We start from the raw sequence: 57,671 nt of genomic DNA on the forward strand, positions 1-57,671 counted from the left end.
GCGGGCGCGTAGTTCGACCCGCCGGATTTTGCCCGAGATCGTCTTGGGCAGTTCCGGGAGGAATTCTATCTCGCGCGGATACTTGTATGGGGCTGTCACCCGTTTGCAGTGTTCCTGCAATTCATGGCGCATTTCGTCGCACGGGCGGTAATTCTTTCGTAAGACGACAAACGCTCGCACGATCGAACCGCGCATTTCATCCGGTCGAGCGACGACCGCCGCCTCAAGAACGGCGGGATGTTCGATGAGGGCGCTTTCCACTTCGAATGGTCCGATGCGATAGCCGGAGCTCTTGATTACATCATCGCTGCGCCCGACGAACCAGTAGCGACCATCGGCATCGCACACGGCCCGGTCGCTGGTGAGATACCAATCGCCCCGGAAACGCGCCGCGTTTTCATCGGGCCGCTGCCAGTATTCGCGGAATATTCCGACGGGCCGGTGCGGGGCCACGCGCACGGCGATCTCGCCTTCCTCGCCGGAAGGGACTGGGTGCAAATCCTCGTCGAGCAACGCTATTTCATAACCCGGCACCGGCCGGCCCATCGAACCCGGTTGCACTTCATCGCCGCGCGTGCGCAGGTTGGCGATGATGACGATCGTCTCCGTTTGGCCGTAACCTTCGTAGATGGTCAATCCGGTCGCGGCCTTCCAGGTATCGATGACTTCTGGATTCAGCGGTTCACCGGCGCTCACGCAGTGGCGGAGGCGCGGGAAGCGAAAAGCACCGAGGTCTTCACGCACGAGCAAGCGGAGCGCGGTGGGCGGCGCGCACCAGGTGGTGATGGGATAGCGGGCGAGCGTCTGCAACGCGGCGGTGGGATCGAACTTCCCTCGCGCATCGATGCTGAAGATGCACGACCCCATATGCCACGGCCCGAAAAGGCTCGACCATGCGGCCTTGGCCCAGCCGGTGTCGGCCATGTTCCAGTGGACATCTTGCGGTTGGCAACAGAGCCACTGTTCACCAGTGAGGCGATGGCCGAGGCCATAGCTCTCCTGGGTGTGCAGCACCATCTTCGGCGGACCGGTGGTGCCACTCGTAAAAAAGATCAGGCCCGGATCCGTGGCCAGCGTCGATTCGGGATAAAAGTCGGGCACCACCTTGTCCAGATCGCGTTCGACTTCTTCGACGAGGAGGGCGATGCCTTTGAAGGAGCCCATCTTGCCCGCGCCTTCCGCATCGGTGAGCACCGCCTTGATTCCCGCTGTCTCCACGCGATAGGCGATATCTTTTGAGGTTAGCAGGACCGTGCTCGGGATCGGCACTGCTCCGAGGCGGATGAGGCCGAGCATGCCGATCCACCACATCGGGATGCGCGGCAGCATCACGAGAACCCGATCGCCACGACGAATGCCGGCTTGGTGGAAGAGGTGGGTGGCGCGCCGGAACTGGTCGTTGAGCTCGGCAAAACTATATTTCCGTTCGCCTCCCGCATCATCCACACACCACAGCGCGATATCGTGCGGACGCAACTGCGCCCAACGCCTGACAACGTCGTGAGCGAAATTAAATGCGGGCTCAGCTTGCGCGCCCATATGGTGCAACCTAAGTTCGGAAGCGGATATTCGCAATGGACACTCTCGCACAACGTCTTGCGGAATACGCTGCGGGGCTGGAGTTTTCCCGGCTTCCGCCCGCGGTGGTGCACGAAGTCAAAAGACGCGTCATTGATTCGATCGGCTGCGCCTTGGGAGCTTGGGATGCGGAACCGTGCGTGATCGCACGCCGGGTAGTCTCACGATATGGCGCCGCGCGAGGAGCCGCATTGTGGGGCACAACCCATCGTGCTCCGCCCGATTGGGCAGCCTTCGCGAATGGTTGTCTCGTTCGCTATCTCGACTTTAACGATACCTATCTTTCCAAAGAGCCGGCGCATCCGAGTGATAACATTCCCCCCATGCTTGCGGTGGCCGAAGAGATCGGTGCAACCGGGCGGGATTTGATTGTGGCCATCGTGCTCGGCTACGAGATTCAGTGCCGTTTGTGCGACACGGCGAGTTTGCGCGCGCGTGGTTGGGATCATGTCACCTATGTCGCATTTTCCAGTGCGCTTGGGGCGGCGCGCCTTCTCCGCCTGGATACGGAAAAGACCCGGCAAGCGGTGAACATTGCTGGAGTGTCGGCGGGATCGCTGCGGCAATCGCGCGTCGGCGAACTCTCGCATTGGAAAGCGGCCACAGTGGCACACGCGGGCCGGCGGGGTGTTTTTGCCGCGCTGCTCGCGGGTGAGGGGATGACTGGCCCCGCGCCGATCTTCGAAGGGGCGATGGGGTTTGAAAAATTGGTGAGCCAAACGCCGTTGGAAGCAGTCGTTCTTGAACAAGGCGATTTCATGATCACCAAAACGAGCATCAAGGCCTGGCCCGCGGAATATCACAGCCAGAGCGCGATTACCGCGGCGCTGCGCTTGCGGCCGTCGATTGAGGATACCGAACAGATCGAATCCATCGTTGTCCAAAGTCACGACGCGGCGGTGGACATCATCGGCAGCGAACCGGAAAAATGGCGCCCTCAGTCGCGCGAGACGGCCGATCACAGCCTGCCTTATATCGTCGCTGCGGCGCTGGCCGATGGCGAGATTACCGATCGGCAATTCTCCTCCGCGCGGTTCAACGACCCGAAACTGATCGCCCTGGTCCAACGGGTGAAAATCGAACGCGATGTTGAACTCAGCCGGCGTTACCCGGAAGCGGTGGCCAATCACGTGATCGTACATCTGCGCGACGGCCGCGTGCTTCAGGAGCAAGTGGACTACGCCCTTGGGCACGCTCGCAATCCGCTCGACGATGCGCAACTGGAGGCAAAGTTTCATGCCTTGGCGGATCGCCGCCTCGGAGCGGAGCGCGCGTCGGCCGTGCTGCAAGTGGTGTGGAATCTCGATACGCTCGCCGACGTCCGAACCCTCGCCGAAACGCTCGTCCTGCCGTGAAACGACCTCGCAAAACGACCTCGCTTCGCCGGGCCATTCGTGCTGGCTGCGTTGCCATGCCCGGCGCTTTCAACGCCGCCACCGCGCGCCTCGTGGAGCGAGCGGGTTTTGAGGCGGTCTACGTCAGTGGAGCCGGCCTGGCGAATGCGACTGTCGGCGTGCCGGATATCGGACTCCTCAGCCTCGCCGAGGTTGCGCAACTTGCCGGATACATCGCCCGTGCGGTGCGCATCCCCGCGCTGGTCGACGCGGATACCGGCTTTGGTGGCCCGGCGAATACCGCGAAAGCGGTTCGAGCGTTTGAGCGTGCGGGACTTGCCGGCATGCACCTCGAGGATCAGGTGTTCCCGAAGCGCTGCGGTCACCTGGCGGGAAAGGAGGTCGTTTCCGGCGAGGAGATGACCGCGAAACTTCGGGCCGCGGTCGAGGCGCGAACCGATCCGGACTTTTTGATCATCGCACGGACGGATGCCCGTGCAGTGGAAGGATTCGACCAGGCCGTAAAACGCGCGAAAGGCTATCTCGATGCCGGCGCCGACGGTATTTTCCCCGAGGCGCTCGAAACGCCGCGTGAGTTTCGCGAGTTTGCCAAAAAAGTCCGGGCGCCGCTCATGGCCAACATCACGGAATTTGGGCGCAGCCCGTTGCTCAGCGTGCGGCAACTGGCGAAGATGGGATACCGCATGGTGCTCTTCCCGCTCACCGCCTTTCGCGTGTCGATGCAGGCTGCCGAGGAATGTCTGCGTGATCTCCGCCGTCGTGGCACGCAGCGTTCGTGGATCGACCGAATGCAGACCCGCGCGGAACTGTACGAATTACTTGGCTACGACCCGATTTCGGGCGACTTTTCCCGAGGAGACTAAACAATGAGCACGGAAGACAAACCTGCTTACAGTCCTGGTCTTGCAGGCGTCATTGCCGGCGAGTCCGCCATTTGCTGGGTTGATCCCAATGCCGGGCTGCTTTATCGCGGGTACGATATTCACGAGCTGGCGGTGAAATCGAGCTACGAGGATATTGTCTGGTTGCTGCTGCACGGCGAATTGCCGGATATGGCGCAACTGGGGAAGATGACCTGGGAGTTGTCCGAGGAGCGCACGCTGCCGGCCCCGGTGCTGGCCATGCTGCGCACTCTGCCTCACGACACCCATCCGATGGATGCCTTACGCACCGGAGTGTCGATGCTCGCGTCATTCGATCCCGAGTTGAACGACAACTCCCACGCCGCCAATCTGCGCAAAGCCATTCGCCTGATAGCCAAAGTATGCCAGCTCATCGCCGACGGCTGGCGCATCCGGCAGGGCGACGATCCGTGTGCCGCACCGCATGATTTGACGCATGCCGGCGCTTTCCTTTTCTCGCTCAACGGCGTGCTTCCGGAGGCGTGGCTGGTCGAAATGCTCGATACCGTGCTCGTGCTCTACGCTGACCACGAGTTCAACGCCTCCACCTTTTCCGCGCGTGTCACCGCCTCGACCCTGTCCGACATCTATTCCGCCGTGACTTCCGCTATCGGTACCCTCAAGGGACCGCTCCACGGTGGCGCCAATGAGGAAGCACTGGGCGTGCTGGAAGGCATCGGATCCGCCGACCGCGTCGAGTCATGGGTAAAGGAGCGTCTCGAACGGAAGGAGAAGATCATGGGCTTCGGCCACCGCGTCTATAAAACGGGCGACTCGCGGGTGCCGGTCATGCGAGAGCTGGCGCGCAACCTCGGGGAGCGCACGGGCAAAACGCATTGGGTGCCGATCTGCGAGAAGCTCGAGGAAGTCATGACGCGCGAAAAGAATCTCTGCGCCAACGTCGACCTCTACGCCGCCGTTGTCTTTCGGCTGATGGGATTCCCGGGCGCGCTGAATCCGGCGATTTTCGCGCTGTCCCGCGTCGCCGGCTGGTGCGCGCACGTCATCGAACAGCACGACCACAATCGTCTCATTCGGCCGCGCTCGCTCTATACCGGCCCCGTCGCGCGCAAAATCAAGGAGTGAGCGGTGCTCAATCCCGACGACGGTGTCTGCGCTGCAGACCGAGGAGCAGCCCCAGGCCACCGAGCAGCGAGACAAGGCTGCCGGGTTCGGGGATGACGCTGAAGGAGAGATCGTAGCTGTCGCCCACTTGCGTAATGTTGGCCTTCCAATTTGTCGTGTCGTAGCCGGTGATGCCGGCGAAGGCGAATCCCGTCGTGCTCACGTTTTGAAATACGACGTAGGTGCTCGAGTAGTCGATGGAGCCGTTGATGGCCAGGGTCACGTTGCCGGAGCCGGACAGCCAATCCGAGGCGGTGCCGCCAAAGATCACGCTGTCGGAACTTCCGGCGGAGGCGACGTCGAGCCGAAGGGTGGATCCGCTGTCGAAATTCAGTTTAGTGCCGGTGGCGAGGGTCAGGGTAATCGGTGCAATGTTAGTGTCACCGGGGGACAGGATACCGGCGACATCAATCGCATTGCCGGACGTGGCGCCGGTGGTGATGGAGCCGCCGCTGGCTCCCGAGGCGAGCGTCGCGCCGCTCGCAACATTCACGGCGGTAGTTCCGTTCAGGGATCCGCTCACGACGACTTCGCCGCGGCTGATCGTCGTCGCACCGGTGTAGGTGTTGACGTTGGAGAGGATTAGGGTGCCCGCGCCGCCTTTCACCAGCGCTCCGCCGGGGAGGCTGCTGCTAATGACCCCGCTGATGGTCGCGGTATTGGCACTTGCGGCATTCACATTAATCGTGCGCGTCGAGCCATTGAGGTCGATCGCATTCTGAAAATTCAACGTGTTATTGGCCGTACTCTCATTGAGCACCAGGCTTCCGGGATTGAAGTTCGCGCTGCCCCAGGTAAGCGCGGTCGGAGAACCGACTCCGCCGAGAGCGACAGTCACGGCGCCGCCGTTGGCACTGAATCCGCTCAGCCCGCCCGTGATTTGTACGTTGCCGCTAGCCGAGCCCAAGGTGCGGGTAAACGTGGCCGCGCTGGTTTCGAAAACGCCATTGTTCAACACCAGCAGGCTCGTGGTCGGCAGGCCGGTGCCGTCGACGGCGCGAAACACGCCTCCGTCGATTGCCGTGTTACCGGTATAGGGATTCGCGGCTGTAAAAACCAGGGTCCCCGGGCCGTCCTTGGTCACGGCCATGTTGTTGGTGCTGACGCCCACGGTTGCTGAAATGGTCAATGTTCCAGTCCCGAACTGATGGATAATCTCTTCGCGTCCACCCGAGGCAGTAATGCCGACCAGTCCGTTTTGAATCGTGAAGTCGTTGGCGCCCGTGACCAACAACGCTCCACCCAAGGCCGTCGTGGTGTTCCCGTTGAGATCCAGGACACCCGACCCAGCACTCGTATCGAGTTGAAGCGAGACCATCCGATGATTTCCGTTGGTCAGCGTCAGCGTATTGCCCGAATAGCCCGCATCACCCACCTTGGTCACAAAGTTCGATGACGATCCGTCGCTCGTGGTCTGGAGTGTGCCTGCGGCCGTGTAGCGCACGACGTTGTTGTTTACGACTGTGGGCGAGGCCGGTCCCGCCGCTATCCGTCACGGTCGCATAGGTGATAATACCGCTGGTCACCGTCTGACTGGCGGCAGAGGCAATCGGTTGCGAAGTCAGCGTCGTATTGGGGGACGATAGGTCAATATTCAACGTGCTGCCCGTGGCGCGGGTCCACGTATTTCCGAGGGTCAAAGTCATACCGCCACTTCCCCCGGTGGAACTCAACTTAATCGCGCCATTGGTATTCGTAACCAGGGTCAGATTTCCCATCGTCTGCGTACTCGTGACATTGTTCGTGCCATTGATCTGCAATGCACCGCCGGCGAGAGTGGGAATACTCGTGGACACAAAAGAGCCGCCCGCATTCATGTCGAGCGTAAGCGTGCCGCCGTTGACGGTCGTGGCGCCGGTATAGGTTTGAGGGCCAGTCAGAGTGAGCCCGCCGGGACCGTTTTTGGTGAGCGCCTGGTTGGTGGCCACCGTGCCTGTGTCGCCGGCCATGGTCAGATTCGCCGCCGCATTTGTGACGTCGATGATCGCGTTGGTGTTTACGCTGAGCGTGAAGGCGCGATCCGTGCTGACGGTCGTGCCGGTATATTGCAGCGTGGGGTTGAAGCCACTCAACGAGGTAAAAATGAGATTCGTCGCCGCATTGCTGGATGCGCCAATGCTACTGTTGGATCCTCCGTTCGCCAGCGTGCTCACGCGAAGGGTGTTACCTTTGATCGTCGTCGTGCCGGTGTAGGAATTGTTGGGATTCGAGAGCGTTGTGATGCCACCAGCGGCACTACCGATGATCAAGCTGCCCGCTGTTCCGGGGCCGCCGCTGGCGTTGGCGATAACGCCGCTGATGATCGTGTTGCCGGCACCGGCAATAGTCCAGGTTCTACCGATGGCAGTTGATTCGGATAAATAAACATTGCCTGCCAGGGTCAAGGTGCCACCGGTAATGCTGCTGTTCAGCTGGCGATTGCCCAGATCGATCGTCCAGCTTCCGTTGAAGGTAATGCTGTTTGTCCCACTCACCGTCGCAGTCCCTTGGTTGTCAACGTTGTTGGAAAGAACCAGATTTGCCACCCCCGACTGGAGGACGCCGCCGTAAAAATCAAACTGCCCTCCCGCCAAACCACCGTTATTGGAATTATTCAGAATGACGGTCTCGCCGTTATTATTCATCCTCGTTATTCCCGTGGCACTGCTGTTGGTGCCGGAGAATACCACGGTGGTTGCGGCATTAATTAGAGTGGTTCCGCTGTAGTTGTTTGCTCCACTCAATGTCCACGCTCCGGCAGACGCCGAAATGGTCAGCGACAGCGCTCCCGCGCCATCCAGGAGGTTCCCGGAAATCGTATTCGACCCGGTGCCTGCGCCATTGAGGGTCAACGTGCCAGTCACCGCCTGAGTGATGTTGCCACCAAAAGCGAGCGAATCGCCTGCGCCAGTCACGGCGTTGGTGAATGTGTAAGCGCCTTCGAGCGTCAGGGGCGCATTGATCGTCTCGGTCAAGCCCGTGGTCGTCATGGTACTCAGGATCTGGATCGAACCACCACTGGTCAACGTGAGCGCATTGCCGCTTGGGCTGCCGATAAAGAACGCGCCGGCGCTGGTGTCAAAGGTGATACCCTTGATGTTGCGGGTCGGATCAATCACCAGCGCATTGGTCAAAGAGTCCCCCGCGCCCACAATCGGAGCGACGTTGAATGTCGCGATATCGGCATTGTTCGTTGTGCCAAGAGCTCCCGGCGCAATATTGCCGCCCCAGTTCGATGGATCACTCCAATTGGCGCTTGTTCCCGTGCTGCTGTAGGTTTCGCTGGCAGCGTACGTTGCAGGCAATGCGAGAAGGGCGGTGATCGAGCCGGCGAGGACGAGATGAACCGGAGTGCGGCGCAGGATGCTGGAGAGGATCGGACGAAGGGCTTTCATGGGGCAAATGTCTGGCGGGGGCGCGCGCAGGCGGGCGCTGAAATATGGGTGGCAGCTTATTCGTGTAATCACTCCTCTCGCTATTGTCCGAACGGCCAATAGCTGCGAAGCTGGGATACTGCTCTGTTGGCTGCACAATGACCCCGCGCAATTCCATCCGCCTCCTTTTGGTAGACGACCATTTCGTGGTGCGCTCCGGGTTGGCGATGCTGCTCGCCCAGCAGGACGACTTCGCGGTGGTCGCGGAAGCCGACGACGCCGAGCAGGCGGTGGCTCATTACCGTCAGCACCGGCCCGACGTTACGCTCATGGACGTGCGCATGCCCGGAGCCAGTGGCATAGAGGCCCTGCAGCGCATTCGCGGAGAATTTCCCGATGCCCGGGTGATCATGCTCACCACCTATGATCTCGATGAGGACGTCTTCCGCGCTCTAGAAGCCGGCGCCGTCGGGTATCTGCTGAAATCAGTGCGGCATGCCGAGCTTTTCGCCGCGGTGCGCAAGGTGCATGCGGGGGAACGTTGTGTGCCGCAATCGTTGGAAACGCGCTGCAAAAACGGAGCGCTGCGTTCCCGGTTGTCCCCGCGTGAAGTGGAGACACTCGATTTGCTGGCCCGCGGATTTTCCAACCGGGAAATCGGTTCCGCGCTGGGCGTGACTGAACGCACGGCCAAGGCGCACGTGCAGGCGATCCTCGTTAAGTTGGAAGCGGCCGATCGCGCGGAGGCGGTCGACGCCGCCTACAAGCGCGGACTGCTGCGCGCGGATTACAAATAATCGGCTGGGAATCTTAGAGACTGTGAAATAAAGCGGCAGTGAGGTCTCAGGCCCGCGAATCACACAGATGACGCCAATGAAAAACGCTCCATTCGTGTCATTCGCGTGATTCGCGGGCACTTTTTCACAGTCTCTTAGGCGTCTGCCACCACCGAATCCGCGATCTCGATCGGGACTGTCACTGAGATGCGGGTGCCTTTGCCGGGGGCGCTGGAGACTTCGAAAATGCCGCCGAGTCGTTTCACGCGCTCACGCATGCCCTGAATGCCGAAGTGGCCTTCGCGCGGCGTGGCCATCTGCGCGGTATCGAATCCGCGGCCATCGTCTTCCACCGTGAGACGCAAGGTGTCTCCGGCGAAAACCAATCGCAAAAAGATGGAACGCGGTTCGCCGTGCTTGAGCGCGTTGGTCATGGCTTCCTGGGCGAGGAGCAATAGGTTTCCAGCGATGAGATCGGGCAGATCCTGCGAGGTGCCATCGGTTTCGACGGCGACGATGAGATTGCTCTGCCCGGAAAGACGGTCGGCGCTGGCTTGCAGCGCTTCGGCCAGGGTGTGACCCTCGAGCGCATCGGCGCGAAGATTCCACACCGAGCGCCGCACATCCTCGCGCACGCCGGAGAGGAGATGACGCACCCGCTCCAGGTTCTCCGAGTTGTCCTGCGCCTTGGTGTGCTGCACCACCATGGTTTCCACGCGAAAAGCGATGCCGGTTAATCCTTGCTCGAGCGTGTCGTGCAAGTCTGCGGCCAGTCGCTGGCGTTCGCGCAGGGTGGCCTCGAATTCGACCGCCGCTTCGCGCCGCGCGCGCATCTCGTCCGCGAGTTGCACGCTGCGCTGCTCCACCTTGCGACGCAGCAGCCAGTTCCATCCGAGAGTGATCGCCAGCACGGCGACGATCCCGCCGAGCAGCAGCCAGAGGCGCTGCGCCGTCCACCAAGGGGCGGCCTCGATCACGGTGACATCGGCGGGCGTGGGAATGAGAAAATTGAAATTCACCGGGCGCGGGTGCTCCAAAGCCGGCCAGCTCGAAGCGAGATCCACGCGGATGATCCCCACGACGCGGAGAATGCTTCCCGGCTCGAAACGAGTGAGCACGTCCGGCGGTGTGGTGCGGCTGAAGGAAACCGCCACCAATCGATTCTCGCTGCTGAGCAACAGTCGCGGTGTTTCTTTGTCGCCCGTATCGATTTTCTCCAGGCGACCCTCCATCGTGGCCAGCAGGCCGTCCACATCCGTGGCGTCGGTCACACTTCGGCCTTCCACGGATCTGCCCAGGACGAGTCGCCGATCCACGGGAATGGGCGCAGGTAGCGTTGCCGTACCGACCTTCCGCACCACGGCCGAATGAATCATTCCGAAATGCTCTTTCATTTGCACGAATCCGGCGACGTCCACGCGGTCGCCCGGGGTGAGCGGTGTGCGGTCGTTGGTCTCCACGAATACCCCGCGGCCGCCGTCCTGAATGAAAAAGGATAGTCCCGGTCCCGGACCGGGCCACACGAGGGTGACCGTGCCGGTGCAGCGACGGCGATGCAGGGTCGAGCCTTCGCGGGAAAACGGCTGGATTTCGGAAAGCTTCAGCGCGGGCACCGAAAACGGGTCTTCCGGTCCGTGATCGATGACGTGAATATCGTCGAGGTTCTCGACATTGACGCGCGCGCCGACCAACTCACCGCGGCTGTTCCAGTTGACAAACATCACGCCGGTGGCTTCGACCTCCGCGTCCGACAGACGGGCGAGGTCGGCTGAAGAATCCAGTCGATTGATGAGCACGCGGACGCGTCCGCCGTGTGACACCAACTCGCACCAGGCTCTTTGCGATTCGGTGGGCGTTTCTTCGGTGAATTGTACGACACCGCGCACGCGCACGCGCTGGCAATCCCACTTGCCGTCCAGCAATTCGGAAATGGGCAGCGGAGTCGCTTCCGGCAGAGGCGCCTTGTCGACGATCCGGATGTGCCGAGGATAGACGACCGGCGCATAGTCGCCGGCGCCGGTGACGCCATCCATCTCGATGACACTGCCCGGAGGGAGCGATCCCGGCCATGACCAACCGGACGGGATGAGTCCTTTCGCCCGCGCAAACTCTCCGCGCTCGACATAAGTTCCCTCACCGCCGGTTTGAACTACGAACGCCGTGTTTTCTTTCGGATAACTAAACGTCACCACGCCACGGATCTGCACCGGCAGACGCTGAGCGGCGACGTCTCGAGGGAGGCTGCGAATGGCCGCGCAATCCAGCAGCGGCACTTCCTGGGCACTGACGCAGCAGGCGGCGGCGAGCGTGAGCACGAGCCACAGCTTGAATGAATGGGGGATCACGATGAAGACAATGCGCGACGGAACGGACTCTCGCAAGAGGCAGGGCAATAGGGCGTAGCATCCATTCCAGAAACCGGGGTGCTACAGGCCGGGACGGAAGAATTTCAAAGCGCCATTCACCGGGTCGATGGCGATGGTGGTAAAATCGGTGGGCGGTTGGGTGAGGCCATCTCCCAGAACTTCATCGTGCACCGTCAGAAACCACGTGTTTGTCGGGAGGAGATCCGTGGAGCCGTCGGGACGGAAGCGAATCGTCGCGTATTGGTAATTGGTCCCGGTGCGCGGCAGTGGGGTGGTGCCGTTGACGATGGTGCGCTTCGACGAATCGAGGAGGGAAGACAACGTCGGCGAGGCATCGACGATCATCGTGTTTGGCAATAACTGGACCCGATCCACCGGCGAGGTCACCCGGGAATTGATGACCTCCATGATTTGCACGGCACGATAACTCGTCGTGGAGTTTGGAATCTCGGGATCGGAAAATTTATAGAAACGCACCTCGACGAGGCGATTGCGACCGATCGCCGTCTGGCGCGCGATGGCGAGTTGGTCGCCAATGATCTGCGTCGCCTGGGTGAGCCTCGAGCCGCGGCTGACATTGACGACCGCAGGTACGGCGAATGCCGCGATGATCCCGATGATGAAGACCACCACGAGCAGTTCGATCAGGCTGAAACCGCGTTGTGTTGGGCGAGTCATGGATTAAACCGCCGCGTGCCGGTGATGCGGAATTTGTAGTATTGGTCGATGTTCAGCGCGGAATTGGAAGGATCCTGCACGGTCAATCGGGCAAAGTCGGGCAGGGAAGGATCGTTCGGATCGATGTAACGTTCCAGCGTGGTGCTGCCCCGGTATTCACCGAGGATGGCGTCGGTTTGGCCGGCCGTGGGTCCATTGGGGTCGACAAAGACTCCCGCCGCGGCATGGGAGGACGATTGTTGCAACGCCTGGACATAGACGTGAACGGTGTAGGTGTTCGATTTGGTGGTCAGCCGTGGATAAAGATCCACGTAAGGCTTCTCGCGCAAGTTATCGCCGGTGAGCTTATTGCTGTTCCAGAAGCTGGTCATGCTGGACTGGCTTTGGCCGTGCGGGATGAGGTTCAACTCACAAATCTCCGTGGCCGATTTGTAGATATCGCTATTGGAGAACTTCGTGTCGCAGGCCTGCAACGTAGTTGGGATGTCGATCGTCTGCCGGCGGTCAGGCATGCTCGGCGTGATCTGGGAGCCGTGGTCGCGTGCGCTGGGTTTGTAGGTGCCGGCGTCGCTGGTGGGGATGGCCAGGAACTTGGTCGATTTCATCACCGCGTTCAGTCCCGTCTGGCGCTTGATGTAGGTAAAGGGAAGGATCTGGTAGTTGAGATTGATCTTACCCGCCGTGGAAAAAGGCTGGCTGATCGCATAAGGCTCGACCACCGGCATCCAGAACAAGTCTGCGATGAGATGATCCTTGGGCGAGGCATTGCCTGGGTGAGTTGTGTCCTCAGGTGTTGGATGGAAGAGCAGAGTCTGCCAGGGCAGGTCCCGCTGCACGCCGGTGGGGATCGACCCGAACATCAGCGGCGATGGGGCCTGCCGATCCGGCGAGAAATAAGGGGCGCCGGGTGGGGCGCCGTCAAAGATGCTGCCCAGAAGATAAGGGTACCGTGTAATGGTCTGATCCAGGGTGTGACAGATCAACCGTGCATCGCCCTCATCCGGCTTGTTCATGTAAGCGCCGTCCGGCATATTTCCAATACCGGAATCCCAATCGCCGGGGCCGCCGTCCTTTCGGGTGACACCATTGGTCACGCGGCTGGGAACGTAGGGCGGATTCAGAGTGTTTGCCCTCCAACCGGCGCCGGTCAGGTATTGGTAGCTACCGAGGGGGGCTAAATTACCTAACGACCCTCCAGTATAGAAGTTCTGAAAGCTGCTGCGGACACCAGAGGTGATGAGCCCATGGGCAAACTGGGTGGGTTTATTGACGGGATCAGCAGCGATGTAATTGTTGTGGGCTCGATAACGCGAACTCGGGACTACCTGTAAAGGAGCGATCATCCGGTAATCGCCCGCCGTGGAGTCTGCGCCGGGCAACGGATCGGCGTTGTTACCCGCGCCCCCCGGTTGTAGGCCGACCACGGTATCGTTAGCGGTGATGAGGACGGATTTGATTCCGTTACCCGTGCCGCCGGCGACTTGCAAGGGAGAACCGGTCATCCGGGCCGCGTTAAAATCATAGGTAGCGGAGCCGCTGGTCGTCGCGTTGGGCATAAAAAAAGTGCCCTGCGGGAAGTTGAGGGTAATCTTCTGCACTACCACCGACGGGGTGGAGTCGCCGGGGATCGGTTGGGTGGAGATGACGATGGTGACGTCTCCGTGCTCAGCTCTCGACGGATCCGACGAAAAGACAAACGAACGCGCGCCGGTGACTTTGGTGGGGGGAGTAAAAGTGACGTCGGTGCTTGAGAAAAAGGGGTAATTTCCCGGGGTGCTACCGCCGGAAGTGAACAGCCCCTTGATACTGGAATCATAGGGCCACCCCGAAGCAAAGAGATGCCCCCCCAAGGCGTAAAGACCTTCGGCTGGACCTTCCACGCCGCCAAGGCCCCGCCCTTCCTGTGTTTGAAAGTCACTGAGTTGAATGAAGTTCGTGCCGCTCGCCGGCAGGTTGAGCGGCTGGAAGGTTCCGCCGGGGGTAGGTTGGACCACAAACTGGTCCAGGCCGGTGACGGAGAATTTCAAGCTCGACCGCATGCCCGCCATTCCTTGCATGGGAGACGCAAACTGCAGGAGAAGCATTGCGCGGAATTTATCGGTCAGACCCGCACTCGTCTTGTGCGTGCCGTAAAAGAGCAGGTCTGCCTCCACGACAGTAAGACAGCGCCCGACTCCCATCGTCGGACCGATTTTGATCGGGACGACTTCGCCGGCTCCCATTGGGAAAAGGTCCGGCACGTCGTTGCTCATCGAAAAGGGGGCGGTCGGATCGAGCCGCGGATCGCTCGGCGGGACGGTGACTTCGTAGAGCGGAGTGAATGGCACCGCATCCGTGGCGGAATTGGCTGGAGTGCTCGTTTCGCTGTCGGCGAGATTGATGCAGCGAATGTAATCGAAGATGAGGGTGAGAATCTGGTCGCGCTCTGCGGTGGAGTATTTCGAGGCGAAATTGCCGCCAAAACCGGGAATGCTTTTCGACGTCAACGCCTGTAGATATTGATACAAAGTCTGATTGCGCGGGATCTTGTCGTAATCGTCGGTATCGCTGCGCGCGTTCATCCGCGTGAAGTAGTAACCCTGTCCGCCGATGGTGCCGCAAAACTGGGCGAGTTTGTCGTAGGCGGTGAGATTTTTTCCGGCGGTGGGATCCCATGTCGGCCAGATGGAGATGCGCGGCGTATTGAATAGTGTGACCTCCGGCGCATTGCTACCGGCGGTGAGAAAGAATTTGGTCTTCTCCAGGACGTTCTTCGTGATCACGGTCGGAATCGTGGAAGATCCACTGGTCGTGGGATTGGTCACCCGCGAGTCGCCAGCGAGTTGCGGCGCAAACATGAGTTCATCGACCGAAGCATAGAGACGGTCGGTATCCGGGACCAGCGGAGTGAACCCAGTTACTCCCGGCGGAGTGGATAAGACCGTTCCCGAGTTGGACCCTCCCTGGGCGACTTTCGGCGCGATCGCGTAATAGGGAGCGAATTGATTCACATTCGATTTGGTGACGAGGGTGGGAATCGTCAGGCCGAAGTTGCCAAAGATCGGGCTGAGGCTGGTCGTGGCCGGATGGCCGGGATAACGCTGGAATTCCTTTTGCGACGGCTGACAGATGGCCAGGCCAGGGGTGAAGCTGCTCTGCGCTCCCACCCAGGAATCACTGCCGAGGACGCCGTAATCCGCTGCCGAGAAGACGTGTGGCACGTCCCAATAGACACCCTCGGACGCCGTGTTGATGTTCACTTTCGAGGTATCGTCATCCGTCCAGAAGGCCATGCGGCCGGTCACGGGATTATCCTTGGTCACGCCGGGGATGGTGACAACGCCATTCTTGGCGCCGGTGGGGCTCACGATCTGGCCATTGTGCAAGACGTACAGCCACTTCACCGGCATCGGCGCAGGATTCGCCGTGGCATTGGCAGAGGCTTGCGTCGGGTCGTAGGTGGGATCGGTGGGCAGGGTGTTCAGACCCGTCGTCGGATCCGTGAAACCGGGCCGGCTCGTCAGCGAGAATCCATCGACGAGGCCCTCGGCATTAGGATCCATGATCGGATACACCGCCGAATAGGTATCGGGTTTGTTCGGATCCGGTTTGATCTTGCCGTTCGGGTCGGGGACGAGGACGGGAGCATTGAGATCCGTGTAGAGGCCGACGTTAGTGGCGTTGTCCCAGTCCGATGCCGGGCTATCGGTGCTGATACTAAATCCGTTGCCGCTGCTGACCATCTGGTCCGAGGAGTAGAGCTTGAAGTAGTTCTGCGGATTGCCTTGCGAATCGTAGGTCCGAATCATTCCCGGCTGCGAGGCCCACGCCAGGTTCGAGGTGTTGGCGTTCGAGCCTTTGGTGGCATCGACGATCTGCGCCATCACCACATTGACGGCCGATTGCGCGAGTTGTTGTGTGTTCGCTGCATCCGCATTGGTCCTGGCGAAGCGATGTTCCGAGGAGATGCCGATGAAAAACGCGACAATGATTCCGGAGATGAGAACCAAAAAGGCGAGGACGATGATGAGCGCGATAGCCCGCTGGGAGGATGATCGGGAAATCATAGAGTTACTTTCTGCTCCATTTGGCACCGCGCAGGCTGACGTTGGCGGTGAAGATGCGGTAGTTGATCTTGTGTTTGATGAGATAGGATTCCAGAGACGCATCGGAAGACGCCGTCGGGTCCTTTCTCAAGTCGGCTTCGAATTGGCTGGCCTTGACGAAAAGCCCCTCGAGTTCTGCCGTGAGGGCATTGACATCGTTTCCCGACATGCGCACAGCCGAGGCTTCGTCGATCGCCACCAAACTGACTTGCACGACCGGTGGCAGTTGGTTTTTGGGATTCAGCTCGGGATCCGCGCTCGGGTTCAAGGCCGTTGTATCGACCGTCGAATCGTAGTCGTAAGTCGGCGCGAGCTTGATGCCGGTGGGATCCTCCGCCGTCGAAAGTTTCGGCAACAAGACCATGGCGATGATATTCTCGGCGAGAACATGCGTGGGCGGGTTCGTGACGCTCAAGCCCGTCCAGGAACCACTCATGTCCGGTGTAATTGGGATTGCCGGAGGTTTCGAGTAAATCGTCAGCCGGTTCGAAGGCTGCATGTATTCCATCAGACGCCAGCGATTGCGCAGTGAAATCCGAGCGGCTTGCGGAGGCAGCGGATGGGCCAATGGCTGGAGAAAGGGAGGGATGGTGTCCTCGTTGTACTCGATGTAGTAACCCCACGTGTTCAGCAGATTTTCCAAGCCGCTGAAGTTAACCGTGTCATCCACATAGCCGGCGGGCGCTTGAAAGAAAATGGAGTGAGTGGGGCGAAGCGGATTGCTGCTGGCGAAGAGCGTCTCCGCTTTGCCGGCAATGAAGCGGAGGTCGGATTGACGGACATATTTGTCGGGCGTTCCGGTGCTCATGCCATTCGGGTAATGGTAGTCCCAGGAGGTATTGAGCGTGGCCTGGCTGAGCCGGCGGGTGATGGTTTCGAAGGCGCTGGTCGCGCTCCGGAATTGCTCGATCTTGCTCGACGTGTATTTCCAGCTGGAAGCCGTCGCGCTGGTCATCGATGCAAGGATGATCGCCAGCAAGCCGATGAGGACGACCGACAGCATCAGCTCGACGAGGGTGAAGCCTCGATGAACAGAACGGTGCGTCATGGCGTTATGATCTACTGATTTTTCGCGATCACCGCCGAATACACCGAATAGGAATTCGGGCTGGTGGTCTCGAATGGCGAAGCCCGATGCGCCGGGTTATTCGCGAACTTCACGATGACGGTGGCGAGGCTCGTGGAACTCGGGGTGCTGGTGTTAGGCAGCGGCGTGGGGGCGGTTACCGAAATCTCGGCCGTGTAGACGGAATTGTCCAACGAACTGACCTCGTTGCCCTGGTCATCGAAATAGCGATCGAAGGTGGGCGTGGCGACCAGCGTCGTGTAATCGGTCTGCTGGGCCTCGTTGATGATCCGGTGGACGATTTGCGAGCCGATCGTCGTGTCCATCGTTTGCCGGAAAGTGGTTAGGCCGACCGGCAGAAGAGCGAACAAAGAGACAAAGGCGAAGCTGACAATCCCGATGGCCAGGACGAGCTCGACGAGCGAGAAGCCCGAGCGGTGCGAGGCGCCGGAACGCCGGAGCGACATTCCGTGAGAAGGATTCGGGCGATGAAGGCGGCAGAACATTGGGGAACGGGGCTTTGAGTGAATGCATCAACATCGCGCAGGGAGTTCCCATCCGCCAATTGGCCGAACGGCCAATAGCCCCAAAAGAGGCGCCCTGCTCTCTTAGCCAACCGTGGGCGCCCGGAATCCGGAACACCTTTGGCCCCCGAGAAGATATGAAATTCCCCACCTCCCTGCGCCCCCGCCCGCTTCGCTCCTCGATCAGTCTTTGTGTGATCGGCTTGATGGGACTGGCCATCGACAGCCACCTCTCGGCCGACGTCACAATGCCCGCCATTTTCGGCGATCACATGGTGCTCCAGCGCGACATCACTGCGAACGTCTGGGGCTGGGCCACACCGGGTGAAGCCGTCACCGTGACTGCCGGGCAGGATCACGCCACTGCCACCGCCGGAAAAGACGGCAAATGGATGGTCAAACTGGCCAAACTCGCGGCGTCCTCGAAGCCGATCGAGATCACCGTCGCCGGGAAAAACCGCATCATCATCCACGACGTCCTCGTTGGCGACGTCTGGATCTGCTCGGGCCAATCCAATATGGAACTCGGCTCCAAGGCGGTGATGTCGACAGATGAGTTCAACAAGGCCGGCAATCCGCAGATTCGACTTTTTTCCGTGCCGAAATACATCGCGCCTGCACCGGCCAGGGACATCACCACCGCGCCGCAGGGCTTCCCGCTCCTCGGTACCTGGCAGGTGTGCACGCCGGATACACTTTCCAAGACCGGCGAATGGTCCGGCTTCCCTGCAGTGGGGTATTACTTTGGTAGCGAGATCCAGAAATACACGCAGCAACCGGTGGGCTTGATCGGCACCTGCTGGGGCGGCACGCGCATCAACTGCTGGACCAGTCTGCAAACGCTGCAATCCGTTCCGGCCATGGCCAGTATGGCGGCCGGCGCGGCGAAATTCCGCGATCAATACAAGGAACTCGAGGACCACTATCTGAATGTCGAGGTGCCGAAGTGGAAGGCCGACGTGGAGAAGTGGCAGCAGGACAACAAAGCGGTCATCGATAAATACAACGAAGATTACAAGGCGTGGGAGGAAGCGAACAAGGCGGCCAAAGCCGAGCGAAAACCCGGCCCGCCCCGGCCCCGGGCGCCCATTGGACCAAAGGAACCCCGCGACCCCGTTCACAACAACCAGACTTCGGCCGCACTGTTCAACGGGATGATCGCCCCGCTCATTCCTTTCGGCATCAAGGGCGCCGTTTGGTATCAGGGCGAATCCAACGCCGATAACCCCGCTTTCTACAAGATCGCTCTGCCCGCGCTGATCAATGACTGGCGCACGCAATGGGGGCAGGGAAATTTCCCCTTCATGATCGTGCAGCTTCCGAATTTTGGTAATCCGAAGCCGGAGCCCAGCGAGAGCTACTGGGCCGGCACGCGCGAAGCGCAGGCCAATGCGCTGACGGTGACCGACACGGGCCTCGCCGTGACGATCGACCTCGCCGCCGGAGGCAACCTCCATCCGGGCGATAAATTGGACGTCGGCTATCGCCTCGCCCTGGCCGCCGAACGTGTGGCCTACGGCCAGCAGAACGTCGTCTCCTCTGGGCCGGTCTATAAGAGCTTCAAGGTGGAAGGAAACAAGGTTCGCATCACCTTTGATAACCTCGGGGGCGGATTGGTCCTCGGAAATCCGCCGGAACACTTCTTCACCAATCAGCGGAAGACCGCGCCGGCGGTTCCTTCGGAGCTGAAGGGATTTGCCATCGCCGGGGCCGATCACAAGTTCGTCTGGGCGAATGCGACCATCGATGGCAACAGCGTGGTGGTCTCGAGCGACAGCGTCGCCAATCCCGTGGCGGTCCGCTACGCGTGGGCGGATAATCCAGTATGTGATCTCTACAACAAGGAAGGCCTGCCGGCGATGCCGTTCCGGACGGACGATTTCCCGCCGGGGAAGTAAGCCGTTCGGCAGAGCCGAACGATTAGTTGCAGGTTTCTAAATCAGCAGCGGGGGTCTATGATCGCCGCTATCTTTTTGGTACGGCATTTAGAAAGAAATAGGCGCTTCCCCCCGCGTGTCATTCTGAGCGGAGTGCCCCGGGTGGTGAGGTGGCGGGGCACGCAGTCGAAGAACCCCGTCGCTTTACCAGAGATCATCGCTGGTTGTTCCGCCGGGTTCTTCGACTGCGTTCCGGTCGTTACACTCCCTCCACTCCGCTCAAGAATGACACGCGGGAAGGGCGGATTATTTTTTTAAAAGATTCTTGGAAAGGCGATTGGACACATCATGATGCATAGTTTGGGAAAGCGTAAGGCAAGAGCGCGAAGCGCTCCAAAAATTAATGTCATCCAGCGGAGTGCCCCGGTGGGCGAAGGTGGGCGGGGTATGCAGTCGAAGGATCTTCAAATATCCGCGGGCGAAGGTGGTGCGAATAAAGGCGCGTGGTCACGCGCATGGTAGTGGAAGCTCCGCACCGCCGTTGCCCACGGAAGCGTGAGGTCCTTCGACTCCGCCCCATGCTTCCACGCTCCGCTCAGGATGACGGGATTTTTTCGAGCGCTTCGCGCATCTCTGCCCAGCGCTCACTCACAGCGTGTTAGTTACCTCACAAATCCCCAATCCGTCAAAATGCGCCCACCGAATTGCCGGCCGCCGCCGCCCCAGTTCGGTGAAAACCCGTAAGCTCCGGCTTGCAGATCGCCCGCTTCCTGCGTCCAAAAAGTGCGACCGCGTCCGCCGGAATCATTCACCGCGAAGGCGAAATTCGTGCGGTAAGTCTCTCCGTGATGCAGCCCTTGCAATTTCGTCCCGAGTCCGCTGAGGCACGACCACGGGATGGCCAGTTCATAAAAGAAAACCTTGGTGTTCTCATCGTAACGCACGACGACTTGTCCCTCAGTACCGCTCTTCGGCGCGGCCTGCATCGCTCCCAGCGGCGGCGTGGTTTGCGCGTTCGTCGGGTAGTAGGATTGATAGTTCGTCCCCGGCGCCTTCAGACGGTCCAATTCGGAAACGCCGTTGCCGATCTGCGCGGCGGAAAATTCGTAGTCGATGTCCGAGCCGAGCGCTTTCTCGTAGAGCGGATTCCCGCGCACCAAGTCATCGGGATTGCGGTCGAGGCAATGGAAGGCGAGCTGCAGGCAGTCATGCATGTAGGGCATGTTTTTCGTCGAAGAGATGTCGCCATTGTAGGGTTCCGCGCGGTCGAGCTTGGCGTCCGGAATCTGCGCGGCGACGTAGAAGTTCTGCGCGTCCCACTTGGTCCACACGCGATAGATCGCCGTTCCTCCGGCAATTTTTGCGCGAGGAGGTCCGCGGCCTTGTCGGGATTCAACGCGATCTCGCGCCAGTCCTTGCCACCACGTGCGACCATGGTGACCGGAATCGCGTCCTTCCAATCGGAGAGGTCGCCATCGATCTTCGGCGTGCCATACGTCGCGCACGCCACCTGCACCACCTGGTCGCCGTCCTGCGTAATGCCCCCAGCCGTCGCGTGAAACTGCACGCGGTAACGATTAATTTCATTCGACGTGGCAGAGGTGACCGGAAATTCCACGAAGCGAATCTCGCCGGGTTTCATGTCCTTCAGATCCGCTGTCGAAGTGGTCAGGGTAATCTCCTTCGGCGCCGTGATTTCGAGGTGAGCATCCGTGGCGCGCGGCAAAAGGTTTTCCACTTTGACGCGCAATTTCGGATGCGTGCCGAGCGGCGCATCGAAGCTACGCGGATTCACCAGCAGCGCCGGCAGCCCCTCGAACTTCGCTTTCGTGAGCGTCTCGCGCACTTTCTCCACCGGCAGTTTGCTCACGAGGTAACGCGCTTCCCAAGTCTGCATCGGCATGCGCAATTGATCGGCCTCCTTTTGACCGATCTTGCGACCGAGAAAGTCATAGGCGTCGAAATCGGCCGCGGGCAGTCGCATTACGCTTTGCTGGCGTTCGGATTCATCGGCCGTCGCGGGCGTAAACTCACCCAAAGGGCGCCGCTCCGGAATGACCACGACAATGCTCGTTCCGTCCTTTTTGACGAAGTGCAGGGCCCAGCCCGATTTGCTGCTGGCGTAGATGTCACCCAGCAATTTGGCGTCCTCGAGGAAATGGGTCATCGTGCTGAAAGCCACCAGTGCCGGCCGCGGCGCGGGCACACCAGCCTCATCGTCCCACAGATTGTGTTCTCCGCCCGAGAATTTGCTCGGTCCGTATTGGCTGGTGAAGAAGAACGGGCGAATCGGCGTATCGCCGGCGCCGAGCTTGCTGAGCAGATACAGCGGCGCCACGGTACGGGCGACCATCATATCTTCATCGAAGCGGGGCAGGGGCGCGAACATGTAGGCCGCGGTGCCGAGCTCCGGTTGCCCAGATGCCGCCACCTTCACCGTGAGAGTATTTCTTCAGGAGTTGTGATTCGACCGCCGAGAACGACGGATGATTCATGTCCGGCTTGCCGTAAGGATGGCTCGAGACGCCGTCCACATAGCCGGCATTTTTGCTGCCTTGAGCGAAGACGACATCGCGCTGATACGAGGTCGAACCGCCACCTATCAATTTCACATCCGGCATCTCCCGGTTTCACGCGATCCCAGATCATGCGCGACATGTCGCGGTAATCCTGTGCCGTGCCGGTCCGCCACGTCCAGCCGCCGACCCACGGCTCGTTCCAGATCTCCCAGTATTTCACCTCATCGTGCAACGGCTTGATGAGATGATAGACCATGTCGGTTTGGACCTGCATGTCGTCCGGGCGATTGCGGTGCCAGCCGCCCTTGCCGCCGCCGAGGCAGTTCCAGGGCAGATTGTAATTCACATAGCCGAGGCAGAGCACGCCGTGATCTTTCCACTGGTGAATGATGTCGCGCACGACGCCGATCTCCTTGTCGTTCCAATAGCGAATCGTGTCCTCCGGTTTGCGGACGAAGGGATCGCCGCTCTTCTGCATGACATCGGCGGGATTGGTGTGCGGAATGCCGCGGCGCCATTTCACGCCGATCAATTCCGCCACCTGCATGTCCTCCGGCTTCTCGCCGATGCCGAGGCCAAACATGCTGTCGGGCCGCGGTCCCTTGGCCGCAGCGCGGATTACGCCGAACGAACTGTGAATGTGCGCTGTCTGGCCACCGGCTTCGACCGCGACCCGCAATTCAAACCAGCCACAGCGCGGCGCCCTGAAAGGGTAGGGCACTTCGAGTTTCGCCCCCGGTTCGAGTCGGACGGTCTTGCGCTCGAGTTGCGCGACCGTCCCGTGATCGTCCACCAACTCGCCAGTGATGACACAATCGGATGGACCACTGACTTTGCTATGCAGCGTGAGCGTGAAGGGAATATCCTTCGCCTTGGGGCCGAGATAATCCTCCTCGGGAAACAAGCCGCCCACGACCGGCGAAACCAATTTTTCTGCCGCCACCGGTTCCTGCGTGGCGGAGGTTTCCTTGGGCTGGGGTTCTGCACTGATCACGCTGCCACCACACAACAGAGCCGCGGTGAGGAACGTCGGGACGGATAACTTTCGATTCATAATAAAGGCGAGATCATTGCAATTGGAGTGTGCCCCAGTCATCCGTGGGGCGGGCTTCGGTGGGGACGTCGCTGACCATGCCGCTGACGCCGCTGTGCCAGTACTCACGGATGGCGGTTTTGTGTCCGGTCGGATCGGAATAGAATGCCCCGAGTTCGAAAGGCACGGACAGGCCGGGTTTCGGATCGATGCCCAGTAAGTCCCACGGCAGCGTGAGTTGGACGTTGTAACTGTCTTTGGTCCGTCGCACGCCCACCGGAATCGACAGCTTCTCGACGAGCGGTACGCGGGTTTCCGCGACGCCGGACTTATAGGTCACACCCTGCGAACTATCCGCGGCATCATAGCGCAACCGCACCACTACCGGTTGACCGGCATTCATGGTGATGACAAAGCGGCAACGCCCCAACGTCGGGGATTTAATCTGCAGATCGGCGGCATCGCCGGTGGTAAAGGCCAGCGTCCAGTCGGGTTCGTTGTTGATGAAAGGCGAATCGTCCCCGGTGACCGACCATTTCAAGTGCAGCCCGCGTTTGTCCCACGCCGGCCAGACGGTGGCGCTGGCAAATTGTGCGGGCTCGCCGCGGAAAGCGTCGGTCTTGGGTATGACGCTGGGCGCGATCAACGGCCCGGGCTTGGGGTGATCGCCGGTCGACGCGATTTGGGCCGCCGCCGCGCCGGGATCCAAACGTCCGCCTTTGCCGAAAAGGCCCACGCCGGCAACCAGCTTCAAGGTGCCGCCGGAGAAGCGCTGCACGGAATTCAGGCCCGTGAGTTCGACCACAGCCGAACGTCCCATCCCGAGCAGATAGTAGTGTCCTTTCTCGAATCCCTGGCCGGTCGCTTCCGCGCGGGCGAAGTGACCGTTGAAGCATTCTTCGCCGACCGTGTATCTGTCCAATTCCATCCCGGCTTTCGCCTCGGGAATGGTATCCCAGTTGTCGCCAAACGCGTAGGGACGGAACATGGTGGCGATGAATAGGCCATCGTTGCGGGTCAGGAAATAACTCATTCCATCCACACTATGCAGCATGTAGACCGGACCGAGATCGCCGGGACCCTGGGCCACGCCCTGCATGGAATTGATGCGAAAAACATGGCCGGGATAGGTCACCGCGCGTTTCGCGGGGCCGAGCTCGCGCAGTCCTTTGGGATTGATCGGATAAGACCAAAGTAACTTGCCCTGCGCCGAATGCAGCGCACCGAAGGACAACATCGAGCCATCGTCGCCGACTTGATCGACGTTGAAGCTATCGTCCGTAACCTTGGTCAAGTTATCCCACTTATAAACGGGCGCGCCGATGGCGTTGAAGCCACTGCGCTGCAAGCGATAGACGCCGCCACCATGTTCCTTGCGGACGGGCATGTAGGCGTTGAGTTGATGATCCAGCGTCACGGTTTCCGCATCGGGGATTTCGTGAAACTGGATTTCATCGGTCTGCACGCGGCCGTCGCCGTTCGCGTCGGTCCAGAGGAAACCGCTGATTTCCTTCGGCCACGGATTCGCAATCCAGATGCCGGAGTTGCGCGGGTGGATCGAGTGCGGCACGTCCGAAGCATCGGTCGCGATGTGCATCTGCGCGGCGTATTTCGGCCAGGCGGGCAATTTTCGCGCGGCTTCGAGAATGACCGGCGGCATCCATTGTTCCTCGCGCCGGCATTCGAGTTCGCGATTGCGCATCCACGTACGCAGATTTCCGATCGCCGCTTCCGGGACAAATTTGTCGTCTTTATATTCGCCGATCATTACCGGCCCGGTGCCGTTGAATTGCTCGGGTTCCCAATGCGCCTGGGCGCCGTGGCCGTAGCCGCCCTGGCAGGCAGTGAAGCGGCGTCCGTCGAGCGGGAAGACCACACCCGGCGTGCCCATGAAAGGAAGATCCGGTTGATAGGCGTGCTCTTTCCACGAATCGTAAGCGCGCCATGGCAGATCGGTCGCCTGGTAACTCCCGTTGGTGAGATTGACGTCGAAGATGACGCCGTAGTTGGTGTCGATCACCCGCCACGGTTGGGTGGGATCGATCATCGCCGCGCCGCCGCCATACATCGCGGGGCCGAGGAATTGTTGCGTCAGCTTGGGGGCGGTAGCGGCGAGGTCGTTGGGAATTTCCCACACACTGACGCGTTTCGGTGAAGTGGTGAATTCGGTGACCCACAATCGGCCGCGGGCATCCACGGCGATTCCTCCCGGCTGCCAAAATGAATTGGGATCGATGTGTCCCGGTTGCCGGCCGCCTTTGAGTCCAATGGCGCGCAACTGTCGGCCTTTCGCGTCGAAGATTTTGATCTGCTGCGATGACTCACCGTTCAGTCGCAGCGCGCGCCACGGCATTTGGCCATCGGACGTGAAGCGGTGCATCCCGGTGTTGCCCTGATCGGAAACGTAGATACGACCCTTGGCATCGGTGGCGATGGCGTAGGGCGCGGAGAGTCCGTCGCTGACGAGTGGCTTGGTTTCGCCAGTGCTGGTGTCGAGCACGGCAATGGAATTCTCCAGCGCTGCGACACAACGGCCATCGGGCAGCCAGGCGACACCCCAGGGCCGGACCGGCAGGACGCGCTGCAGTTTGAGTTTCTCTCCCGATTTGCCGAGGGAGAAAACATACGTCCGTGGAATCTTTCCAAATAAGTCGACCACGTATAACTCTCCGTTAGTGCCGTCCGCACCTTGATGTCCGCCGATCACCCGCAAGCCGGGCGCAAAGGTGCAAGGCGGACGGGGCTCCGTGTTAGTCTGGTCGCTCGGCAGATCCGTTTTTTCCATGACCAGCCAGCTCTTGCCCGTGACGGGGTCGACTTCCCAAACGGCATTCTGCTCCAGATAGCTGTTGGCGAAGACGCGTTCGCCGACGACGGCCAGCGCTTCGGCTCCGGCCCACGCGCGTTTGGCCAGCCAGCGCACGCCCCATTGCTTGTGTCCATCGAGATCGCTGCTGACCAGGCCATGACCATCTTCCGCTTCATTGGAACCGAGCAGGACCCGGTCGCCCACGGCCGCGACCGCGGTCGCGCTGCTATGATCGGCGAGCCAGCCGCCGGTGCTGCCGTAGAGCCACGGCGGATTTCCGTATTGGAACGACCCACGATAGAGCGCGTGCATCGCGTCGCGATGCAAGCCCAGCCAGCGGTAATCTCCTGGGGGAACAGGATTTCCATCGTCATCGCGACCGTCCCACTCCACGGCGTGCTCGCCCTTGGTGAAATGCAGATCGCCGAAGAGGTTGCGCACGCGCCTCCCGTTCGCATCATCGATCGCGACCGTCGCCCAGCCGTCGTGCGGCATGGTGAAGACGATCGCATTTTCCTTTTCCCCGCGGGCGCGATGGACGCCGCCGAGCAGTAGAAGGAGAGCGACGAGGGGCGAGCGATAATTCATACAGGTTGAAACCGCCAATGTGCCTCGAATATCAGGCGGCAACGACCGGCAGGAAAGGGGATGCATAGGTTATTCTGCGGAGCTGGGATGACCATTGTCCGAATGGCCAATAGCGCGAGAGGTGTCATTTTCGCGATGCGGGTTCGAAGTGTTGTCAAAAACGACTCTCCCGAAGGAAGTGAAACGCATCCGACAAAGGTGGTTTTACACCCGGCACGTAATAATACGGAGTTACCAGAGGATAGGATACGTCAGATTACGCATCGTAACTCAACTTATGCAGACTTTGAGTAACCGATGCGGCGGTGTCGCTTTGTGAAAATACGCATTTTTGCAGGAAACTATCTTCCATTGGGGTGGCCTGTCGTGGTTTCCTCTGCACCCATGATGTGGCGTGCTTTTTATTCTGCAGATCGTCGGCGGTCGATTGTTCTCCCGGCCTTACGTAGCAAAGTCTCGAAGCCGATTTTTTCCGGATTGACACTTTTTGCTTTCGGCGTGGCTTTCGGCGCTCCGCAGCACGCGCTGCGCGCGGAAGTGAGCAAGCCTTTGGATAAGCAGGTGGAGATTCAGTCGCCGGATAGCGATGCGGAGCGCGCAGGCCGTGTCACTTTCGGTCTCGAATTCTACGAGCATCAAATCGACGAATCACTCGACACCCTCGTTCCGCTGGCCACGCCGCAAAATGGAGTTCTCTATTTCAATCCCAAGCTCTCGCTGAGCGATCGGCTCAACCCCAGCGTGTCCATAGGGTTCGGTTATCGGCATCTTTTGAAGGCCCGCAGATCATCCTCGGGGGAAACATCTTTACGATCCGACTACACGAACTTCGATCATCACGTGAACCAATTCGGCGTCGGCGCCGAAGTGATGAGCCGATGGGTGGACTTCCGCGCGAACTATTATCTGCCGGAGCAGAATCGCCGGCGCATCAATACGAACCAGACGACCAGCCTCTCGCAAAAGGTCACTTCCTCGAGTCAGCCGCTCGGTCCCGTTACGACTTCCGATACGCTCGGCTTCGCCGGGCACAACGTGGTCGAAACGATCAACGGCATGAACGAGACGTTGAATACTTTCCACGTCACCAATTCGCAGACCACGCATTTCTGGGAACAGTACGAGGGCGCGATGCGCGGTGTCGATTCCGAGTTGGGTTTCCTCATTCCGGGCCTCGATAAGTACGCCGAGACACGAATCTTCGGCGGCTATTACTATTACGAAAATCCTTTCGGGAAAAACCTCTCCGGTTTCAAGGGACGCTTGGAGGTGCGTGCATTGCCCGCCATCACCCTCGATGCCGCGTATTATCAGAACAAGGAAATCGTCGGCTCGAATTGGTACTATGGCATCCGGGTCAGCACGCCCTTCGATATTGGCAATATCGCGCACGGCAAAAATCCGTTTGCTGGCTTCACCGAGGGCTTCAAGCCGCAGCACGCCAGCGACGCGGAGCGCTTTGCCGATCGCTTGACGGAAAACGTCATCCGCAATCCGCACGTCGCCACGGCGCAATCGAAATTCATCGAGGTCGGGCAGAAGACGGTGGCTATCGATCCACCGGCATCCGTCGTCACCGGCACGCCCTTTACCAAAACGATCGTGCTTACGCTGGATGGCACGCCGATCACTGTCACCCACGTCGACAGCGCGGCCGCGGTGGCGGGCGATGGCACCGTCGAGCATCCCTACATGACGCTCACGCTGGCGGATTCCGATGCCGTCAAGCGGGCCATCGTTCTACTCCACGCCGCCAGCACGTTCAACAGCCAGAGCATCACGCTCGCCGCGAATCAGCAACTCCTCGGCGATTCGAAGAACGTCACCAATTCCATCAAGACCGATCAGCTCGGAACGATCAAGCTGCCGCACATCGGCAATAGCGCCGTCCTGCCGACGATCACCAATCCCGGCGGCACGATCGTCACCGTCGCGACCAATAACACCATCTCCGGCCTGAACCTGACCAACGCGGCTCGCGGTGTGGCCGCGCCCTCCGGGACGACGAACCTGCTCGTGCAGAATTCCACGATCAGCAACATGACGATCGCGGGCCTGGGACTCGACACAGTACCCTCGACGAAGACGACGATCGCGAACATCACTTTCACCGGCAACAATCAGGACGTCGCGATCAACGGTTCGGATACCACCATCGCCAACGTGACGAGCAGCGGTGCGACACATGGCTCGATCGATTTGATCAGCCCCTCCGGTACGACCACGCTGAGCAGTGTGACCGTCACCGGCGCGTCGGATTTCGCCCTGCGCTCGACGAATGCGGCCGTGGGTTCCACGCATAATTTCGCGAGCTTCACCGCCACGGGCGGAGCGGCGGGTGTGGACATCGAAGGCGGTGCGGGCACCTTCAATTTCGATTCCGCCTCGGCGCTCACCAGCACCGGCGGCGCGAGCCTGCTCATCAATGGCGGCTCGTCGAACGTCAACTTCGGCGGCAATATTACCCAGGCCATGAACGCCCCGGCAGTCGCGGTCCTCGGTGGACATACCGGCACGGTGCAATTCTCGGGCGGCACGGTGGCGGCGAGCGCCGGCCCCGGCTTGCAGTTCGACAATGCGAACGGCACTTACCAATTCCTCGGTACGACCAACCTCACCGGCGGCGCCGATCTGCAGATCCTCGACAACAGCGCCGGCGCGTTCACCTTTGGCACCCACGCCTCGATCGTCAATGGCAGCGGACAGGACATTCTCGTCGATAGCAGTACCGCGAGTCTGACCTATTCGGGGAGCGCCAGCACAAATTCCGGTGCGTTGCTCCAGGTCAACAATCACACGACCGGCACCCTGCAATTCGACACCGGCACGCTGAGCGCCACCGCCGGCAGCAGCGGCCTGCAATTCAACAACGCCGACGGCACTTACAGGTTCCTCGGCACGACGACGCTGAACGGCTCCACCGCCGGCGTGAGCCTGACGAATGGTTCCGACGGAACCTTTGCTTTCGATACCGCCACGACGATCACGAATCCCATCGGCAATGCCTTCTTCGTCGATGGCGGCACGTCGAATATCACCTATTCGGGCAACATCACCGCGAATGCGGGCTTCGCTCTCCTGGTGCAAAACCACAGCACGGGCACGATCAACTTCAACACGGGGAACATCAACCAGACCGCGGGGATCGGCGTGCAATTCCTGAACGACACCGGCACCTACAATCTCGCCGATACGCGGGTGAGCAACTCCGTCGGGACGCCGCTTCAGGTAATTAACTCAGCTGCCGGCACGTTCAATTTCGGCACCGTGAAGCTCGTGGATTCGGCCGGTACGGCGGTGCTGCTGAACAATGGCGGCACCGTGAATCTGTTCGCAGGCACCATCGATGGCGCGGGCGGCAATGGCATCCTCTCGATCAATACCACGCTCACCGCTACGGGCCTGACCCTCGGCGGTGATCACAGCAGGACGATCTCCGGCATCGGCGTGCAGGAGATCAACAATGACGGCATCACGCGCCTCGTGACGATCAGCAATGACAACATCCGTTCCAACGGTCCCGGCATCCTGACCACCGATGGCGGCAATGGCAAACTCACGCTGGTGCTGGATGGCAATACCATCGAGACGTTGGCGGGCGGGGCCCCGGCGATGAGCATCACCGGCAGTACGCTGAATTCGACCATCGTGAAATCGATGAACGGCGGCACCGTCGTGGCCAATGGCACAGGCGGTGGCGTCGTCTTCAATCAGGTGACCTTCGATGCCTCCGGCAGCGCTCTCAGCGGCACCCAGGTCAATGCCGGGACGTGGAATATCGGGCAGGGGACTGGTGCAAACCAGCGCGTGCTCAACGACGGCCTGGATCTGAAGGGAACGACTGGCCTCCTGAATTTCGGCACCCTGAATATCGACAACAACGCGGGCACCGGCCTGCTCGTCGATACCAAGACGCTCGGCACGACCTTCACCCTCAGCGGCGGTGGCAGCGGCACCATCGATACCACGGGCGGCACCGCGGTGAACCTCGATCCGCTGACCACGAATTTCACCCTGGGCAGTGTCACTTCCACGAATAGCCCCGGCGCCGGCGTCATTGTGAATGGTCTCACTTCGGGCAGCACGTTGACCTTCGGTTCGACCCACGTGGTCAACAGCGCTGGGAGCGGCATCGTTGTGCAGAATTCGAATGGCGCGAACATCAACTTCGGTACCACCACCGTCAATAATCCGGGCGACAGCGGAATCGACCTGAGCGGCGCGGGCGGTGCGAATGTGACTTTTGGCACCACGCTCATCGTGAATCCGGGCGCCAGTGGCATCAATATGAGCGGCGCCACGGGCACGTTCGTTTTCGGTGACACCACGATCAATGGCACCGCCGCCGGTCAGACGGCGTTCAACCTGAACGGCGGCAATGCCGACGTCACCGCCCTGAGCTTGAATATCAATGGCGGCGGCATCGGCATCGATCTGCGCAATACGATCAATGGCCGCACCGTCTCCGTCACCAATGGGGGCACGATCCAAAACGTCGGCGTTGGTGTGCAACTCGGCGGTGGCACGACGGGTGACTTTACCCAGACGGCCGACGCCTTCTTCACCTTCGACGTCACGGGTGGCCACAACAGCACGATCAGCGGCACCGTAGCCATCGAGGCTCGCGGCCTCGTCAGCACGGCGAGCAACGTGGAAGGCACCTACGACTTCCGCAACGTGACGAACATCCTCGGCGCGGAAAATTTCGAGCCCACCATCGGCACGCCGTTCTTCGTGGCAGCCTCGGCGCATGGCACTGGTGATGGAAGTACGCCGAACAACGCGGCTGCTTACACGGCCATTTCCGGAACGCCGGCGGGCACCTTCATCATCTTGGTGAACGACGGCAACACGATCAATCTCGGTGCGAGCACTATCACCCTGCAGAACAACGATCACGTCGATACCTTCGGCAATGGCCGCACCTTCTCGGCGGGCTCGGCGCCGCTCAATATCCTCCTGCCGGGTGTGGCGCAATTTACCGATCCATTCGGCCATGGGGCCGCAACGATCACCGGCACTGGCACCCTCTTCGCTGCGGCGAATGGCGACCTGCTGCAGGACTTCACCATGACCCTCGGCGGCGGAACCGCGATTTCCGCCTCGGGAATCAATGGTTTGGACGTGACGAACCTCACGATCAACGGTACCGGCAGCGTCTTCAGTCTGACCAACGATACCGGTAGCATCGATCTGACCGGTAACTCGGTTCACGTCTCGGGCGGTCAGTTGCTCAATGTCAGCGGAGGCAATGCGAATATTACGCTGGCGGCGACTCTTTCCCTGCCCGGAGGCACCGGCAGCATCACGGAAAGCGGGGGCGGTGGCGTGAGTGTGACCGGGACCACCGGGGGAAGCGTCACGATCACCGGAGTCACCGTGACCGGGGCAACCTCCACTCCGCTGGTCTTCGATAACAACAAGGCGACCTTCAATATCACCAATTCGACTTTTGCCGCGAGCTCCGGGGTCACGCTTCTCAGTGTCGATACGACGGTCGGCGGCAGCACGACGACACTGGCGTTCAACAATACGAACGTGCTCACGCAGAGTTCCGGCACCATCGCCAACATCGGCGCCGGCGCGCGCAACATCGACCTCAGCGCGCAGAACTTCACCAACAGCGGCACCACCGCGGCGAATGTGATCAACGTCACCGGCCAGACCGGTGGTGCGATCAGCTTCGGCAATGTCGGTATCACTGGTTACAACAACGCGGCCGGCACGGCGGTGAACCTGCAGGGCACCGGTGGCACGGTCAGCTTCGGCGATCTCGATGTCGCCACCGCGGCGGGCGCGGGCGTGAATGTCGGCGCGGTCACTTTCGCCCCGGGCGCTACTCCGACCATCAGCACCGCGGGCGGTCCGGCTCTGGTCATGAATGGCACGACGATCAGCGGCGGTGCGGCCACCTTCACTAGTGTCACGGCCAGCAACGCCGGCGCGGGCAATGCCGCCATCAGCCTGACGAATGTCATCGGCTCGACGACCTTCTCGACGGTGAACCTCAGCGGCACGGCGGCCAATGGTCTGAACTTGAATAACGCCGGTACGGTGGCTGTGCTCGGTGGCACGATCAATGGAACGAGTGGCGACGCGATCAGCAGCACCAACACTGCACTCACCGCCACCGGCCTCACCATTGGTGCCTCCGCTGCTCCCCTCGGCAATGGCATCACCATCGTCAACAGCGACGGCATCGCACGGTTGGTCACGTTGAGCAACGATACCATCACCGCGCGTGGCGACGCCATTCACACCACCGACGGCGGCCACGCCGGCGAGCTCTCGCTGGTGCTCGATAACAATACCTTGCAAACGCTCAACGGCGGCACGTTGTCCTTGAGCGTTACCGGCTCGGCGTTGAATTCGACGACGATCAACTCGCTCAACGGCGGCACGGTCATCGGCAATGGCGTGAGTGGGGGATTACTCTTCAATCAGGTGACCTTCAATGCCGTCACCGGCGGTCCGGCCCAGCAGGTCAATGCCGGCAACTGGAACATCGGCCAGGGAATAGCGGCGAACCAGCGGGTGAACGGCAATGGCCTGGACTTCGAAGGACCGACCGGCAATCTCGCTTTCGGCACACTCACTATCTTCAACAACGCCGGCACTGGCTTGATCGTGAACACGAAAGCGCTGGGCACGACCTTCAGCCTCAGCAATACCGGGGGGGCCATCGACACCTCGAACGGCACGGCGATGAACCTCGATCCGCTGACCGCGAACCTGACCTTCAGCGGTGTCAAGTCGGTCAATTCGCCGACGAGCGGCGTCATCCTCAATACCGTCGGCGGTTCCGTTGCTCTTGGCAATGTCACGGTCACGGGAGCAACGAATGTCGGCCTGTCGGTCACCAATTCCAACGCGGCCGTCACGACCGGCACGCTGACCGTCACCAATGCCGCCACCGGCCTGCAGTTTGGCGATAACACTGGCGGCAGCTTCACTGCCAGCGGCCTGACGAACCTCACCGGCATTACCGGCACGGGCATCAATGCCAATGGCGCGACCGGCACGTATCAGTTTGCGGACCTGGACATCAACTTCATCGGTGCGAGCCGCGGCCTCGACCTGCGCAATTCCAACGTGCAGTTTAGCACGGCCAACCTCTCGATCACCGGCGATGGCACGGCGGGTAGCATCGGCCTCGACCTTAGCGGTTCGACGAACCCGAACGGCGTCAACGCCGCCACGCCAAACCTCCTGCTCGCCACCGGCGTGGGCCAGAAAGCGACGATCAGCAATGTGGCCACCGGCGTCCTGCTCGGCGACGCCGCGAATGGCTCCGCAGGCGCTTACCTGAAGTTCGGCAACCAGACGCCGACCAGCTCCGGCGGCAGCGGCAGCAGCATCTCGGTTATCGCCGGCGGCACGACGATCGACACCACGAACCTCATCAGCACCAGCGGCTTCGTCCAGGGCCGTTACGAGTTCACCGGCGTCGCCTTCACCGGCAATGCCAGCTTCCAGCACTCGCCAAATTTCTTCTTCGTCGCGGCGAACGCCACCGGCAACCACGACGGCAGCACGGTCAACGATCGCGCCGACGCCGCCACGCTCATTACGGACCTCAATGGAAACCTGCTGACCAACAAGACCATCGTCCTCATCAACGACGGCAACGTCATCAGCCTCGGCAACAACACGGCCACGCTCGACGCGCTGACGAACATCGACGGCTTCGGCAACGGCAACAGCGTCACCGCCTTCAGCATCCCGGCCAACGTCATCGTCGATGCCTTCACCGGCACCGTCAGCGATCCGACGGGCAATGGCGCGGCCACCATCACGGCCAATGCGGGCAATAACGTGATCACCCTCACGGGCACGCACTCGATCGAGAACATCAACATCACCGGGGGCAACTTCCTCATTGGCGGCACGACCACCGGCCTCACCGTCCAGGGCGTCCACCTCACCAATGGCGGCGTCGGCGCGATCAGCCTCACCAATTCGAGCGGCGTCGTAAACATCACGAACAACACGATCAGCCAGGGTGGCGGCAGCCTCCTCACGGTGAATGGCGGCACCGCCGGCATCACCCTCTCCGCCGGCACCGGCACCATTGCGAATACCAACGGCAGCGGTATCAGCATCAAGAACACAACGGGCGGCAGTGTGACTCTCGATCACCTGAGCGTCACCAGCGCGAACGCGACTCCGCTGACCTTCGACCACAACCAGGCGACCTTCAACATCACGAACTCGACCTTCTCGGTGGGCAGCCCGAACGTCACACTGCTCAACGTGGACGCCACCGGCGCGAGCACCACCTCGCTCGTCTTTGACGGGTCCAACACGCTCGCCAATTTTAACGGTGCAATCGCGATCATCGGCGCCGGCGCGCGCAATATCGACCTCAGCGCGCAGGGCTTCTCCATCGGCGGCTCCACTGCGGCGAATGTGATTAGCGTCACCGGCCAGACCGGCGGCACCATCAGCTTCGGCAATATCAACATCACCGGTTACAACAACGCAGCCGGCACGGCGGTGAATCTCCAGGGCACCAATGGCGCGGTGAACTTTACCACTCTCTCCGTGACGACGAGTTCGGGCGCCGGCGTGAATACCGGGGCCATTACCTTCGGGACGGGCACGGGCGTGAATATCAGCTCGACCGGCGGACCGGCGCTGACCATGAACGGCACCACCGTCACCGGCTCCGGCTTCGGCACGGTCAGTGCGACGAACACCGGCGCGGGCAACTCGGGCATCAGCATCACCAACGTCGCCAGCGCGTTCACGATCGGCTCGGTCGCGATCAGCAATACGGGCGCTGCGGGGATCGTCTTGAGCGGCGATGCGTCCGTCACCATTACCGGCGGCACGATCAATGGCACCACGGGGAACGGCATCACCATCACGAACTCAGGCTTCGCCCTGCAGAACCTCAACATCGGCGGCACGGCGACCATCGCCGGCGACGGCATCCACATCACCGAGACGGATGCGACCAATCGTTCCGGGCTGACGATTACCGGTGTCACCATCGGTGGTATCAGCGCCGCGAACAAAGGCATCTCCTTCGCCAACTCGGGCGCCGGCAACGACGCCCTCGATATCGAGAGCAGCAATATCACCGCACCGGGCAATTCGCTCGATGTCATTAAATCCGGCGCCGGCAACCTGAACATGGCTGCGGTCAGCGACACCCTCGCCTCCACCGCGGGGGCCGGCATGAACGTGGACGGCAGTGCGGGCGCCGGCGTGCTTGCCGTGACGACTCTGCAAAACATCACGGTCACCCAGGCGCAAGCGGGTGGCATGCTCTTCCATGGTGTCACCTTCGATGCCGACACCACGGTCGCCGGTATCCAGACCGTCAGCGGCGGCACCACCGCCATCGGCAATCCGGGCTCGCCCAGCGCCATCCATGGTGATGGCCTGCGGCTGGATGGGGTGCTGGGCTCGATCGCCTTCACCTCGCTCAATATCGGCAACAACATCGGTACCGGCCTCTACATCCGCGATGCCGCGGGCAAGGCCGGCAGCTTCAGCTTCAGCAACGGCGGGGGCGTGATCTTCACGACCAGCGGCTCAGCGATGGACGTCGACCCGGTCACCTTCAACGCGACCTTCAGCGCCGTCACTTCGACCGGCTCCACGGGCAACGGCATCACCCTGAATACCGTCGCCGGCACGTCGAACCTCGGCACGGTCACCATCCAGAATGCGGCCAGCACCGGCTTCAGCCTGGTCGGCTCCAGCGCCAACGTCACGCTCGGCTCGTTGACCGTCACCGGCACGCCGAATGGCCTGAATCTCGGCAACAACACCGGCACATTCGAAGTCACGGGCAATACCAGTTTGACCGCTACCACCGCGGGCATCCTGGCGACAAACGCTACTGGTACTTACAAGTTCGACGGCACGACGACCATCACCGCACCCACCGGTATTTCGGCCAATGGCGCGACCGGTTCGTGGACTTTCACCGGCAACACCACAATCAACTTCACCGGGGCCAATCGCGGCCTCGACCTGCGCAATACCCAATTCACCGTCTTCCAGACGGGCACCATTGCCATCACCGGCGACGGCACGGTCGGCGGCATCGGCCTCGACCTGAGCGGCTCGAAGTACACCACCGGCGCACAGCCGGTCACTGCGCCGGCCAATATCACGCTGGCCCACGCCAGCGGAAAGACCGCCTCCATTGGCAACGTTGGGACCGGCATCCTGTTGGGCAACACCACCGACGGTTCGGCTGGAGCGTATCTGCAATACGGCAACCAGACGCCGCTCACCTCGAGCGGCAGCGGCAGCAACATCGCGGTCATCAGCGGCGGAGTCACTCTCGACACTACGCACCTCACCAGCACTACCGGCTTCCAGCAGGGCCGTTACGAATTCACCGGTGTAACCTTCACCGGTAGCGCGAGCTTCCAGGCCTCGCCGAACTTCTTCTTCGTCGCCGCCGGCACCACCGGCACCGGGGACGGCAGCTCGGTCAACAACCGGGCCAGCGCCGCCACGCTCCTCACCGACCTCGGCACGAATGCCCTGGCCAACAAGACCATCGTCCTCATCAATGATGGCAACGTGATCAGCCTCGGCAACAACACCGCCCAGCTCGATGCCGGCACGAATATCAATGGCTTCGGCAACGGCAATACTTTCACGGCGTTCACCGTCCCGGTGAACGTCATCACCGACGCTATCAACGGCACGGTCAGCGACCCGACCGGAAACGGCGCGGCTACGCTCACTGCTAATGCGGGCAACAATGTCGTCACGCTCACCGGCACGCATTCCATCCAGAACGTCAATCTCTCAGGGGGCAATTTCCTCGTCGCCGGCAGTGGTTTCACCGGCTTGACCGTGCAAGGCGTCGGTCTCAGCGGCGCGGGCACCGGAGTGTTCAGCTTCACGAACCCGACTGGGACGATCAACATCACCAACAACACCATCAACCAGTCCGGCGGCAGCCTGCTCGTGCTCAATGGCGGCTCGGCCAATATTACCTTCACCGCCGGCACGGGCAGCATCTCGAATACGGGTGGCAGCGGCATCAATATCAAGAACACCACCGGCGGCATCGTCACGCTCATCGGTCTGAGTGTCACCGGGGCGACGGCGACCCCGCTGACCTTCGACCACAACCAGGCGGCCTTTGCGATTGTGAACTCCGCGTTCGGTGTCACCGCCGGCACTACCCTGCTCGACGTCGACAACGGCACCGGTGGCAGTACCAACGCACTCGTCTTCGGCGCGACCGATACCCTGACCCAGACCTCCGGCGAGATCGCGATCATCGGCACCGGTGCGCGCGACATCGCCCTCAGCGCGCAGAACTTCACCAACAGCGGCACCACCGCGGCCAACGTGATCAACGTCACCGGCCAGACCGGCGGCACGATCGCTTTCGGCACGGTCAATATCACCGGTTACAACAACGCCGCCGGCACCGCCGTCAATTTGCAGGGCACCGCTGGCACCGACTCATTCGTCAATCTGACGGTTGCCACGACCGCGGGAGCGGGTGTCAACACCGGTGCGATCACCTTTGCCCCGGGTTCCAGCCCGAGCATCAGCACGACCGGCGGCCCGGCCCTGGTCATGAACGGCACGACGATCAGCGGCGGTGCGGCCACCTTCAGTAGCGTCAGCGCGAGCAATGCGGGCGCCGCGAATGCCGCCATCAATCTGACGAATGTGATTGGCTCGACGACCTTCTCTACGGTGAATCTCAGCGGCACGGAAACCAATGGCATCAAGCTCAGTGGCGATGGCGCGATCTCCGTCCTCGGGGGCACGATCAACGGCGGGAGCAGCGATGCGATCACCAGCACGAACACGGCGCTCACCGTCACCGGCGTAACGATTGGTGGCACTGCCGCGCCGGCGGGCAATGGCATCACCATCGTCAACAACGACGGCACCGCGCGGGTCGTGACCTTGAGCAACGACACCATCACGGCGGTGGGCAACGGCATCGCCACCACCGATGGAGCTCATGCCAAGGAACTGACCCTGGTGCTCGATGGCGACACCTTGCAGACCACCACTTTGGGCAAGTTCGCCCTCAGCGTGACCGGCTCGGTTCTCAACTCGACGATCGTCAAGTCGATGAATGGCGGCGCGGTCATCGGCGGGGCTAACACCGGCGGGGTGCTATTCAACCAGGTCACCTTCGACGCCTCCGGCGCGACGCTCTCCGGCACTCAGGTCAACGCCGGTACCTGGAACATCGGTCAGAGCACGAGTGTCCGCGTCCAAGGCAACGCCCTCGACTTCGAAGGCCCGACTGGCAACCTCACCTTCACCGCGCTCAATATCTTCAATAACAACGGCACCGGTCTGCTGGTGAACACGAAGGCGCTGGGCACGACCTTCACCCTGGGCAGCGCGAGCACCGCGGTCGATACGACGAGCGGTACGGCAATGAACCTCGATCCGCTGACGGCCAACCTGACCTTCTCCAGCGTCAAATCCACTGGCGCGGTGAATGGCGTGGTGCTCAACACGGTCGGCGGCACGGTCGCCTTGGGCGCGGTCAATGTCAGCACTGCCAGCGGCATCGGCCTGGAGATGATCAACTCCAGCGCCGCGGTCACTGCGTCGAGCGTGACCGTCAATGGCGCGGCCACCGGCCTGCAGTTCGGGACCAACACCGGCAGCTTCACGGTCAGCGGGACGACCAGCCTCACGGGTATCACCGGCACGGGTATCAACGCCAACAGCGCCAACGGCACCTATTCCTTCCAAGGAACTACGACCATCACCTTCAGCGGAGCGGGCCGCGGCATCGACTTGCAGAACTCGAAAGTCACGCAATTCAGCACGGGCAATCTGACCCTGACGGGTGATGGCGCTACCGCAGGCAGCATCGGTATTGACCTGAGCGGCTCGCAATATTCTGGTCCCCAGCCGGTCGGCACTACCTCCCCGAACGTCAGCCTTGCCACCGGTGCGGGTCAGACGGCGGCGATCAGTGGCGTCTCCACCGGCATTGCATTGGGCAACGCGGCGAATGGCTCCGCGGGTGCTTATCTGCGCTACGGCAACCAGACACCGGGCAATTCCGGCAGCAGCATCGCCGTGAATAGCGGTGGCACGACGATCGATACCAGCCACCTCACGAGCGTCAATCCCTCCCAGCAGGGCCGTTACGAATTCACTGGCGTCACCTTCACTGGCAAGTCGACGTTTGAGGCACCCAATCCCAATTTCATCTTCGTCGGCTCGGTTGCGGCCGGCGCGGCCAACGGCGCCGATCCGAACGATCGCATCAGCCTGACGACGTTCATGACGAACGACAACGCCGCATTCCTCGCGGGCAAGACGGTCATCTTTGTCAACGACAACGGCGGCGCCGGTCTCACCCTCACCAGCACTCTTAATCTCGGCGCGGGCACGACCATCGAGAGCTTTGGCAATGGGGCTTCGGTCATCGTTCCCGCTGGCGTGCAACCGGTCAACGTCATCGGCGACAACTTCCACCTTAGTGGCGGCACGTTCTCCGATCCGACGAATGGAGCGGCGACTTTGAAAGCGGCCGCCGGGGTCAACCTCATCACTTTGGACAATGGAGACACGGTGCAGAACATCAATCTGACCACTGGCAACAACCAGATCATCGGTACGAACACCGCCGGCTTCACCATGGCGGGGGTGAACCTGACCAACGCGGGTGCTTCGGCGATCAGCCTTACCACGCCGAGCGGCACGATTACGATGACCGGGGGCAGCATCAGCGGCGCGGCCGGTCCGTCGTTCTTCGTCAGCGGCGGCAATGCGGTGATCAGCTACAACAGCACGATTACGAACACCGCCGGCCACTCGGTGCAAGTGCAGGGCATCACCGGCGGTTCGGTCACGCTCTCCGGCGCCATCACCGACACGGGTACGGGCATCCTGGTGCAGAACAATACGGGTGGCACCATCACCTTCTCGGGCGCCAGCGACTCGATTCATACCGGCGCAAATCAGGCCGTGACGTTGAGCACCAATACCGGAGCGAAGATCGACTTCACCGGCGGCGGGCTGTCGATCCAGACCACCACAGCAACGGGCTTCGGCGCCAGCGGCGGCGGCACGGTAGGGATGAGCGGCGCGGGCAATACGATTACCTCGACGACTGGCACCGCGCTGAGCCTCAACGGCGTGACCACCGACACCGGCGGCTTCATCCTGCAAAGCGTCTCGGCCAACGGCGCCGTCAACGGTATCGCCCTCAACAATCTCACCGGCGCCGCGTTCGACAGCGTATCCGTCTCCGGCGGCACTATCCAGAACACCACCGGGACGGCTGTCTCGCTGACCAACCTTGGCTCGCTCAACGGCGGTGTAATCCTCAACAATCTCACCCTCAGCGGCGCCAGCGGTATCGTGGGTACGAACTTCGGCACCCTGGCCACGGCCAACGATTCGGTCAGCGCGACGGCGGGCGCCGGCCTCAGCCTCACCACGGGAATCATTGTGACGAACAGTTCGTTCAGCACCCTGTCTTCGACTGGCGGCACCAATGGCGTCCTGCTCAGTGGCGTGAGTGGCAGCCTTACGGCCAGTGCGGGCACGATCACCAACGAAAGCGGCGCCGCTTGGTCTGTGGTGGGCGGCACGGTCAGTGCAACCTATTCGGGCGGTATCACCCAGGCAAACAATGCCGCGCTCGTCAGCATCACCGGTGGCCATGCCAGCGGCACGATCACCTTCCAGACGGGCACACTCAGTGCCACCAGTGGCACTGGCTTGGTCTTCGACAACGCCGACGGTGCCTACAACTTCAATGGCACCACCACGCTGAACGGCGGCAATGCAGCCATCACCATTCAGAATGGTTCGAGCGGCACGTTCACCTTTAGCGCTGCTACGAGCATCGGTGCGACGACCAGCCCCGCCGCCGTGGCCTTCAACGAGGTGAACAGTTCGGCGAATGTGACCTACCACGGGTCCATCAATCAGAACAACGGCTTCAGCGCGGTGGCAGTCAGCGGAGAAACGGCCGGAACGACCGCCTTCACCGGAGCCATCACCGCCTCGACCGGTGCCGCTACCGCGATCAATCTGACGAGCAACACTGGGGCCACGATCAACTTCACCGGCGGCGGGCTTTCGATCCAGACCACCACAGCCACGGGCTTCGGCGCCAGTGGCGGCGGCACGGTCGGGGTGACCGGCACGGGCAATACGATCAACGCGACCAGCGGAACTGGTCTCGACGTCGCGAACACGACCATTGGGGCGAGTGGGCTCACCTTCCGGTCGATCAGTTCCGGGGCCGGTGCCAATGACGGTATCATTCTCGACACCACCGGGACCAGTGGCGGTCTCACGGTCACCGGCACTGGCACCGCCAATTCCGGCGGTGTCATCACGGGTAAAACCGGTGCGGATGGCAGCACGACCACCGGCATCGGCATCTATCTCAACAGCACGCAGAATGTTTCGCTCGCGTGGATGGATCTCGAGAGCAACCAAAACTACGGCATCCGCGGGAACAGCGTGACGAACTTCACGCTCGATCACTCGACTGTGGGTGCGACCGGCACCAACGGCACCAGTCTCACCGCCGATACCGACGCCAGCGGTTACTTCGGCGAAGGCAGCATCCGCTTCTACAACCTGTTCGGGACCAATACGATCAGCAACAGCACCGTGGACAAGGGCTTCGCGCGGTCGCTCGCGGTGAGCAACGACACGGGCACGCTGACCAACCTGACGATCTCGAACTCGACGATTAACAACACGCTCACCAAGACCGCTGGAGCTCTCGATGCGCTTTATTTCCAGACGAAGGGCAGTTCGACCACCGCCACCCTCACGGTGACGAACAGCACCTTTAGCTCGCATCCGCAATACGCCATCGACGCCAGCGCCGATACCGGTTCGACGATGCATATCACCATTACCGGCAGCACCTTCAAGAACGTCAATGCGGACATCTGGGGCGCGAGCAATGCCGTCGTAATCAATGGCAACGGCACCAATACCTTCGTGACCTTCGACATCGAGAACAGCACCTTCACGCAAGGCAACGGCACCACGGCGGCTTCCACGAGTTTTGGGCGTCTCATCACCGCGGGTTCGGTGGGGGGCTCCGGCACGTTCTACGGCAAGATCATCAATAACACCTTCGGTGTGGCCGGCGTCCAGTACTCCGGTGGCGGTGTTGGTGCGGATAGCATCGGGCTCTTCATGAATGGTAATGCGGGTACCGCAGGCACCATGGGCAGCAACCACGATTCGCTCTTCCTCGTTCAGGGAAATACCATCCAGCAGTACGACCAGAGCGGTCTCCAGATTGGGGTGACCGGCGGCAATGCGGTCGTGGATGCTACCGTCATCGGTAACACGATCCGCGATCCCAACACCGACGCGCCAAATCCCACCCCCAACGCATTTGCCGGCATCTGGGCTTATGCGGGCGGATCTGGCACCGATGCGAATACCCTGAATCTCCTCATCGGCGGTACGACGGCGGCGAACAAGAACATCCTCACCGGCAGCGACCCGAACCACATTGACGACGTCTTCCTGGGCAGCGGCGCCGGGACGAGCCCGAGTGTCATCAATATCTACCAAGGGGGAAGTACATCCACGACACCCGCGCAGGTCATCATCGACGACAATACCGTGCCGCCGGCCGAGGCATACGGCGATGATGGGCTCACGACCATCCACGTCATTATCGCACCGCCGGCGGGACCGCCGACGCCGCCGTGATTTTCTTGTCAAAAACAACATTAATTTGATAATATTGTCCCATGTCCGAGCCGTTCCTATCTGAGATCAAAATCATGTCCTTCGGATTCCCGCCCAAGGGGTGGGCATTGTGCGATGGGCAGTTGTTGCCTATCAACCAGAACCAGGGGCTTTTCTCCCTCCTTGGAACCACCTATGGCGGCGACGGACGCGTCAACTTCGGTCTGCCGGATCTGCAAGGCCGGGTGCCCATGCACATGGGCAACGGGCACACTTTGGGTGAGCGTGGCGGCGAACAGGGGCACACCCTGGCAATCTCGGAGATTCCGACGCATACGCACACCGCTCAGGCGATCAGCGACAATGCCGACCAGACGATTCCCGCCGCTGCCACGGTCCTCGGTGGGGTCAGCGGCATGTACAATGCGGGCACGAATCTCACTGGTATGGTCCCCACGACCGTGGTGGCCGTGGGTGGCAGCCAGGCGCACCTGAACATGCAGCCATTTCTCACCCTGTCCTTTTGTATTGCCCTGCAGGGCATTTTCCCGTCTCAAAACTGACTTTTTCATCCCATGAGCCAACCTTACGTCGGAGAAGTTCGAATTTTTGCCGGCAATTTTGCTCCGGCCGGCTGGATGTTTTGTGAGGGCCAGCTTCTTCCCATTTCCGAGTTCGAGACCCTTTTCAATCTCATCGGTACCACCTACGGCGGTGACGGCCAGTCCACCTTTGCCCTGCCGGATCTCCGTGGCCGGCTTCCCATGCATCAAGGAAATGGCTTCACCCTCGCGGAAACCGGGGGGAGTGGAGACAGTGACGCTCACAGTCTCGCAGATCCCGTCGCACAGCCACCCCTTTCTCGGGCTCCACCGATGCGGGGGACCAGGCTACGCCCGTCCGGTTTTGTGGCCGCGGCCAACAACACGGTGAAGGTCTATACCGCCTCGCCACCGACGGTGGTGCTTCACCAGATCTCGATGCTCTCGACCGGAGGTAGCCAGCCGCACGACAATTTCCAACCGTACCTTTGTGTGAGTTTCATCATGTCGATGTTTGGGATATTTCCCAGCCAGACTTAACCGCTTACTTGCTGTCGCATTATGTCGAATCCTTTCGTTGCCGAAATTCGTATCTTCCCCTTCAACTTTGCGCCCACGGGCTGGGCGTTTTGCGATGGACAGATTCTGCCTCTTTCGCAAAACACGGCTCTCTTTTCGCTCCTCGGCACCACTTACGGTGGCGACGGAAAATCCAACTTTGCGCTGCCGAACATGCAAGGAAACGCGCCTATGCATCCCGGTCAGGGCCCCAGCCTTTCCCTGCACGATTTGGGCGAGACCGGTGGATCCGACACGGTCTCGCTCCTGGAGAGCGAAATCCCGTCGCATAATCATGGTATGAAGGTCAGGAATTTGGCGCCGCCTTCCGTATTGCCTGCTCCCGCTCCGGCCAACGCCTTTGGTCGATCCAACGGTGGAGCGGCTTATGCGACCTATACAGCCGGCACGAGCAATATCGGGGCCATGGATCCGCGCGTCATCGCACCGGCGGGCGGAGATCAGCCGCACAACAACTTGATGCCTTACCTCACTCTCAACTTTTGCATTGCGTTGCAGGGCGTCTACCCGCCGCGCACTTAGTAAATTGACACCTTGCGGAACGATGTCTGAGGGCACCGCGGAGTTGCCGGCCCCGCCGGCCGTGTTGCGGGATACGCTCGCCGGGGATGCCGAGTTTCTTTATCGCGTCTACGCCGGTACCCGTGCGGAAGAGCTCGCCATGACGAATTGGAGCGCGGAACAAAAGGAACAGTTTTGCCGGATGCAATTCCAGGCGCAGACGACCGACTACCGCGCCAATTATCCCCAGGCACGCCATTCCATCATCGAGCGCGAGGGCACGCCGGTCGGTCGGTTGATCATCGAGCGCAAAGAGCGGGAGATTTGCATCATCGACATCGCGATCCTTCCCGAAGCGCGCGGGGGCGGAATCGGCACGCATTTCCTTCGCGACTCATGGAGGAAACCGCCGCCGCCAGCAAGGCGCTGCGGATCCACGTCGAGAAATTTAACCGTGCGCTACGGTTGTACCTGAGGCTGGGTTTTCAGCCCATCGAAGATAAGGGCATCTATCTGCTGATGGAGTGGAAGGCGCTTAGTTAAAGATCGCTTCGAACTGCGAGCCGCCGGCGGCATCGGCGACTTGCACCAGGAAAATTTCCATCGTTCCGAGAGAAGTGTTCTCGAGGCGGTAAATGCCTTGCGGGAGGCGCAGCTTCGGCCGGCCTTGGAATGTCAGGGCAAATGGTGCCCGTGCGCCGGGGGCTCGCGCCGAACCGAGCGGTCGGGCTTCGGCGAGCGTGAGCGGCAGACGGCCATCGGTAAAGACCGCCTCAAAAATATGACCGACGACGGGCGCAAACGTCTCGACCGTGACGACGAGCAGATCCATTGAAGGCAATGGAGCGGGAATATCTGAACTCACGCCGTGGCAAACGCAGGATCGTTCAGCAACTGGCGCATGTCGGCGAGCGCATCCAGCGAAAGAATGGCGTTGAAGCCACCGTTCGCTGGCAGGCCCAGCGCGTTGGTGAGATCGCCACTCTGCGGCGATATCTGATTGGGAATCAACAGGGCCAGCCAGATCGTTTCATCGGAATACGACCGGTTCACCTTGGTGCGCAATACACTGAAACGCGCCACGAGTTGAGCGGTGCTCAACGTGAACTGCGTGGCCAGACTGGCGGTGAGCAGCGGCGACTTGAGAATGGGCGCAAGCGAATTGGCGGGAAAGACCTGCGCGAGCAAGGCGAGATTTTGCAGGAAGATGCGGTTCACCGCCGTGGCGTCGCCGGCTTTTGCGGGCTTACTGTTCAGCACGCTGTTGCGGAAGGTGTTGAAGGGGGCATCCTGCGTGAGCTTGTAGAGCGTGCTTTCCACGAGTCCCGTGACCAGCGCCTGGAAATTCTGCGGGACGGTGCGGGTCTTCGCGATCAACTGGATGGTGTAGTTGATCTGCGCCGAGGCGCCGGTATCGCCGAGCGGATCCGTGAGGATGTGAGTCTTGGGATCGTACTGCAGCGCCTGGTGTTTCCAGTCCGTATTCGCCACCGTAGGCAAACTGGTCGAGGAGTTTTGCAGCGTGAACAGCGTCTGTCCGTACTGGAAGCTGTAGCTATCGCCATTCACCAGCGCAGAGGAGAGGGGAGATTTCGCCGCGAGCAGACTGGCAAATTTGGCCGGGTCGGCCATGTGGGCGACGATCTGGGTGAACTTGTTGGGGCTGCCGCGCAAATGGCCCAGGATGCAGCCGCCTTGCAGACGGTAGCTGTCCGCGTAGCTGGCGACCCAGGCCAGGACCGCTTGCTCATCGGTCGTCAAAGCGAGGGCCGGCGTCAGTGTGCGCGTGGCGACGGCCGTCGCGGCCGAAGCGGTCGTCCACGTCGGAAGAAGCGCGGAGCCAGCCGTAAGAATGGCGCTGTTGCGCAGAAAGGAGCGGCGGTCGGTAATCATAGGAAAATTCCAGAGCTATGGCCATGCTGGCTGCACCGGGCGAGTGCGTAAGCTACGGCTGGGTTGAGGCTATCCGCCGCCCCCCTCCGGTGCGAGACAATTTCGACCAAAAAGAGGCGGCTGTTTTTACCTCCGGAAGAGGCCGGTCGACGAGAAATCCATCGCCTGCCCAACCGCCTGCCTGCCGACGAGCGAACCTTTCTCTCGGATGAACCCGACTGGCTCGAGCCACTGCCCTTGATCGAAGGGGACGGTACAGTCAAAGTCGTGGTGCAAAGCGGCTCGCCGCACCCACATCTGAACCGGTTCTCGCATGACCATTTCCTTTTATTCCATTCTCGTTCTCGGCTTTTTCCTCGGGATGCGGCACGCCACCGATGCGGATCACGTGGTCGCGATCACGAACATCGTCAGCCAGCAGCGTAGCATTCGCAGCGCGGCGTGGACGGGCGTGCTCTGGGGCATTGGGCATAGCCTCACGGTCTTTGTCGTCGGCGCCGCGATCGCCTGCTTTGGCTTCGTCGTGTCCAAGCGCATTGGCCTGAGCCTGGAACTCTCGGTGGGAATCATGCTGATCGTCCTGGGGTGGTTGAATCTCCACGCCGCTTTCCGCTGGCCGGGAAAGGCAGGGGGCGAAGAGCAAACGGACGCCGCAGAAGCAGCGCGGCTCGATCGCTGGCTGCGCTTTTTCTCGACCGGCAGTCCGTTTCGGCCACTGGTCATCGGGATCGTGCATGGCCTGGCCGGTTCCGCCGCGGTGGCGTTGCTGGTGCTGCCTTTGATGCGCGACACTTTTGGCGCGATCACCTATCTGCTGATTTTCGGCGCGGGCACCGTCGCCGGCATGATGATCGTGACCGCGGCCATTGCCGCGCCCATCCGCTATGCCGCGGAACATTCGGCCCACTGGCACCGCGTGCTGGGCGGACTGGCCGGGGCGACCAGTTTTGGTTTGGGAGCTTTCCTCGTTTACCAAATCGGCTTCGTGCAGAAGCTGTTTCTCGCGAATCTGTAGACGTCGCTTCTCCTAGCTTCCAACGATTCCCCGCCCTTCGAGAGGGCGATCAGCAGCAGACTGCCGCTGCATTTTACTTCGGAGAAGTATTGAGCGAAGTCGCCATGGGATGTTTGGGACTCAGGAGAAGAACACGCCCGGGAGTACCGATGCCAGCGGCGAGCGTCGTGCCCCGGCAATACTCGGCGATGGCCAATTGCTGCTCGGGTAGCTTGAGGATATCGATGGGGCGGGCCAGTGGGGCGAGCACGCGTTTGGCGGAGGTCGTCCGCGCGGAAAAATTCGGTTTGAGTTGCAGGACGTCGAAGCCCGTGTCGGCACCACGTTTCAGTAGATTGCCAAAGCGCACGACGAGAAAACTCGAATGGAAAGGCGCTGGCCAATCGGCGCCGAGCCAGACCATACCCGCGGGACTCGAATGCGGATCGAAAGTGGAAAGTCCGCGGGCACTGCCGCCTCCATCCGGGCCGAGATTGCGAAAGGGCCTGGTGATGACGAGGCCCGGTGGCACCTCGGGAGTGTGCGAATAGGGTTTCGTTGTCCAGTCGGAGAATTGATAGGGAAAGCCGTAGTGCTTGCCTTGCTCGACGAGATTCAACTCCTCAGGCGCGTCGGCATCTGGTCCATTTTCGGCAGAGAGCAGGTGGCCATCGTCATCCCAGGTAAAGCCGTAGTTATTGCGCAGGCCGCGAGCGAAAACTTCGACGACGGGTCGGTCGTCCTTGGGATTCAACCGCCAGATGCAAGCCGTGATCGGCGCTTCGCCAGTCGTCGCGTAGTTGGGGAGCGTGCCCGCTTCGCCATCATCGGTTCGCGAGCCGCTGTTCACATAGATCAAGCCGTCGGGACCTTGGGCGATCGTGGAGACACCGTGGTTGTAAGGTCCGACACCCCATGGGTAAGCGGTGCGCAACCAGGACTTCGGTGCCTTCCAAGGATGCTCGCGTGACCAACTACCCGTCCGGAAGATGGTGACCTCATTGCGCACCGGCGAAACGGTCTCGTTGCGCTGATTGCTCACGAGGTAAAGGCGCTGATTGCGATCCACCGTCAGCCCGAGCACGGAAGGATGGCCCAGCGTGGCGTCCAGGTAGGAAGCACCTCCGAAGAGCCGCATGAGCTCGCTGCCGTCGTGCCGGCACCACCACACGTCGCCATTCTCCGCGAGGATGAGAATATGCTCGCCATCGGGATGCGCTCCGAGGCGCACGGGTGAAAAACTCAGTTCCGTTGCGACGCGCAATTCCCAGCCTTCCGGCGCGGCGGGCAATTCCGTCGAGCCCATCGCCGCGAGCAGCGCTTCGAAGGTGTGGAATTTCGTCGTCGCGCGCAGGGCGGCGAGTTCCTCGCGCGTGGGCGTAGGGGAGTGATTACCCCACGTCTTGCATATGTAACCGAACACGGCGGCGATTTGCTCGTCGGGCAGCAGCACCGGTGGCATGCCACCTTCGTAAGTGCCGCCGTTGACCTCGATCTTGCCGAAGAGTCCGGCCAGCGGCGCGCGCAGGGCCTGCTCCCGTTCTTTCACGAGAAAATCGGAGCCGGCCAGCGGAGGAAAAACTCCGGGAATTCCGGCGCCGGTCAGCCCGTGGCACATGGAACAGTGTTGCTGGTAAAGCTCCGCGCCGTTGGGGCCGGCGAAACTTTCCGTCGCTCCGCAGAGCAAGGAGAGCGCGGCGATGAGGGTGGGGGAGAAAGGCGAGAGAAACTGTCGAGTCACGGAAGCGATCAACGCATTTTTTGCAGCTCGAACTTTTCGCCGGCGAGCGCCCGCTTGGCAAAGGCGCCCCAGTAAGGCGTCGGCTTATAGCTCCAGTCTTCGATCATCACGGGCGATGCCTTCGGATGAAAAGAGAAGCCCGTCCAGTGCAGCTTGTATTTTTGGATGAGGCCCAGCATGTCCGGCACCCAGGTGTAAGGATCTTCCTGCGCTTCTTTCGGGATGAAATCCATCTTGTGAATATCCGCGCCGACTTCGCCGAGAAGGAGCGGATACTTATCCACGACGGCGAGCGCCTTGTCTTTCCAATCGCGCTTCCACGGATAGATATGGGAGGCGTAGATGATGCCGTTGCCGCCCTTGTCTTCGAGCGCGAAGCCATTGGCGATTCCCGAGAGGTCGTAAGACCAATCGAGTCCACCGACGACCACCACATTCTTCGCGCCCACTTCGCGGACGGTATTGAGGAGGGCCTGCATGCCCACGCCCTGGTAACCTTTCGCCGCCTTCGCTTTGTCTTCGGGCGTGAGAAAGGAATCCTCGTCCGCCGCCTTCTTCTTCTCGGCGATGAAGCCGCCGTTGCGCCAGATCTCCCAAGTGGTGCCGTGCGGTTCGTTGAAGAGATCGAAAATGACCGCCGGGTGATTCTTGTATTTCGCCCCCGCGTCCTTCCAGAAATCGATGTCGTCCTGCTTCGGTGAGCCGAAACGATGGAGATCGAGCAAAACATATGCACCATGATTGGCCGCAAGCGTGATCGCGCTGTCGACGAGCGCGCGATACGCCACGCCGCCATCGGTCTGTTCCGGCGACCGGCCGAGCCAATAGTCGCCTTTCACCGGGAGGCGAATGATGTTGGCCTTCCAATCGTCGATGCCGACTTCGATCGACTTCAGCAGGTGGTCACCCCTGAGGAGAAACTCCAGGCTCACCACGTTCATCCCTTGCAGCCACACCGGCTTGCCATCCTTGTTCAGCACCTGCTTTCCCTCGACGTGTAACTCCTCGGGCCACTTCGCCGTGTTCGGCGTTTCCGGAGCTAGATACGCTTTCTTCTCCGCTTCCGCCGCGGCCTTGGCGGCAGCAATCAGCGGCGCGGCCTCGGCGGGCTTCAGCGAAATGTCGTCGAGATCGAAAGTGCCGGCCGAGACCTGGAAGAGCGACGGCATGATGACCAGCGTGACCGCTTCCTTCGGGACGAGAAACGTCGTGCTCTTGTCTTCCCAGCCTTTGGTATCTTTACCGCTATAAGGTGGGCTCGGCTTTTGGGCGAGCTTGTGCCCGGCGCCATCCAGGAAATCCATCATGATGCGCGCGTCATTCCACGGCAGTTTGCCTTTCTTTAGCCCGGTGATGCGCTGGCGCCACGAGAGCGTGAGCGCCTCGACCCCCGTGGGAATGTCGACGGTGCGGTAAAGCATCGTTCCCTTGCCGGGTTCGCTGGTCTGGAGGCGGAGGAAATGGTTATCACCTTCTTTTTCCCAAGCGATCGTCTGGCTCTTCGCACTGCCCCAGCCGTCTGGCCATCCTTTGCCTTTGGCGTCCACCTCGAGATTTCCGTTGGCGATGAGCGATCCGTCGGATTGCACGGCTGCTTTCGCCTTGGCGCGCCTGGCCTCGGTGAGTTTGGCGATCTTTGCTGCGGTCGCCGCCGCGGCCTCAGCGGCGGCTTTTTGCAGCGGCGCGGCGTCGACGGGCGCGAGGACGATATCGTCGAGATCCATCGTGCCGCTTTCCACCTGGAAGAGCGCGGGCATGAATTGCAGCGTGCGCGCCCCGTCCGGCACGAGGAAGTGCACCGAGCCCTGCACCCAGCCATCGGTGCTCTTGCGCAGATACGGCGCCGCCGGACTCGGCTTCACTTTCTGGCCGGCGTCATTTTTGAAATCCATCATGATGCGTGCGTCGAACCAGGACTGCTTGCCCGGCTTGAGATCCGTCACGCGCCAGCGCCACTTGAGTTCCAGCGCTTTCGTGCCATCCGGCACGGCGATCTCGCGATAGGCCATCACCGTCTGCCCCGCTTGCTCGGAGTGCAGCCGCAGGAAATGATTATCGCCCTCCTTTTCCCAGGAGATCGTCTTGTCCTTGGCGCGTCCCCAGTCATCGGGCCAGCCCGGGGTCTTGTGATCGGATTCGAAATTGCCGTTGCTGATGAAGTTGACGCTGTCATCGCCCAGGACGTAGTACGGTCCCGTCGCCGCAAACAACAGCAACGCGCCGAGAGCGGTAAGGATTTGGCAGCGGAAGGGTGAGGATGATTTCATAAAGTCAAGGTGGCGGCGCGTCAGGCGGTGTGGCGGCGGCGGCGGAAGCCGATCAAGCCCAAAATACCGAGGGAAAGCTCGAGCGCCACCGGTGTCGGTTCCGGGACGGCGACGATTTCAAAATGGTTTGGATCGACCTGGAGAGCCATGTAACCGCCGACCCCATTGAAGGAAACGTCCGACTGATTGTAGGAGCTGGTGAAAGCGTTTGGAGTACTCCCGATGAAGAGCAGTCGGTCGTTCGAAACGCCGCCCGCCTGGGCGGCGTTTCCGCTCCAGTCCGTGATCGAAAGTGTCGCCCCCGGGGTATGGTCGCCGACTCCGGCAAAGATGAGCGAATTTCCATTGAGCGCGCCGAAGTCGATCGTCGAGGCGAACTCCAAATTCAGGTTGCCAAATGTCTCGGAGACGCTGCTCAAGCTGTCGTTCAGCTTCAGCGTGCCCGGGGTCAGGTTCAGACCATCGCCAAGCGTGAGATCGGAGGTCGGGCTGCTGATTGCGTTGCCGGCGGAAAGCACGAGCGTGCCGTTGTTCACATTGACCGGAGCGGTCGTCGATCCATTCAGGCTGCCGCTGACTTCGAGCGTGCCGCCGCGTACTGTGGTGGGGCCGGTGTAGGTATTCGGTGCGGTCAGCTTCAGCATGCCGTTGCCCGTCTTGGTGAGGCCGCCCGCGTTGGCGCCATTGTCGGTCAGCGGAGCGGTGATCGCCAGGTCCACGGCCGCAGCACCGTCGCCTACGTTGAAAGACCGCGTGCCATCGAGTGCGAAGACCCCGGGCGATGTTCCCGCTGCGCCGTTGATCGTGGCCGTGTTGGCATTCGTGGTGTTGCCGGTGAAGGTGAGATCACCGGAAAGAACGAGCTTGCCGCCGAGATTCGCGCTGCCCGCGTTGATCGTGATCGGCGTGTAAGCACCGCTGGCCGGATTGACAATCGCGATACCGCTGCTGAATGTCGCGACGTTGGCAAAGGTCGAAGGCGAATTGGAAATACCCAACGTCAGGGTGCCACCGGTGAAAGTCGCCAGGCCACCGACATTGAGTTTCCCCCCGGTACTCGTGGTGAACCCCGAACCGTTGAGAGTCATCGTGCCGAAGATCGTTAGCGTATTACTGCTGCCCTGGCCGGGGCTGATCGTGCCGCCATTCAGCGTGAGGCTGCCGATGGCTTCCGAAGTGGAAGACCCGGAATTGTTCGACCCGTTTTGGTAGAAGGTGCCACCGTTGATGGTCACATTCGAGGTATCCGCAATCTCGTTGTTGCCGTCGTAAATTGCACCGGCATTCAGGACGAGATCGCCAGGAATGGCGTTGGTTCCGCTCGTTTTGGACAATTTGAGGACAATTCCGTTCACCGTGGTCGTCCCCGTATAGGTGTTGGCCGTCGAACCGGAGAATTGCACCTCACCACCGTTGGTCCCCTGGGTGCCATTGCCGAAGACTGTCACGCCGTTACCGCCGTCATTACTGATCGAACTCGAGATATTCAGCAGCCCGGAGGTGCTGATCGTGCCAGTGCCCGGCATCGCCGTAAAAGCAGTAATGATTCCTTCATGTCCGTTCAGGCTTAACGTGGGCACGCTGATCGTTTGGGCATTGCCTGTCGCCGAGGACGCCGAAGAACTGGTGTAGATCACTCCGCTCGCGATGGTCAGCGTCACCCCGGCCATGCCGTCGACCGTGATCCCGGCGTCCGTCCCGGTGCCGCTCACGTTAAAGGACAGGGAATTGATCGTCGTGTTACTCGACAACGTGGTCAAGAGCACGCCGGCCCCGGAAGTATGGGCGAGGCGCACGTTGTCCAGCTGGGTCTGCCCGTCGGTGATGGCCGCCGTGTATTCGGTCGTCGGATTCAGTACTCGAATACCCACCGCGGGGTCGTACGTCACGAGCCCGCCGGTGTTGAGGCCGTTACCCACACCGGTGGCGCTGGAATCACCGATTGCGCCGGGGAGAATGCTCACTGTCGTGCTGCCGGCTGCGCCGCCCCCGCCGGAGAGGGTGGGCGCGGTGGTGAAGACGATATTCGACGAATTGGCGGTCGACGACGCGATCGAACTTGTGCCGAGATTGGTGCCACGAAACAGAATCGTTGCTCCCGGATTCCGGATGAAGCTGCTTGCGTCCAGTTGGGTGTTCTGTGCTGGATCGGCCTGGAGAGTGACCACGGACATGCCGGCCGCCGCAGTTAGCGCATTGGCAATGCTGTCGATCGAACTGGCTCCGGAGTTGCCGGTCACGAGCAGCGTCGAGGGGACGCCGGTATTTTCAAAGAGGGAAACACTTTTCGCGCGCACGGTTCCGGTGGTGCCGGCGGCACTGCTGTCGAGATTGAGCACGGAGCCAGCGGTGACCAGCACATCCGAGAATACCACGGAACCTATTGGGCCGCTCAAACTCAACTGCCCTCCGCCCCGCAAGATCGTGTTGCCGGTATAGGTATCCGCGACGGTCAGCGAGATCACTCCGCTGGAGTTGGCGGCCGTGAGGCCGAAGCTGCCGGAGATCACACCACTGAATTGCAGCGTCCCACTCGTCACCGTGGCGGTTTCGTTGGCGGCGAGCACCAGGTTTCTTGTGTAATTCAAGATTCCCGCACCGGTCTTGTTCACGTCAAAGATTCCGTTGCCGCCCGTGACAGCGCCGTCCAGTTGCAGGATGCCGCTGCTGACCGTCACCGTCGGAGTGGGGGAAGCCAGCGTCGTGAGATCGATATCGGGAGTGTATTCCAAGGTGCCCGCGCCCGACTTGGTGACGTCGAAAATTCCATTGCCGTCACCGATCGTGGAATTGATCGTCAGGTCACTCGCCGCATTCGGCGAGTCGCCGATATTGAACGTGCGCGGGACGCCCAGGTTGAGTGTCCCGCCGGAGATCACCGCCCCGTTCGGGCTGTTCGAGGAGGAAAAAGTGAAATTGCCGCCCATGGTGAGCACGCCGCCGGCCCCGATATTGATCGCCGCCGTGCTGCCGGCCGCACCCCCGCCCATGGTGAGCGCTCCGTTCAAGGAACGCGTGAGGCCGTTGATATCCAATGTGCCCCCGAAAATGGTCAGTGCGCCGGTCCCGAGCACACCCGCGCCGCTCAACCGCAGCGTTCCCGCATTGGCGGCATTTGCTCCACCGATCGATGTCGTGCCGGTATAGGTATTTACTCCTTCCAGGGTGGTGGTGCCGGTATTCGTAATGACCAAACTGTTCGTTCGGCCGGCGCCCCCGTTAGCGATGGTGCCCTGGACGATCGTATCTCCGGTGCCTGCGATGGTCAGCGAGCGGTTCGTCCCGGTATCGGCGTTGATATCCACATCCGAGAGCGTGAGGGTGCTGCCTGCGCCGATGTTATTTGTCAGTACGCGATTGCCGCCGCTGAGGCCGGACATTTTGCCAGTGAACGTCAGATTGTGGCTGCCCTGTACGGTGACTGCTTGCAGGGTGACCGCATTGGCTATGATCCGATCCGCGCCGAGCGCTTCCAGTTTGCCCGTGGTGAGCGTCAGGACACCGCTGGCCAGGCCGCCGTTGCTGTTGCTGTCGAGTTGCAGCGTGGCGGTGGCGCTGTTCAACGTCGTGCCGCCGGCGGAGTTGTTGCTGCCGGCCAGCACGGTGAAGCTATTCGCCCCCGTGATGGAGGTGGTGCCGCTATAGGTATTCGCCCCGCTCAAGGTCCATGTGCCGTTCGTCGCCGAGACGGTGACGCTTTGCACACCGACGCCATCGCTCACAATCCCGCTGATCAAATTACCGGTGCCGGTGCCCGCGCCACTGAGCGTGAGTGTGGAGGTGGCGGTATTCGTGATGTTGCCGTTGAAGACCAGCGCCGAACCGGTGTCCGCAAAAGAATCCGTGAAGGAATAGCTCCCTGCGAGAGTGAGCGCCGCATTGAAAGTTTCGACGACATTCGTGCCGGTCACGGTCGAAGCGAGAGTGATGTTGCCGCCACTAGTCAGGATCAGCGGATTGCCACCGTTCGCGCCGCCGCTGCCGATGATATAGTTTGCGGCGGCGGTATCGAAGAGCAGCGATTTGATGTTGCGGCCGGCGTCGATGGTGATGGTCGTGTTGCTGTTCCCGGCGCTGTTGAACGTCGCGGTGTCGCCGTTGGTGCTGCCCGTCGTGGCGCCGGGTGCAGGGGCCACGGACCAGTTCGTGCCATTGGCGGCCGACCACAGCCCGTCCGTCAATCCCGTCCAGGTTCCGCTGGCCGCCTGGGTGGAATCGTCGGTCGATAACATCGCCAGGGCCATGCCGGCGAAACCGATGATGGCTTGCCTGGTTAGATTTCGGCACTGCCTGGCACTCAGCAGACGAGCCTTTTTTGGGGCTGGGGGAGGATTCATCACGGGCGGGTGAAGGGTTAAAATGGGCAAACGGGGGGACAACTACGCAGTTCGCATGTTGCTCACGACCGTCACGACCGCCTACCTAGACAAATGGCTAATTCTTTCTTCGCTGATTCCGTGTAGCGTGGGTCACCTCCATTTGTTCCCCCGAATCCTTTTCCTAGTTTTCTTTCTCATCGCGTGCGTGAGCAGCGCCGTTGAGCCGTTGACCTCCATCACTCGTGTGCGCGCGTTGTCGCCCGAGGAGGCGGCGCAGGGCCGGCCCGTTTCCATCGAGGGCACGATCACCTTTTGCGACCCGCCGCGGCCGAGTCTATTGCTGCACGATGGCCATGAAGGCATCTTCGTGAGCCTCACCGACAACCCGCAGGAGCGGCCGCAATATTCCACCGGCACCCGGGTGCGCATCGATGGAGTGACCCAGCCCGGCGGCTTTCTTCCCATCATCGAAGGGCGGCACATCACCGTGCTCGGCGAAGGGAAATTGCCGGAACCGCTGCACATCGACAGCAGCGAATTGTTTTCCCCGGCGCTCGACTGCCAGTGGGTGCAAGTGCCGGCCACGATCACCGGCCTGGAAAAATCCGATGAATTCGTGCTGGTCGCGGAAATCGCCGGATGGACGGTGAAACTCATCATGCCGCATGAAGAGCATGGCATGGAGCAGGCCAAAGCGTTGATGCAACGACCGGTCATCGTGCGCGGGGTATTGGGCAGCGTCTTCAACGGGCACCGGCAATTGACGGCCCGCCATTTTTTCGTGCCATCGTTCAACCAGATCATCCCCACCGAGAACCTCCAATCCGAAGAAGAGCCGCAACTGCGCGCGATCAATGAATTGCTGCGCAGCGATGCCACTTCGCGTTCCCGAGTGCGCGTGCGTGGCATCGTCACTCATGACGGAAGCGACGGCTTTTACTTGCGGAGTGATGATGGCAGCATGCTCGTGCGCACCTCGGGCGCCGATGAGTACGCTCCGGGCACCGTCGTGGAGGCGGAGGGATTTGCCACGGTGGCGCCCTTCCGGCCCATCTTCCGTGCGACCCAGATCACGACCCTGAATCACACCGCCCCTCCCGCGCCGCAACCGCTCGACCTTTCGCGGGAAGAGATCGTCCGCCAGCAGGCCGAGTTCGTGACGGTGGATGCCGATTTCCTCACGCGCCGCGACGGACCGGCGGGAGATGTGGTGCTGCAGTGCCGCACGGACAAATGGTTTTTCGAGGCGGTGCTGGCCGATCACGCCACCCTGCCGCCGGATCTCGCCGCCAATGACAAGGTGCGGCTCACCGGCATTTGCGAACTCACCACCACGCATCCGTTGCCGTTTGCTTCGGCGGTCGACGGTTTTCGACTCCATCTGCAAAAGGAAAATGGCATTTCGATTCTGCAACGAGCCCCGTGGTGGACGCTGCGCCGGTTGTTCTGGGCACTGGGCTTCATCGCCGGCCTGGCGTTGATGGCGATCGTATGGGCTGCGCTGTTGCGCCGCCGGGTCACGGAGCAAACGAAGACCATTGCCACGCA

Annotated in this window: 29 protein-coding genes (1 of these 29 running past the window's edge); 12 read left to right on the forward strand and 17 right to left on the reverse strand. The window is 61.1% G+C overall.

Annotated features, from left to right (window positions below; translation table 11 throughout):
* Positions 1-1,539 (reverse strand): AMP-binding protein (locus CFE428DRAFT_RS24480; protein ID WP_042725724.1); only part of this gene is annotated, 1,539 nt, incomplete at its 3' end.
* A 35-nt stretch (positions 1,540-1,574) separates the two neighbouring features.
* Here CFE428DRAFT_RS24480 and CFE428DRAFT_RS24485 point away from each other — a divergent pair.
* From CFE428DRAFT_RS24485 to CFE428DRAFT_RS24495, 3 genes are read left to right on the forward strand one after another with little or no spacing between them, the layout of a single operon-like run.
* On the forward strand, positions 1,575-2,933 hold the full coding sequence (locus CFE428DRAFT_RS24485; RefSeq protein WP_006982364.1) for an MmgE/PrpD family protein: 1,359 nt from the start codon (positions 1,575-1,577) through the stop codon (positions 2,931-2,933).
* Positions 2,930-3,796 carry a methylisocitrate lyase gene (gene prpB, locus CFE428DRAFT_RS24490; protein ID WP_042725725.1) on the forward strand — a complete coding sequence of 289 codons (867 nt, stop codon included), beginning with the start codon at positions 2,930-2,932 and terminating at the stop codon, positions 3,794-3,796. The genes CFE428DRAFT_RS24485 and prpB overlap by 4 nt, the downstream gene beginning before the upstream one ends.
* Positions 3,797-3,799: 3 nt before the next feature.
* On the forward strand, positions 3,800-4,921 hold the full coding sequence (locus CFE428DRAFT_RS24495) for a citrate/2-methylcitrate synthase (protein WP_006982366.1): 1,122 nt from the start codon (positions 3,800-3,802) through the stop codon (positions 4,919-4,921).
* A 7-nt stretch (positions 4,922-4,928) separates the two neighbouring features.
* Here the strand turns inward: CFE428DRAFT_RS24495 and CFE428DRAFT_RS24500 are convergent, their stop codons facing one another.
* Positions 4,929-6,404 (reverse strand): beta strand repeat-containing protein, encoded by a 1,476-nt coding sequence (locus CFE428DRAFT_RS24500; protein ID WP_157447617.1) that lies wholly within the window; start codon positions 6,402-6,404, stop codon positions 4,929-4,931.
* Positions 6,328-8,334, reverse strand: coding sequence for a beta strand repeat-containing protein (locus CFE428DRAFT_RS24505; RefSeq protein ID WP_006982368.1), 2,007 nt, complete (start codon positions 8,332-8,334; stop codon positions 6,328-6,330). Before CFE428DRAFT_RS24505 ends, CFE428DRAFT_RS24500 begins: the two co-directional genes overlap by 77 nt.
* Before the next feature lie 137 nt (positions 8,335-8,471).
* Here CFE428DRAFT_RS24505 and CFE428DRAFT_RS24510 point away from each other — a divergent pair, with 137 nt between their 5' ends.
* Complete coding sequence (locus tag CFE428DRAFT_RS24510; RefSeq protein WP_006982369.1) at positions 8,472-9,110, forward strand: response regulator transcription factor; 639 nt, start codon at positions 8,472-8,474, stop codon at positions 9,108-9,110.
* A 134-nt stretch (positions 9,111-9,244) separates the two neighbouring features.
* Here CFE428DRAFT_RS24510 and CFE428DRAFT_RS34420 read toward each other — a convergent pair whose 3' ends face one another.
* From CFE428DRAFT_RS34420 to vccB, 5 genes are all read right to left on the reverse strand, one after another.
* A complete protein-coding gene (locus CFE428DRAFT_RS34420) occupies positions 9,245-11,434 on the reverse strand; it encodes an ATP-binding protein (RefSeq protein WP_006982370.1) in 2,190 nt (729 codons plus the stop codon).
* A gap of 81 nt (positions 11,435-11,515) precedes the next feature.
* Complete coding sequence (gene vccD, locus CFE428DRAFT_RS24520) at positions 11,516-12,133, reverse strand: Verru_Chthon cassette protein D (RefSeq protein WP_006982371.1); 618 nt, start codon at positions 12,131-12,133, stop codon at positions 11,516-11,518.
* The gene (vccA, locus tag CFE428DRAFT_RS24525; protein WP_006982372.1) at positions 12,130-16,179 is read right to left on the reverse strand and encodes a Verru_Chthon cassette protein A; all 4,050 of its coding nucleotides are present in this window, start codon (positions 16,177-16,179) and stop codon (positions 12,130-12,132) included. The genes vccD and vccA overlap by 4 nt, the downstream gene beginning before the upstream one ends.
* 4 nt (positions 16,180-16,183) lie before the next feature.
* Positions 16,184-17,266: a Verru_Chthon cassette protein C gene (gene vccC, locus CFE428DRAFT_RS24530; RefSeq protein ID WP_006982373.1), complete on the reverse strand. Its 1,083-nt coding sequence runs from the start codon at positions 17,264-17,266 to the stop codon at positions 16,184-16,186.
* Between the two features lie 11 nt (positions 17,267-17,277).
* Entirely contained in the window at positions 17,278-17,751 is a 474-nt protein-coding gene (gene vccB, locus CFE428DRAFT_RS34425) for a Verru_Chthon cassette protein B (protein ID WP_006982374.1), read from the reverse strand.
* Between the two features lie 194 nt (positions 17,752-17,945).
* Between vccB and CFE428DRAFT_RS24540 the strand changes: the two genes are divergently transcribed.
* A complete protein-coding gene (locus CFE428DRAFT_RS24540; protein ID WP_006982375.1) occupies positions 17,946-19,706 on the forward strand; it encodes a sialate O-acetylesterase in 1,761 nt (586 codons plus the stop codon).
* A 641-nt stretch (positions 19,707-20,347) separates the two neighbouring features.
* Here the strand turns inward: CFE428DRAFT_RS24540 and CFE428DRAFT_RS38305 are convergent.
* From CFE428DRAFT_RS38305 to CFE428DRAFT_RS24560, 4 genes are read right to left on the reverse strand one after another with little or no spacing between them, the layout of a single operon-like run.
* The gene (locus CFE428DRAFT_RS38305) at positions 20,348-20,752 is read right to left on the reverse strand and encodes a DOMON domain-containing protein (protein ID WP_162145309.1); all 405 of its coding nucleotides are present in this window, start codon (positions 20,750-20,752) and stop codon (positions 20,348-20,350) included.
* Positions 20,740-22,116, reverse strand: a complete 1,377-nt coding sequence (locus CFE428DRAFT_RS24550) for a COG1470 family protein (RefSeq protein WP_157447618.1) — start codon at positions 22,114-22,116, stop codon at positions 20,740-20,742. Before CFE428DRAFT_RS24550 ends, CFE428DRAFT_RS38305 begins: the two co-directional genes overlap by 13 nt.
* Before the next feature lie 2 nt (positions 22,117-22,118).
* Positions 22,119-23,258 (reverse strand): hypothetical protein, encoded by a 1,140-nt coding sequence (locus CFE428DRAFT_RS24555; RefSeq protein WP_042725727.1) that lies wholly within the window; start codon positions 23,256-23,258, stop codon positions 22,119-22,121.
* 13 nt (positions 23,259-23,271) lie between these two features.
* Positions 23,272-26,634, reverse strand: a complete 3,363-nt coding sequence (locus tag CFE428DRAFT_RS24560; RefSeq protein ID WP_006982378.1) for a FlgD immunoglobulin-like domain containing protein — start codon at positions 26,632-26,634, stop codon at positions 23,272-23,274.
* A gap of 498 nt (positions 26,635-27,132) precedes the next feature.
* Between CFE428DRAFT_RS24560 and CFE428DRAFT_RS24565 the strand changes: the two genes are divergently transcribed.
* The 5 genes from CFE428DRAFT_RS24565 to CFE428DRAFT_RS24585 are packed head-to-tail and all read left to right on the forward strand — an operon-like array spanning position 27,133 to position 45,384.
* Positions 27,133-43,308 (forward strand): inverse autotransporter beta domain-containing protein, encoded by a 16,176-nt coding sequence (locus tag CFE428DRAFT_RS24565; RefSeq protein WP_157447619.1) that lies wholly within the window; start codon positions 27,133-27,135, stop codon positions 43,306-43,308.
* Between the two features lie 41 nt (positions 43,309-43,349).
* Positions 43,350-43,850 carry a phage tail protein gene (locus CFE428DRAFT_RS24570; RefSeq protein WP_006982380.1) on the forward strand — a complete coding sequence of 167 codons (501 nt, stop codon included), beginning with the start codon at positions 43,350-43,352 and terminating at the stop codon, positions 43,848-43,850.
* A gap of 12 nt (positions 43,851-43,862) precedes the next feature.
* Complete coding sequence (locus CFE428DRAFT_RS24575) at positions 43,863-44,369, forward strand: phage tail protein (RefSeq protein ID WP_006982381.1); 507 nt, start codon at positions 43,863-43,865, stop codon at positions 44,367-44,369.
* A 21-nt stretch (positions 44,370-44,390) separates the two neighbouring features.
* On the forward strand, positions 44,391-44,930 hold the full coding sequence (locus CFE428DRAFT_RS24580) for a phage tail protein (RefSeq protein WP_006982382.1): 540 nt from the start codon (positions 44,391-44,393) through the stop codon (positions 44,928-44,930).
* A gap of 22 nt (positions 44,931-44,952) precedes the next feature.
* Positions 44,953-45,384: a GNAT family N-acetyltransferase gene (locus CFE428DRAFT_RS24585; protein ID WP_006982383.1), complete on the forward strand. Its 432-nt coding sequence runs from the start codon at positions 44,953-44,955 to the stop codon at positions 45,382-45,384.
* Between the two features lie 60 nt (positions 45,385-45,444).
* Here CFE428DRAFT_RS24585 and CFE428DRAFT_RS24590 read toward each other — a convergent pair whose 3' ends face one another.
* Both CFE428DRAFT_RS24590 and CFE428DRAFT_RS24595 read right to left on the reverse strand, forming a co-directional pair.
* Positions 45,445-45,741, reverse strand: a complete 297-nt coding sequence (locus tag CFE428DRAFT_RS24590; protein ID WP_006982384.1) for a DUF6916 family protein — start codon at positions 45,739-45,741, stop codon at positions 45,445-45,447.
* Between the two features lie 29 nt (positions 45,742-45,770).
* On the reverse strand, positions 45,771-46,802 hold the full coding sequence (locus tag CFE428DRAFT_RS24595) for a hypothetical protein (RefSeq protein ID WP_006982385.1): 1,032 nt from the start codon (positions 46,800-46,802) through the stop codon (positions 45,771-45,773).
* Positions 46,803-47,115: 313 nt separating this feature from the next.
* Here CFE428DRAFT_RS24595 and CFE428DRAFT_RS24600 point away from each other — a divergent pair, with 313 nt between their 5' ends.
* The gene (locus tag CFE428DRAFT_RS24600; protein WP_006982387.1) at positions 47,116-47,817 is read left to right on the forward strand and encodes a HoxN/HupN/NixA family nickel/cobalt transporter; all 702 of its coding nucleotides are present in this window, start codon (positions 47,116-47,118) and stop codon (positions 47,815-47,817) included.
* Positions 47,818-47,890: 73 nt separating this feature from the next.
* Here the strand turns inward: CFE428DRAFT_RS24600 and CFE428DRAFT_RS24605 are convergent, their stop codons facing one another.
* From CFE428DRAFT_RS24605 to CFE428DRAFT_RS24615, 3 genes are read right to left on the reverse strand one after another with little or no spacing between them, the layout of a single operon-like run.
* Positions 47,891-49,537: a PQQ-dependent sugar dehydrogenase gene (locus tag CFE428DRAFT_RS24605; protein WP_006982388.1), complete on the reverse strand. Its 1,647-nt coding sequence runs from the start codon at positions 49,535-49,537 to the stop codon at positions 47,891-47,893.
* 8 nt (positions 49,538-49,545) lie between these two features.
* Positions 49,546-51,804 (reverse strand): glycoside hydrolase family 5 protein, encoded by a 2,259-nt coding sequence (locus CFE428DRAFT_RS24610; RefSeq protein ID WP_006982389.1) that lies wholly within the window; start codon positions 51,802-51,804, stop codon positions 49,546-49,548.
* A gap of 20 nt (positions 51,805-51,824) precedes the next feature.
* On the reverse strand, positions 51,825-56,141 hold the full coding sequence (locus CFE428DRAFT_RS24615) for a beta strand repeat-containing protein (RefSeq protein WP_083805327.1): 4,317 nt from the start codon (positions 56,139-56,141) through the stop codon (positions 51,825-51,827).
* Between the two features lie 187 nt (positions 56,142-56,328).
* On the opposite strand from CFE428DRAFT_RS24615, the gene CFE428DRAFT_RS24620 reads away from it, so the two are divergent.
* Positions 56,329-57,671, forward strand: the 5' portion of a protein-coding gene (locus CFE428DRAFT_RS24620; protein ID WP_162145311.1) for a histidine kinase. 670 nt of this gene lie beyond the right edge of the window; only the first 1,343 of its 2,013 coding nucleotides appear in the window; its start codon is at positions 56,329-56,331; its stop codon lies off the right edge, out of view.

The sequence above is a fragment of the Chthoniobacter flavus Ellin428 genome (assembly GCF_000173075.1).
Lineage (GTDB): Bacteria > Verrucomicrobiota > Verrucomicrobiia > Chthoniobacterales > Chthoniobacteraceae > Chthoniobacter > Chthoniobacter flavus.

Excerpts from the sequence above, each read along its gene's own strand:
- CFE428DRAFT_RS24595 (WP_006982385.1), bottom strand. The coding sequence starts at position 46,802 with ATGATTACCGACCGCCGCTCCTTTCTGCGCAACAGCGCCATTCTTACG.
- CFE428DRAFT_RS24510 (WP_006982369.1), top strand. The coding sequence starts at position 8,472 with ATGACCCCGCGCAATTCCATCCGCCTCCTTTTGGTAGACGACCATTTC.
- CFE428DRAFT_RS24580 (WP_006982382.1), top strand. The coding sequence starts at position 44,391 with ATGTCGAATCCTTTCGTTGCCGAAATTCGTATCTTCCCCTTCAACTTT.
- CFE428DRAFT_RS24505 (WP_006982368.1), bottom strand. The coding sequence starts at position 8,334 with ATGAAAGCCCTTCGTCCGATCCTCTCCAGCATCCTGCGCCGCACTCCG.
- CFE428DRAFT_RS24590 (WP_006982384.1), bottom strand. The coding sequence starts at position 45,741 with ATGGATCTGCTCGTCGTCACGGTCGAGACGTTTGCGCCCGTCGTCGGT.
- CFE428DRAFT_RS24495 (WP_006982366.1), top strand. The coding sequence starts at position 3,800 with ATGAGCACGGAAGACAAACCTGCTTACAGTCCTGGTCTTGCAGGCGTC.
- vccC (WP_006982373.1), bottom strand. The coding sequence starts at position 17,266 with ATGACGCACCGTTCTGTTCATCGAGGCTTCACCCTCGTCGAGCTGATG.
- CFE428DRAFT_RS24485 (WP_006982364.1), top strand. The coding sequence starts at position 1,575 with ATGGACACTCTCGCACAACGTCTTGCGGAATACGCTGCGGGGCTGGAG.
- CFE428DRAFT_RS24585 (WP_006982383.1), top strand. The coding sequence starts at position 44,953 with ATGTCTGAGGGCACCGCGGAGTTGCCGGCCCCGCCGGCCGTGTTGCGG.
- CFE428DRAFT_RS24560 (WP_006982378.1), bottom strand. The coding sequence starts at position 26,634 with ATGAATTATCGCTCGCCCCTCGTCGCTCTCCTTCTACTGCTCGGCGGC.
- CFE428DRAFT_RS24540 (WP_006982375.1), top strand. The coding sequence starts at position 17,946 with ATGAAATTCCCCACCTCCCTGCGCCCCCGCCCGCTTCGCTCCTCGATC.
- CFE428DRAFT_RS24570 (WP_006982380.1), top strand. The coding sequence starts at position 43,350 with ATGTCCGAGCCGTTCCTATCTGAGATCAAAATCATGTCCTTCGGATTC.
- vccB (WP_006982374.1), bottom strand. The coding sequence starts at position 17,751 with ATGTCGCTCCGGCGTTCCGGCGCCTCGCACCGCTCGGGCTTCTCGCTC.
- CFE428DRAFT_RS24555 (WP_042725727.1), bottom strand. The coding sequence starts at position 23,258 with ATGAATCGAAAGTTATCCGTCCCGACGTTCCTCACCGCGGCTCTGTTG.
- CFE428DRAFT_RS24610 (WP_006982389.1), bottom strand. The coding sequence starts at position 51,804 with ATGAAATCATCCTCACCCTTCCGCTGCCAAATCCTTACCGCTCTCGGC.
- vccA (WP_006982372.1), bottom strand. The coding sequence starts at position 16,179 with ATGATTTCCCGATCATCCTCCCAGCGGGCTATCGCGCTCATCATCGTC.
- vccD (WP_006982371.1), bottom strand. The coding sequence starts at position 12,133 with ATGACTCGCCCAACACAACGCGGTTTCAGCCTGATCGAACTGCTCGTG.
- CFE428DRAFT_RS24615 (WP_083805327.1), bottom strand. The coding sequence starts at position 56,141 with ATGAATCCTCCCCCAGCCCCAAAAAAGGCTCGTCTGCTGAGTGCCAGG.
- CFE428DRAFT_RS24575 (WP_006982381.1), top strand. The coding sequence starts at position 43,863 with ATGAGCCAACCTTACGTCGGAGAAGTTCGAATTTTTGCCGGCAATTTT.
- CFE428DRAFT_RS24600 (WP_006982387.1), top strand. The coding sequence starts at position 47,116 with ATGACCATTTCCTTTTATTCCATTCTCGTTCTCGGCTTTTTCCTCGGG.